44 protein-coding genes (1 of these 44 running past the window's edge) are annotated in these 57,671 nt (G+C 70.1%); 20 read left to right on the top strand and 24 right to left on the bottom strand.

Going from position 1 to position 57,671, the window contains the following annotated elements; genetic code table 11:
- From AQJ84_RS23165 to AQJ84_RS23145, 5 genes are all read right to left on the bottom strand, one after another.
- Positions 1-620: the 5' portion of an NAD(P)/FAD-dependent oxidoreductase gene (locus tag AQJ84_RS23165; RefSeq protein ID WP_030038132.1), read on the bottom strand. Its footprint begins 523 nt before the window's first position; 620 of the gene's 1,143 nt are visible here — the first part of the coding sequence; the start codon lies at positions 618-620; its stop codon lies beyond the left edge, outside the window.
- Positions 617-2,236, bottom strand: a complete 1,620-nt coding sequence (locus tag AQJ84_RS23160) for an FAD-dependent oxidoreductase (RefSeq protein ID WP_030038133.1) — start codon at positions 2,234-2,236, stop codon at positions 617-619. Before AQJ84_RS23160 ends, AQJ84_RS23165 begins: the two co-directional genes overlap by 4 nt.
- Before the next feature lie 80 nt (positions 2,237-2,316).
- The gene (purB, locus tag AQJ84_RS23155; protein ID WP_030038134.1) at positions 2,317-3,741 is read right to left on the bottom strand and encodes an adenylosuccinate lyase; all 1,425 of its coding nucleotides are present in this window, start codon (positions 3,739-3,741) and stop codon (positions 2,317-2,319) included.
- A 77-nt stretch (positions 3,742-3,818) separates the two neighbouring features.
- The gene (locus AQJ84_RS23150; RefSeq protein WP_030038135.1) at positions 3,819-4,832 is read right to left on the bottom strand and encodes a beta-ribofuranosylaminobenzene 5'-phosphate synthase family protein; all 1,014 of its coding nucleotides are present in this window, start codon (positions 4,830-4,832) and stop codon (positions 3,819-3,821) included.
- Complete coding sequence (locus AQJ84_RS23145) at positions 4,829-5,824, bottom strand: phosphoribosylaminoimidazolesuccinocarboxamide synthase (RefSeq protein WP_198536301.1); 996 nt, start codon at positions 5,822-5,824, stop codon at positions 4,829-4,831. The genes AQJ84_RS23150 and AQJ84_RS23145 overlap by 4 nt, the downstream gene beginning before the upstream one ends.
- A 127-nt stretch (positions 5,825-5,951) precedes the next feature.
- Between AQJ84_RS23145 and AQJ84_RS23140 the strand changes: the two genes are divergently transcribed.
- The 8 genes from AQJ84_RS23140 to AQJ84_RS23105 all read left to right on the top strand — a co-directional run bounded on the left by AQJ84_RS23140 (position 5,952) and on the right by AQJ84_RS23105 (position 13,845).
- A complete protein-coding gene (locus tag AQJ84_RS23140; protein ID WP_128092189.1) occupies positions 5,952-6,170 on the top strand; it encodes a hypothetical protein in 219 nt (72 codons plus the stop codon).
- A 400-nt stretch (positions 6,171-6,570) separates the two neighbouring features.
- A complete protein-coding gene (locus AQJ84_RS23135; protein WP_053190963.1) occupies positions 6,571-7,773 on the top strand; it encodes an MFS transporter in 1,203 nt (400 codons plus the stop codon).
- A 256-nt stretch (positions 7,774-8,029) separates the two neighbouring features.
- Positions 8,030-8,722, top strand: coding sequence for a phosphoribosylaminoimidazolesuccinocarboxamide synthase (locus AQJ84_RS23130; RefSeq protein WP_078631524.1), 693 nt, complete (start codon positions 8,030-8,032; stop codon positions 8,720-8,722).
- Positions 8,715-9,404: an SDR family oxidoreductase gene (locus tag AQJ84_RS23125; protein ID WP_030038140.1), complete on the top strand. Its 690-nt coding sequence runs from the start codon at positions 8,715-8,717 to the stop codon at positions 9,402-9,404. The genes AQJ84_RS23130 and AQJ84_RS23125 overlap by 8 nt, the downstream gene beginning before the upstream one ends.
- Positions 9,405-9,442: 38 nt before the next feature.
- Positions 9,443-9,841, top strand: a complete 399-nt coding sequence (locus AQJ84_RS23120; RefSeq protein ID WP_128092190.1) for a hypothetical protein — start codon at positions 9,443-9,445, stop codon at positions 9,839-9,841.
- The gene (locus AQJ84_RS23115; protein WP_051869548.1) at positions 9,838-11,031 is read left to right on the top strand and encodes an MFS transporter; all 1,194 of its coding nucleotides are present in this window, start codon (positions 9,838-9,840) and stop codon (positions 11,029-11,031) included. Before AQJ84_RS23120 ends, AQJ84_RS23115 begins: the two co-directional genes overlap by 4 nt.
- Before the next feature lie 23 nt (positions 11,032-11,054).
- Positions 11,055-11,891: an HAD family hydrolase gene (locus AQJ84_RS23110; protein ID WP_051869549.1), complete on the top strand. Its 837-nt coding sequence runs from the start codon at positions 11,055-11,057 to the stop codon at positions 11,889-11,891.
- A gap of 4 nt (positions 11,892-11,895) precedes the next feature.
- Positions 11,896-13,845: a prolyl oligopeptidase family serine peptidase gene (locus AQJ84_RS23105; protein ID WP_053190961.1), complete on the top strand. Its 1,950-nt coding sequence runs from the start codon at positions 11,896-11,898 to the stop codon at positions 13,843-13,845.
- A 192-nt stretch (positions 13,846-14,037) separates the two neighbouring features.
- Here the strand turns inward: AQJ84_RS23105 and AQJ84_RS45125 are convergent, their stop codons facing one another.
- Together AQJ84_RS45125 and AQJ84_RS41190 are read right to left on the bottom strand one after the other, a co-directional pair.
- Entirely contained in the window at positions 14,038-14,106 is a 69-nt protein-coding gene (locus tag AQJ84_RS45125; protein ID WP_078631544.1) for a GMP synthase (glutamine-hydrolyzing), read from the bottom strand.
- Between the two features lie 42 nt (positions 14,107-14,148).
- Positions 14,149-14,682 carry an NUDIX hydrolase gene (locus AQJ84_RS41190; RefSeq protein WP_157874943.1) on the bottom strand — a complete coding sequence of 178 codons (534 nt, stop codon included), beginning with the start codon at positions 14,680-14,682 and terminating at the stop codon, positions 14,149-14,151.
- A 123-nt stretch (positions 14,683-14,805) separates the two neighbouring features.
- Here AQJ84_RS41190 and AQJ84_RS23095 point away from each other — a divergent pair, with 123 nt between their 5' ends.
- Positions 14,806-15,357: a PfkB family carbohydrate kinase gene (locus AQJ84_RS23095; protein WP_030038146.1), complete on the top strand. Its 552-nt coding sequence runs from the start codon at positions 14,806-14,808 to the stop codon at positions 15,355-15,357.
- A gap of 231 nt (positions 15,358-15,588) precedes the next feature.
- Here AQJ84_RS23095 and AQJ84_RS23090 read toward each other — a convergent pair whose 3' ends face one another.
- The 6 genes from AQJ84_RS23090 to AQJ84_RS23065 form a co-directional block, all read right to left on the bottom strand.
- A complete protein-coding gene (locus AQJ84_RS23090) occupies positions 15,589-16,161 on the bottom strand; it encodes a MarR family winged helix-turn-helix transcriptional regulator (protein ID WP_030038147.1) in 573 nt (190 codons plus the stop codon).
- A gap of 110 nt (positions 16,162-16,271) precedes the next feature.
- Positions 16,272-17,213: a TIGR03619 family F420-dependent LLM class oxidoreductase gene (locus AQJ84_RS23085; RefSeq protein WP_037802089.1), complete on the bottom strand. Its 942-nt coding sequence runs from the start codon at positions 17,211-17,213 to the stop codon at positions 16,272-16,274.
- A 138-nt stretch (positions 17,214-17,351) separates the two neighbouring features.
- Positions 17,352-19,076: an amidohydrolase gene (locus AQJ84_RS23080; protein WP_374935249.1), complete on the bottom strand. Its 1,725-nt coding sequence runs from the start codon at positions 19,074-19,076 to the stop codon at positions 17,352-17,354.
- The gene (locus AQJ84_RS23075; protein WP_053190958.1) at positions 19,073-20,071 is read right to left on the bottom strand and encodes an ABC transporter permease; all 999 of its coding nucleotides are present in this window, start codon (positions 20,069-20,071) and stop codon (positions 19,073-19,075) included. Before AQJ84_RS23075 ends, AQJ84_RS23080 begins: the two co-directional genes overlap by 4 nt.
- The gene (locus tag AQJ84_RS23070) at positions 20,068-21,759 is read right to left on the bottom strand and encodes a sugar ABC transporter ATP-binding protein (RefSeq protein WP_079076142.1); all 1,692 of its coding nucleotides are present in this window, start codon (positions 21,757-21,759) and stop codon (positions 20,068-20,070) included. Before AQJ84_RS23070 ends, AQJ84_RS23075 begins: the two co-directional genes overlap by 4 nt.
- A gap of 8 nt (positions 21,760-21,767) precedes the next feature.
- Positions 21,768-22,802, bottom strand: coding sequence for a sugar ABC transporter substrate-binding protein (locus tag AQJ84_RS23065; protein ID WP_030043411.1), 1,035 nt, complete (start codon positions 22,800-22,802; stop codon positions 21,768-21,770).
- 237 nt (positions 22,803-23,039) lie between these two features.
- Here AQJ84_RS23065 and AQJ84_RS23060 point away from each other — a divergent pair, with 237 nt between their 5' ends.
- Positions 23,040-24,077, top strand: a complete 1,038-nt coding sequence (locus AQJ84_RS23060) for a helix-turn-helix transcriptional regulator (protein WP_053193036.1) — start codon at positions 23,040-23,042, stop codon at positions 24,075-24,077.
- 209 nt (positions 24,078-24,286) lie between these two features.
- Entirely contained in the window at positions 24,287-25,408 is a 1,122-nt protein-coding gene (locus AQJ84_RS23055) for a PP2C family protein-serine/threonine phosphatase (protein WP_030043414.1), read from the top strand.
- A 16-nt stretch (positions 25,409-25,424) separates the two neighbouring features.
- Here the strand turns inward: AQJ84_RS23055 and AQJ84_RS23050 are convergent, their stop codons facing one another.
- Positions 25,425-25,898, bottom strand: a complete 474-nt coding sequence (locus tag AQJ84_RS23050; protein WP_037803971.1) for a DUF6194 family protein — start codon at positions 25,896-25,898, stop codon at positions 25,425-25,427.
- A gap of 46 nt (positions 25,899-25,944) precedes the next feature.
- On the opposite strand from AQJ84_RS23050, the gene AQJ84_RS23045 reads away from it, so the two are divergent.
- Positions 25,945-26,730, top strand: coding sequence for a MerR family transcriptional regulator (locus AQJ84_RS23045; protein ID WP_053193038.1), 786 nt, complete (start codon positions 25,945-25,947; stop codon positions 26,728-26,730).
- 43 nt (positions 26,731-26,773) lie between these two features.
- On the opposite strand, the gene AQJ84_RS23040 is transcribed toward AQJ84_RS23045, so the two are convergent.
- The 3 genes from AQJ84_RS23040 to AQJ84_RS23030 form a co-directional block, all read right to left on the bottom strand.
- Positions 26,774-27,115 carry an HAD family hydrolase gene (locus AQJ84_RS23040; protein ID WP_374935441.1) on the bottom strand — a complete coding sequence of 114 codons (342 nt, stop codon included), beginning with the start codon at positions 27,113-27,115 and terminating at the stop codon, positions 26,774-26,776.
- 183 nt (positions 27,116-27,298) lie between these two features.
- Positions 27,299-28,786, bottom strand: a complete 1,488-nt coding sequence (locus tag AQJ84_RS23035) for a PucR family transcriptional regulator (RefSeq protein ID WP_030043417.1) — start codon at positions 28,784-28,786, stop codon at positions 27,299-27,301.
- A 226-nt stretch (positions 28,787-29,012) separates the two neighbouring features.
- A complete protein-coding gene (locus AQJ84_RS23030) occupies positions 29,013-30,269 on the bottom strand; it encodes a phospholipase D-like domain-containing protein (RefSeq protein ID WP_030043418.1) in 1,257 nt (418 codons plus the stop codon).
- A gap of 492 nt (positions 30,270-30,761) precedes the next feature.
- On the opposite strand from AQJ84_RS23030, the gene AQJ84_RS23025 reads away from it, so the two are divergent.
- Positions 30,762-37,139, top strand: coding sequence for an RHS repeat-associated core domain-containing protein (locus AQJ84_RS23025; RefSeq protein ID WP_128092344.1), 6,378 nt, complete (start codon positions 30,762-30,764; stop codon positions 37,137-37,139).
- A gap of 180 nt (positions 37,140-37,319) precedes the next feature.
- Here the strand turns inward: AQJ84_RS23025 and AQJ84_RS23020 are convergent, their stop codons facing one another.
- The 6 genes from AQJ84_RS23020 to AQJ84_RS22995 all read right to left on the bottom strand — a co-directional run bounded on the left by AQJ84_RS23020 (position 37,320) and on the right by AQJ84_RS22995 (position 45,372).
- Positions 37,320-38,180 (bottom strand): oxygenase MpaB family protein, encoded by an 861-nt coding sequence (locus tag AQJ84_RS23020; RefSeq protein WP_030043420.1) that lies wholly within the window; start codon positions 38,178-38,180, stop codon positions 37,320-37,322.
- Between the two features lie 200 nt (positions 38,181-38,380).
- A complete protein-coding gene (locus AQJ84_RS23015; RefSeq protein WP_051870162.1) occupies positions 38,381-39,652 on the bottom strand; it encodes an ROK family transcriptional regulator in 1,272 nt (423 codons plus the stop codon).
- Positions 39,653-39,661: 9 nt separating this feature from the next.
- Entirely contained in the window at positions 39,662-42,241 is a 2,580-nt protein-coding gene (locus AQJ84_RS23010; RefSeq protein WP_053193042.1) for a beta-galactosidase, read from the bottom strand.
- Entirely contained in the window at positions 42,238-43,173 is a 936-nt protein-coding gene (locus tag AQJ84_RS23005; protein ID WP_030043425.1) for a carbohydrate ABC transporter permease, read from the bottom strand. The genes AQJ84_RS23010 and AQJ84_RS23005 overlap by 4 nt, the downstream gene beginning before the upstream one ends.
- Complete coding sequence (locus tag AQJ84_RS23000) at positions 43,173-44,078, bottom strand: carbohydrate ABC transporter permease (protein WP_030043426.1); 906 nt, start codon at positions 44,076-44,078, stop codon at positions 43,173-43,175. The genes AQJ84_RS23005 and AQJ84_RS23000 overlap by 1 nt, the downstream gene beginning before the upstream one ends.
- A gap of 7 nt (positions 44,079-44,085) precedes the next feature.
- Entirely contained in the window at positions 44,086-45,372 is a 1,287-nt protein-coding gene (locus AQJ84_RS22995) for an ABC transporter substrate-binding protein (RefSeq protein ID WP_030043427.1), read from the bottom strand.
- 451 nt (positions 45,373-45,823) lie between these two features.
- Here AQJ84_RS22995 and AQJ84_RS22990 point away from each other — a divergent pair, with 451 nt between their 5' ends.
- The 7 genes from AQJ84_RS22990 (at position 45,824) to AQJ84_RS22960 (ending at position 55,981) form a co-directional block, all read left to right on the top strand.
- Positions 45,824-46,795, top strand: coding sequence for an aldo/keto reductase (locus tag AQJ84_RS22990; RefSeq protein WP_030043428.1), 972 nt, complete (start codon positions 45,824-45,826; stop codon positions 46,793-46,795).
- A gap of 430 nt (positions 46,796-47,225) precedes the next feature.
- Positions 47,226-48,368, top strand: coding sequence for a LacI family DNA-binding transcriptional regulator (locus AQJ84_RS22985; RefSeq protein ID WP_078632287.1), 1,143 nt, complete (start codon positions 47,226-47,228; stop codon positions 48,366-48,368).
- 356 nt (positions 48,369-48,724) lie between these two features.
- A complete protein-coding gene (locus AQJ84_RS22980) occupies positions 48,725-50,113 on the top strand; it encodes an ABC transporter substrate-binding protein (protein WP_030043431.1) in 1,389 nt (462 codons plus the stop codon).
- A gap of 1 nt (position 50,114) precedes the next feature.
- A complete protein-coding gene (locus AQJ84_RS22975; RefSeq protein ID WP_030043432.1) occupies positions 50,115-51,011 on the top strand; it encodes a carbohydrate ABC transporter permease in 897 nt (298 codons plus the stop codon).
- Positions 51,008-51,946, top strand: a complete 939-nt coding sequence (locus tag AQJ84_RS22970) for a carbohydrate ABC transporter permease (RefSeq protein WP_030043433.1) — start codon at positions 51,008-51,010, stop codon at positions 51,944-51,946. The genes AQJ84_RS22975 and AQJ84_RS22970 overlap by 4 nt, the downstream gene beginning before the upstream one ends.
- A 44-nt stretch (positions 51,947-51,990) precedes the next feature.
- A complete protein-coding gene (locus tag AQJ84_RS22965; protein WP_053193044.1) occupies positions 51,991-54,129 on the top strand; it encodes a beta-galactosidase in 2,139 nt (712 codons plus the stop codon).
- A 100-nt stretch (positions 54,130-54,229) separates the two neighbouring features.
- A complete protein-coding gene (locus AQJ84_RS22960) occupies positions 54,230-55,981 on the top strand; it encodes an RICIN domain-containing protein (protein WP_051870163.1) in 1,752 nt (583 codons plus the stop codon).
- A gap of 76 nt (positions 55,982-56,057) precedes the next feature.
- Here the strand turns inward: AQJ84_RS22960 and tal are convergent, their stop codons facing one another.
- Positions 56,058-57,617 (bottom strand): transaldolase, encoded by a 1,560-nt coding sequence (tal, locus tag AQJ84_RS22955; protein ID WP_310591798.1) that lies wholly within the window; start codon positions 57,615-57,617, stop codon positions 56,058-56,060.
- Positions 57,618-57,671 lie beyond the last annotated feature (54 nt).

The raw sequence follows: 57,671 nt of genomic DNA, 5'->3' as shown, positions 1-57,671 counted from the left end.
TCCGCCGTGCCCCGTCCCGCACAGGTGACGACGGCGTCGGCGGTCACCGTCCCGCCGGAGGCGAGCCTGACCCCGCGCACCGGGCCGACCCCGAGGAACCCGGTGACCGGATCCCCTGTGCGGATCTCCACGCCCGCCCGTCGGCCCTTGTCCTGCACGGCGGCCAGGAAGCGGTCGCTGATCACATGCGCGTCCGCCGGGTAGTGGAACAGCGGGCCGTGTACGCCGTCCAGGGCGAGCCCCGGTTGCAGGTCCCGCCGGGCGTACCCGGCGTCGACCTCCTCGACGGGGTAGTCGAGCGCGCGGTAGCCGTCCGCTACCGCGCGCAGCCGCAGGGCCTGGTCCGCCGTGTGCGCCCAGTGCAGGTTGCCGTGCCGGAACAGCCAGGGCGCGCCGTCGGTGCGGGCGGCGAGCCGGTCGTGCGCTCGCTGGCTCTCCAGGGTGAGCGCGTAGTAGGGCGCCGACCCGTTGTCCACCGCGTTCACCCAGCCGAACCCGTGCGCGGACAGGCCCGTGCCGAGGTCCTGCCCGTCGACCAGGACGACCCGCACCCCCTGTTCGGCCAGGTTGAGCGCCACGCAGCTGCCGATCGCGCCGGCGCCGACCACCACGGCTCTCATCGGCGCTCCCCACCACGCGCGGCGGCGGCTCCGCACAGATAGCCGCCCACGAGGGCTGGGCCGAGGGTGCCGCCCGAGCCGGGGTAGCCGGGGCCGAAGGGGCCGGAGGCCACGTTGCCGCAGGCGAACAGGCCCGGGATCGGGGCATCGTCGTGGTCCAGCACCCGCCCGTCGGCGTCGGTGAGCAGACCGCCCTTGGTGCCGATCATGCCGGGCTCGACACGGATGGCGTAGAAGGGCCGCTCGGTGAGCGGTCCGAGGCACGGGTTGGGTGTCCACCGGTGGTCGCCGTAGTAACGGTCGTGGCTGGTGGCGCCGCGACCGAACTCCGGGTCCTCGCCCTCGGCCGCGTACCGGTCGAAGGCGGCAAGGGTGGCGGTGAGGCCGTCCGCGTCTACGCCGATGCGATCCGCCAGTTCGGCCGGGGTGCCGCCCCGCTCGTACCAGTCGGGAACGGGGTCCGAGGGCTGTACGCCGGCGAGGGCGTAGCGGCTGCGGAACCCCTCGTCGAACACCAGCCAGGCGGGTGCGTTGGGGTACTCGTGCCGGGTGGGGTCGAAGGTCAAAAACGCCTTGGTGATGTCGTTGTAGTTGACGGCCTCGTTGACGAAGCGGCGGCCCTGCCGGTTGACCATGATGGACCCGGGCAGACAGCGCTCGGGGACCAGGTGCCGCGACAACGGCTCGCCGTCGTACGTCTCCCCCGGTACGCCGATCGCGGGCACCCACCAGGCCTGCCCCATGTTGTCCAGCGCCGCCCCGGCGCGCAGCGCCATCAGCAGGCCGTCGCCGTGGTTCCAGGGCGGGCTGATGGGCCGGGTGCCCGCCACGCCGAGGTGGGTGCGCTTGAGCCGCTCGTGCCACTCGTAGCCGCCACTGGCCAGTACGACCCCGTCACGCGCCCGGTACTCCACGGGCCCCTCGTCGGTCTCGGCGCGTACGCCGGCCACCCGGCCGTCCTCGACGAGCAGTTCCCGGCCCCGGACGCCGGTCACGAACGTCACGCCCCGGTCGTCGCAGCCCGCCACGAGGGCCGCCGCGAGCGCGGCGCCGACCGTGAGCACGCCCTCGGCCCGGCGGCGGGCGACGAGTTCGTGGTCGTACAGCTCCGGGTCGCGCCAGCGGTTGCGCTCGTCGTAGGTGATCGCGTCGAAGTGACTGCCCTTGCGCAGACGTTCGGTCAGTCCGGGGCGGTCCGCCGTCGGGAAGGGGACGTTGTCCAGGGTGCGGCCGACGTCCCGGGCGCCCGGCCAGTCGGAGTGGTAGTCGGGCCGGTCGATCGGGAAGAGCCGCACCGGGGTCTTGGCGTGCAGGTAGTCGACCATCTCCGGCGCGGTCTCGACGTACCGCTCAAGGCGCCACCGCTCGACCGCGCCCTCGGTGACCAGCTCCAGATAACGCAGGGCGTCCTCGGGCGAGTCGGGCAGGTCGTGCTCGCGCATCACGGAGCTGTTCGGTACCCAGATCATGCCCCCGGACACGGCGGTCGTGCCGCCGAGCACCGGTGTACGTTCGAGGACGACGACCCGCCGTCCGGCGTCGGCGGCCCGGCAGGCCGCGAGCAGCCCGGCTCCGCCGGAGCCGAGCACGATGGTGTCGGTTTCGCGATCTCGCACGGAAGCCCGTTCCTTCGAAGTGAATTCAGGGGACTCGAGATGAGAGGAGAGAGGGGAGGAGGCTCAAAGCCGGACAGGCTCTAGAGCAGCTGCCCCGGCATGTACCGCGCGGCCTCGGGGCGCCGCCCGGCGATCTCGTCGATGCGGGACGTCACGGTGGCGATCTGCTCGGCGGCGGAACCGGTGAACCCGACGCGGTCGGCGAGGAGTTCGTCCAGTTGGGCCCGGTCGAGCGGGAAGCGCTCGTCGGCCGCGAGCCGGTCGAGGAGCAGGTTGTCCGCACCTTCGGAGCGCATCGCCAGCGCGGCGCCGACCGCGTGCTCCTTGATGACCTCGTGCGCGGTCTCCCGGCCCACCCCGGCGCGCACGGCGGCCATCAGCATCTTCGTCGTGGCCAGGAACGGCAGATACCGCTCCAGTTCGGCGTCGATCACCGACGGGAACACCTCGAACTCGTCGAGGACGGTCAGCAGGGTCTCCAGCATCCCGTCGAAGGCGAAGAACGCGTCGGGCAGGGCGACCCGACGGACCACCGAGCAGGACACGTCGCCTTCGTTCCACTGATCGCCGGAGAGCTCGGCGGCCATGGACGCGAAGCCGCGCAGCACGATCATCAGGCCGTTGACGCGCTCGCAGGAGCGGGAGTTCATCTTGTGCGGCATCGCGGAGGAGCCGACCTGCCCCTCGGCGAAGCCCTCGGTGACGAGTTCGTCGCCGGCCATCAGCCTGATCGAGCGGGCCAGCGAGGACGGTCCGGCCGCCAACTGCACGAGCAGGGTGAGGACTTCGTAGTCGAGCGAGCGCGGGTATACCTGGCCGACACTGGTGAAGCGGTGCGTGAAGCCGAGGTGGGCGGCGATGCGATCCTCCAGCCCGGTCAGCCGTTCCCGGTCGCCGCCGAGCAGGTCGAGCATGTCCTGGGCGGTGCCGACGGGGCCTTTGATGCCCCGCATGGGATAGCGGCCGATGAGCTCCTCCAGGCGCGCGTAGGCGACCAGGACCTCCTCGGCGACCGTGGCGAAGCGCTTGCCCAGAGTCGTGGACTGGGCGGCGACATTGTGCGAGCGGGCCGCCATGACCTGGGCGGCGTGCTGCCGGGCCAGTCCGCCGAGCCGGACCAGGAGGGCGACACAGCGATCCCGTACGAGCAACAGGCTGTCGCGGATCTGGAGTTGCTCCACGTTCTCGGTCAGGTCGCGGGAGGTCATGCCCTTGTGGATGTGCTCATGGCCGGCGAGGGCGTTGAACTCCTCGATCCGGGCCTTCACATCGTGCCGGGTGACCCTCTCTCGCCGGGCGATGGACTCCAGGTCTATGACGTCGGCGACCTTCTCGTAGTCGGAGATCACCCGGTCCGGCACGTCGATGCCCAACTCGCTCTGGGCGGTCAGGACGGCCAGCCACAGCCTGCGCTCGAGCATGATCTTGTGCTCGTGCGACCAGAGGGTGGTGAGTTCCTTGGAGGCGTAGCGGGACGCCAGGACGTCGGGGATGTGCGCGTTCATCGCTTCGTGTTCCGATCCGTGTCGCTGCGGCTGCCTCGTGCGAGGCAGTGGTGCGCAGTCCGTCGTGTGCGCCGTCCTCACTGCGAGGCAGTGGTGCGCAGTCCGTCGTTGTTGGCCGTGGTGAACCAGAAGTCCCGGATCAGACCGCGGCGTTGCAGGTCCTTGGCCCAGCGTGCGGCCACCTCGGTGTCGTGCGGGAAGGCGAAGCAGGCGGGGCCCGTGACACTGAGCGCGATCGCGCCGATCGACGGCTCGGCGCGCCCCTCGTCGAGGACCTTTGTCACGGCCTCGCCCTGGAAGGCGATCTGGGCCTGCTTGAAGTGACCGGTGAAGGTGATCGCGTCGACGGCGGCGCAGAAGGCGTCGAAGTCCCGTTCCAGGACGGCCGGGGCGAGCCCCATGAAGACCAGGTGGGAGGTGCGCCACGACTCCTCGGGCGGAATCGGGGTGACCCGCTGGAACCAGGCGAGTTCCTCCTGGCCGCCCAGGTGCCGGCCGTGGGTGAGCATGACCAGGACGGGCCAGTCGGGGAAGTCGAGGCGGACCACGGGTCTGGGCGGGGGGACGTCCTGGGCGAAGCGGCTGGGCCTGAGGTAGGCGTGCGGATCCTTCGCGAACTCCGGCGGGTTGACGTGTCCGCCGTCAACGAGGAAGCCGCCGTACTCGGCAAGCCCGGTGCTGGCGCCGGAGGTCCGGCCGCGGCCCAGGATCCGGGCCAGTTCGCGCAGTTCGGGCCGACGGCCGCAGAGGTTTCCGTAGGCGCGGCCGATGGCCAGGAGGGTGTTGGTCTTGGAGCCGAAACCGCTGTGCTGGGGCAGCGGTTCGGTCACCGTGACCTCGGTGGGCGGGCCGTCCCACAGCCGCTGGAGAGTCGTGAGGGCGTTGGTCAGTTCGCGGGCCGTCTCTTCGGCGACTCCCCGGACCTGGGTGTCGCCGTCGGCGCGGGCGCGTACGTCGGCGGTGAGCCCAGGGCGGTCGACCGCCATGGCGGCGATGCCGTTGCGGCGCATCGAGGTGCCGTCGAGGCTGATGAGGGTGAAGCTGAGGCGGGCGGGCGCACAGACCCGTACGGCGGGTTCGTAACGGTTCACAGTCCGGTCCGCTCCTCGAGCCGGGCGCCGGTTGCGTCGGTGAACTCCCGCACCGCGGCCGTCAGACGTCGTCGGGCCGGGTCACCGGGTGTGGTCCATACGTCGGTGAGGGCGGCGTAGACCTCGGACACCGCGGCGATGGTGGTGCGGGCGAGGGGTTCGGGGCGCGGCCAGTTCGCGCGGGGCAGTCCGTCGCGGACGCAGGACTGGACGACCTCGCGCAGGCCGGGGTGGAGATGGCGCAGGAGTTCCTTGCAGACGGGTACGCCGTCGTAATAGAAGCGGTTCTCGTCGGGAGTGCCCGCGTGGTCGATGACGATGGGGGTGCCGGTCTCGTCGAAGCCGAACTCGGCTTTTCCGTCGACGAGTTGCATGCCGGTGCTGGCGCAGTGCGCGGTGAGGAGGGCGGCCAGTTGCTGCGCCCGCTTGACGATCGCGGCGATGTCCTCGTCCTCGATCCGGCCGACGGCCGCCGCCTCCGTGCGGGTCACGAAACGGTCGGTCTCCTCGAACTTGGTGGTGAACTCGACCATCGTCTCCGCGAGCCAGGGCGAGCCGGGCTCGCGCCGGTCCGGTACGAGGGCGGCGTCGAGGCGCCCGGCCGCGACGCGGCGGTGCACGGAGGACTCCCGGGGCAGGGCGTTGCGGTACACCACCTGCAGCGGGATCATGCCGCCCGGCCCGGTGCGCGCCCGGCGGCCCTCGAGGTCGATGTCGAGGAGCTTGACGCGGATGGCGTTGTCCGAGACCTGCTCGAGGAAGTGGGTCGGGATCCCTGCGTCGTGCAGCAGTCCGAAGGACTTCACCGCCATCGCGCAGGTGGCCCGTCCCTTGCCCGGTATCTCGTCGGGCATGACGCCGAAGTCGAAGACGGAGTAGCGGTCCGTGAACGTCAGGATGGCGTCACCGGGACGGCCGTCGGCGGGCGGTGTCAGTGTGTACAGATCCTTGGTGGACCAGCGTTTCATCGAGTTCCACTTCCGCTGAGACATCACGGGCACACTCCTGAAGACGATTGCGTCCCCACGGATGTGACAGTCACGGCCGATGGTTCGCACGGAGCGCGTCCGCTGGTAGCGCGCGGACCCCTCGAATGCCCCGGTCGGCGTGTCCACGGCCGTGAAGCAGGAGCTGCCCCGGTTCGGGGAGCAGACCTTCCGTGCCTGGTTCCGGACCCGCTCGCCGGCCGGTGACGGGCAACGGGGGCCGGTGCTGCTGTGGGTCGAGTCGTTCAACGATCATTTCACGCCTGATGTGTTGCGATCCGCGGTGACCGTGCCGGAGAACGCCGGTTCCTCGGTTTCCGGGTGTCGCGCGGGAACCAGTGCCGCGGGCTGACCTTGATTCCACCGCCCGGCTGGGGAGCGCCCAGGTCGCCCGGCGCACGGTGCGGGCCCTGGCGCCCGCGGTCCGCACGGGCGTGCCGGTCGTCGGCCACCCTGGTCCTTGCCGACGGCTTCAGTTGCCGCACCCGGATCGCGCAGCACACCGACCGGTCCGCCAGGCATCTGGCCCAGCGGATCGCCGGCGCCCTGAAAGCAGTGGCGATGCGTCCTGACGTACCGCCTCACGGCGGGCGCGGACCGGCCGGAACTGTTCCATCCGCCCCGGACCCGCTCTTGACAGGACTCTCAGCCAGGCAGAAACCTTACGAAATGATCTCCCCTGCCGGTGGTGCGCCACCGGCACAGTCAGGTCCGCGGCCGGAGACCGGCGCTCACCGACCCGAGGAAGACGCATGCCTTACCTGCACGTAATCCGACGTCCCTCGGTCTTCCGGCTCCTGACGGGCAGTTGGGTGGGACGGCTGCCGTCGGCGATGGCCGCGCTCGCCATCCCGCTGGCGCTGCGCGACAGTGGCGCCTCGTACGGCTTCGTGGGACTCGCGGCCGGTACGTTCGCCGTCTCGTCGGCGCTGGGTGCGCCGGTCGTGGGCCGCTGGGTGGACCGGCGCGGACAGACCGCGATCCTGGCCGCCACGGCACTGTTGGCCGCGGTCGGGTTCATCGCCATCGCCGCGACGCCCGACCGCGAGGCACTGGTGATCATCGGTGCCGCGCTCGCCGGTGCCGCGACTCCGCCGCTGGAACCCTGTCTGCGGGCACTGTGGCCGGACCTCGTGCCGCAGAAGGACTTGGAGTCCGCCTACGCGCTGGACTCCAGTGCCCAGGAACTGGTCTTCGTGGCGGGCCCGTTGGTGGTGGCGGGCACGCTGGCCGTGGCCACGCCCACCGCGGTGCTGTGGGCACAGGCGGTGCTGGGCCTGGTCGGCGTGCTGATCGTGGTCACGGCCGAACCCTCCCGGCGGTGGCGGCCCATGGCGAGGTCGGCCGACTGGCTGGGCCCGCTGCGCGAACGCGGCCTGGTCCTGCTGCTGGTGTGCCTGGCCGGCGTCGGCTTCGCCATCGGCACCCTCAACATCCTCGTCGTCCACTACGCGGAACACCGCGGCTTCCCCGGGGGTGCGCCGGCGCTCCTCGCCCTGCACGCGGGCGGCTCCCTCGTCGGCGTCCTGGTCTACGGCGCGCGCACCTGGGCGACTCCGCTGCCGCGTCGCGCGCTGGTGATCGCCCTGGGGCTGCTGTCGGGCTACGCGCTCCTGGTCCTGCTGCCCCCCGCACCGCTCATGGCTCCCCTGATTGTCCTCACCGGGCTGTTCCTCGCGCCGCTGCTCGCCACCACCTTCATGCTGGTCGGCGACCTAGCGCCGACCGGCACCACGACAGAGGCCTTCGCCTGGCTCATCACCCTGTTCGCGGCAGGCACGTCCGCGGGCTCCGCGGTCACCGGAGGCGTCCTGCAACGCGCCGACGAACACTGGGGCGCGGCCTGCGGGGCCCTTGGGGTCACGCTGACGGTGACGCTGCTGTTCCTGGGCCGTCGCCAATTGCACGCGAACAAGGACGTAAACGCGATTACGGCGCCGGCGGAATCCGTTTGAGGTTTATTTCTCGATATCCCACAAGCAGGTTGACGAGCAATCGACAGCGCGGCTAGGGTTCATGTTGAAATACGCTTGAGGGGCCTGATCGACCAGCGCCTCTCGCGTATCGCGAGACCTTCACCAAAAGTTACGCGCTTCTTCTGCGCGCCTTTCCCATGAGCCTTTCCCTTCGGCTTTCGAACCGGTGAGCCGTCGTTCCCCCTGCTCGCATGCACCACGTCTCAGAATGGATTCCGCCATGAATTCTGATGTGATGTCCCGCACACCCGACATTGAGGGACGCAGCAAGAAGGTATGGCTGCTCGACGACGACACCTGTCTGGTCGAGATGATTCCGTCCCTGCGGAGCTTCACCTACGACCGCGACGAATTGATCGACGGCACGGCCGAACTACGCCTCGATTTCTTCGAGTACGTCTCGGGCCGACTGGCCGCCGAGGGCGTGCACACCGTGTTCCGCGAGCGGACCGGCCCGCTGTCCTATCTCGCCGACTACCGGCCGGCCTCGCCCTTCGAGGTCATCGTCAAGAACCGCGCCACCGGATCCACCATCCGCAAGTACCCCGGCCTGTTCACCGAGGGGCAGCAACTCGAACGCCCCGTTGTCAAGTTCGACTACCGCACCGACCCCGAGGACCAGCCCATCGGCGAGGACTACCTCCGCCTGCTCGGCGTCGACGTCGACGTCCACCACGCGCTCGCCCAGCGCTGCAACGCGGTGCTCCGCAGTCTCCTGGCCCCCCTGGACCTGTGGGACTTCTGCCTGGTCATCGCACCGGACAAGGAGCGGGGCGCGGTCATCAACTCCGAGATATCTCCCGACTGCATGCGCCTGCGCACCACCGCCGGCGAGTGCTACGACAAGGACCTGTTCCGCCAGGGCGCCAGCGGTGCGGACATCATCAAGCGGTGGACCGAGCTCATGCGGATCATCACCCATGCGTAGGCGACAGGCCCTGGTGACGGGCGCGAACCGGGGCACGGGCCGCGGCATCCGCGACCGGCTCACCACGGACGGCTTCCAGGTGCACTGCCTGAACCGGCGCTCCTGCCCCGACCACACCGACCCCTTGACGGCCGACTTCGCCGACGGGCAGGCGGCATACGACGCGGCCCGCGCCGTCCTCGCCGACGTGCCCGGACTCGACCTCCTCGTCCTCAACGCCGTCACCCGCAGCCTCGGCACGCTCGGCGAACTGGCTCCCGCCGACTGGGACAGCGCCGTCGCGGTCAACCTCACCGCCAACGTACGCATCATCCAGGCGGCACTGCCCGCGCTGCGGGCCGCGGGCGGCCACATCGTCCTGATGGGCTCCCACGCCGGCGACCGGCCGTTCGAGGGCGGGGTGGCCTACTGCGCGACCAAGGCGGCGCTGCGCTCCATCGCCGAGGTGCTGCTGATGGAGGAACGCCCCCGGGGCGTGCGCACCACGCTGCTCAACCCCGGCGCCATCCGCAACTTCGACGACGACTTCGCGGAGACCAAGATGAGCGTCGAATCGGTCGCCTCAGTGGTGTCCTGGGTGGCCTCGACCCCTCCGGACACCGTGCTCGGCGAGGTCGAACTGCGCCCGGCCCGCCTGGGCACCCCACCCGCGACGGGTTTCGAACGCCTTCAGCACGTGTGACGCGGGGCGTGATCCCGCCACCTGATGGGAGCCTTGCCATGGCGCAGCACAGTTTCGTCACCCAATGGGACGCGGATTCAGGTGTTTTCCAGGCCGAGCAGCCCCAACCGGGTGGCAGGGAAGGCCGCTCAGCGACGTCGGTGCGAACCCGCGTCGAGTTCCGGGCCGAGGTCTCCGTGAGCATCGCCGAAGGCGACCAGGTCTGCGCCATCGACGTACGCGAGTTGCCCCAGCACGTCGCAGCGGCCATGCCGCAGGCCCGCGACGAGGAGACCGTGGGCCATGCCTGGCTGGACACCGGATGGCTGTGGATACCGCTCAGCCATCGCCCGCCCGACACCGAACTGACCGGTGTCGCGGACCTCGTACTGCACTTCGAGCAGGACGTGCTGGCCGGCCTCTCCCTGCGCTTCCTCGAAGGGGAACCCACACCGTGAGCTATCTAGGGCTGCTGCGCAGACCGTCCGTTCCGCGCGCCCTCGGCGGTTCGCTGATCGGACGACTGCCCACCGCGATGACGGCGCTCGCCATGACGCTCACCCTGCGCGCCCACGACGCGGACTTCCGGTTCGTGGGCATGGCCACCGCGGTGCTCGCCGTCGCGGGCGCCGTCGGCGGACCGGTGCTCGGCCGCCTGGTCGACCAGCGCGGCCAGACCAACGTACTGATCGTCGGCGCCCTGCTGTCGGTCTGCGGCACGCTCGTCGTCGCCCTGCTGCCCACCGAGCCGGTACCGGTGCTGCTGGGCGCCGCCCTGGCCGGGGCGGCGGCCCCGCCGCTCGAGCCGTGCCTGCGCACGCTCTGGCCTCATCTGGTCGGGCAGGACGACGTCCAGCGTGCCTACTCCGTGGATGCCGCGGCCCAGGAACTGGTCTTCATCGGCGGCCCGTTGCTGGTCGCGGCCACCGTGGCGCTCGGCAGGCCGGAGGCCGCGCTGATCCTGGCCGCCGTCCTGTGCCTGGCCGGTACGGCGATCATGGCGACCTCGCGCCCGTCCCGCGACTGGCGGGGCGAGCCCGGCAGGCGCGACTGGCTCGGTCCGCTGCGCAGCCGCCCGCTGGTCCTGCTCTTCCTCGGCCTCGCCGGGGCGGGCGCGGCCATCGGCGGCCTGAACATCGTGGCCGTCGCCTACGCCGAACGTCACCAAGTGCCTGGCGGCGCAGGCCTGTTGCTCGCCCTGTCGGCGTGTGGGGCTCTCATCGGCGCGTTGGTCTACGGCCGCCGCACCTGGTCGCTGGCCGCCACCGCCCAGGCGGTGCTCTTCGGCGTGGGCCTGACCGTGACCTACCTGCTCGTCGCCACCATGGCCACGGTCTGGCTCATGGCACTGATCTGCCTGTCCACCGGCCTGTTCCTGTCCCCGCTGCTGGTGGTGTCGTTCACGGTCGTGGACACGCTCGCGCCCGAGGGCACCGTGACCGAGGCGTTCGCATGGCTGATCACACTCCTCACCACGGGCTCCGCGCTGGGTTCGGCACTCGCCGGAGTGGTCCTGGAGACCTCGGGACCATCCCCGGCCGCCGCCTCCACCGCCTGCTGCGCCCTGATCGGCGTCGCCTTCCTGCTGCTGTGCCACCTACGGCCGGAGAACCGCCGCCGGGCTGCGATCCCGACCACGGCCGGATGAGGGCGGCCGGAATCATGGAAGCAATGGCGCCCCGCCTGCTCGCCAGCGACCTCGACGGAACCCTGCTGGACTCGCTCGGCAGGCTCACCGATCCCGTGGCCGCCGCACTCCACCAGGCCCATGACGCGGGGCTGGCCCTCGCCGTACTCACCGCCCGCCCTCGCCGTGACGTGCCCGCGGCGGTGTACGACCGGATGCCCGCCGCCACGTACTGGGCCTACAGCAACGGAGCGGTGATCCACGACCCCGCGTCCGGCGCACCGCACGTCACGGGCTTCGCCCCGGAACAAGCCCTGCGGCTCGTGGCCGCACTCCGCTCCGCCCACCCGACCTGGTCTTGCGCCCTGGACCTGGTCGACCGCACCCTCCTCATCGACCCCTTCCCACTCCCGGCCGCGGCCCGCTGGAGCCACGTCGTACGCCTGCGCACGACCGCCGAGGCGCGACTGCCCGACGTCGTACCGAAGATCCTCGTGCACACGGCGACGGCCTGCGACGCGGCCGTAGTGGCCGAGGCCCAACGAGTGACCGGCCAGGAGGCGCTGGCCACCGCCTCGGGACCACACTTCGTCGAACTCATGCCACCGGGCGTCGGCAAACCCCAGGCCCTCACCCACATCTGCGTCCGTCTCGGCATCTCCCTCGACGCGGCCGTGGCGGTCGGCGACGGCCTCAACGACCTGGCCATGCTGCGCTTGGCGGGCCTCGGCGCCACCCCGGCCAACGCCCCCCCGGAGGTGCGCCGCGCCGCAGACCTGGTCCTGCCGTCGAACGACCAGGACGCGGTGGCCGTCCTGATCGGCCGACTGCTCGCCCGTCACCCCACGCCGCCGCCCTCCCCCGCACGCCCGACGAGGTGAAACCGTGTCACAGTCCAAAGAACCGATTCCCTACGGCAGTTGGCCCTCCAGCCTCAGTGCCGCCGACGTCGCCGAGGGAATGCCGTCGCCGGAATGGCTCGGCTTCGTCGGCGACGAGGTCTGGTGGACCGAGTCCCTCGCCCACGACGGCGGCCGCAGCGCTCTGATGCGCCGCGCCCCGGACGGCGTCGGCGCGCAGGTCCTGCCACCCGGCTGGGACGTGCGCACCCGCCTCCACGAGTACGGCGCACGCCCCTGGCGCGCCCTGTCCGCCCACCCTGCCGACGGCATCGTCTTCACCCACTGGACCGACCAGCGTGTCTACCGGTGGCGGCCGAACACCGACCCCGAGCCGCTGACGCCGCCCGCGACCGTCCAAGCCACCTGTCGCTACGGCGACTTCGCCGTCCGCGGCGACGAGGCCTGGTGCGTGCGCGAGACCATCCGCACGGAAGGCGACACCCCCGCGCAGGTGCATCGCGACCTCGTGGCGCTGCCGCTCGACGGACGCGCCGCCGGGGACCGGAGCGCCGTACGCGTCCTGGCGTCCACCCACGACTTCATGACCGGCCCGCGGATCGAACCCGGCGGCCGGCGCGTCGCCTGGATCGGGTGGAACCACCCGGCAATGCCCTGGGACAGCACTGACCTCATGGTCGCCGAGATCTCCCCCGACGGCACACTGCACAACCTCACCCGCGCACTCGACGGCGGGCGACAGCAGTCCGTCACCCAGGCGGAATGGGCCGCCGACGGTTCGGGCCGGCTGTACGCCGTGACCGATCCCGAGGGCTGGTGGAACCTGTACGAGGTCACCCCCGGCGGGCCCGCCCGCAATCTGTGTCCGTTGGCCGAGGAGTTCGGCGAGGCGCTCTGGCGAATGGGGACCAGCTGGTTCCAGCCCTTGTCCGACGGCGGGATCGCGGTCGTGCACGGCACCAGCGAACGCAGACTCGGCATCCTCGCCCCGGACGGCGATCTCACCGACCTCGGCCCCGGCGGCCAGTACACACAATGGAGCACCCCGGCCACCGACGGGCACCGCATCGCAGCGGTCGCCGCAGGCCCCGACCACAGGCCCACGGTCGTCCTGGTCGAACCGCACCAAAGGGAACCGGAGCCGCTGCGCACCGATCGCCGGACGCTCGCCGCCACCCCCTACCTGCGCACCTATCACGGTCCGGACGGCGAGCCGGTACACGCCCACGTCCACCCGCCGCACCACCCGCGCGCGACCAACCCCGACGGCGAACTGCCGCCCTTCGTGGTCTTCGCGCACGGCGGCCCCACCAACCGCAGCCCGCTGGTTCCACTCGACCACATCACGTACTTCACCAGCCGCGGGATCGGCGTCCTGGACGTCCAGTACGGCGGTTCGACCGGTTTCGGCCGGGCCTACCGGGACCGGCTGCGCGGCGCCTGGGGCGTGGTCGACGTACAGGACTGCGCTGCGGCGGCACGCGGCATCGTCGCCGACGGACTCGCAGACCCGGACCGCATCGCCATTCGCGGGGCCAGCGCGGGCGGCTGGACGGCGGCGGCCTCCCTGATCGCCGAACCGGACCTCTACCGCGCCGCCGCGATCTACTTCCCGGTCCTCGACGCCGACACCTGGCGGCGCACCACCCACGACTTCGAATCGCGCTACGCCGAGACCCTGATCGGACCCTGGCCCAAAAGCCGGGAGCTGTACGAGCAGCGTTCACCCGTGCACCGCGCGGACCGCATCCGCGCCCCTTTCGTGCTGTTCCAGGGAACCGAGGACGCGATTTGCCCACCCGGCCAGGCCGAACAGTTCCTGAAGCAGCTGGAGGGCTCGGACACCCCCTACACCCACCGCCTCTTCGAGGGCGAGGGCCACGGCTTCCGCGGCGCGGCGACCGTCATCCACACCCTGCAGGCAGAACTCGCCTTGTATTCCCGGGTCTTCGGCTTCCACCTCGCCCCCGAGTGACCGGCAGCCCGCGCCCGGAGTCCGTCGCCGCCCAGGCTCCCCTGACGACGTCCCGTCCCGGCGAGCCCGAAGGATCTCCCACAGCCGTGGAACCCCGCGCCCACCCGACGCGACAGCGGGCCCTCACCCTGCCCGTCACCGCCCCCACAAGCCGAAACCGCCGACCAGGGGTGAGGATCGCGGCGGAGACTGTCATTCCCAGCCAATCGTCCCCGGCGGTTTCGACGTCACGTCCAGGACGACCCGCTTGATTTCGGGCACTTCCGAGCAATGGTCACCTCGCCACCCAGTTGGCGGCGCTTCTCAGGCGAAGTTCTGAGGAGTCTCCTCGATCTTGAGACTGCCGTCGGCCTCGTAGCTGTAGCGGATGAAGCGAACGGCCCCACGGGGAGTCTCATTGACGACCGTCGGGATCAGCCACGGCAGATCCTCGACGAGCGGCAACTCCCCCAACCGGTCGATGCGGTGCCAATCGGGCACGCCCTCCTCGGACGAGCCCGTCTCCTGTTCGACTGTCTCCGCGACGAACGTGAACAGCATGATCCCGGGGTCGCCCGGACCCATGTCGATGTTGATGAGCGCGGCCAGCCGGAAGGCGTCCGGCTTGAGGATGATCCCGCTCTCCTCCTGCAACTCCCGCTGCGCAGCCGTCAGCGGATCCTCGCCCCGTTCGATATGGCCGCCGATTCCGTTGTAGAGACCCGGCCAGATCTTTTTGTCCGGGGCCCCACGAAGCAGGAGGACACTGTCCTCGCTGCGTGCGAAAACGAGAACACGGGGGACAATCTGATGCCGAGGACCTTTGCCGAGACCTTGGTTCTCCGGTCCACTTGCCACTGACTGCCTCCCGCTCGAACGTGAAACCGACTCAGTCGGCGGTCGCCCGTCCTGTGGATAGATCCAGCGACGCGACCGACTGTTAGCCTGATCATTTTCCAGGGTAGGTGGGTTCGCTTGGAAATGCTCCTGATCGGCCATCCGGTGCTGGATCAAACGGACTTAGCCACTCCGCCCGCCATCGGACACATGGGACTCACGCTGGGCGAAACGGTTCGGCGCCCCCACGCCGACTTGGCCGCGCATTTTCCCGGGCGACGGCTTACGCCGGGAGAGGTCCGTCTACATCAGAGCGCACTGCGGAAAATTGTCCCCCGCTGCCAACTCGTCCTCGGTACGGAGGAAGAGTTCGCGGAACTGGCGGAGGCCGGCCCCCTCGTCCTGCTGACCGACATGTCGGCTGCGGGTCCGAAAGTCGTGATGACCCGCGGGAGCCTGGGCGCCGTGGTCGCGGAGAACGGCCGCCTGCGTTCGTACACAGCGGTCATACCGCCGTCGGTTGTCGACACCACAGGCGCAGGAGACGCGTTCGCCGCCGGTTTCCTCCTGTCCACGACGGCGGGAGGAGACACGGATGACGCGATGACTTCGGCCGCCACGCTGGCCGCTCACATGGTGGGCCACCTGGGCGGCTGGGCATGCGACTGCCGAGAGCCAGGCGGTGTCCCGCGCTAGCCTCGTGCTTTCGCGAGACGGCTTGTCCCGGGGGTTGACGAAAGAGGGCCCCTTCGGTGGTCCCCCCAGGCCGGGGCCATGTTGCTGGTGGAGACGCGAGACCCGTCTGGCTGCGGCGATATCGGCGGCGCCGGCACCGGGGCGCAAGGCAGGGCGGGCGGCTCGGATCACCTCGCCGGCGGCCGGACCGGTTCTTCAGACCGCCGGGGTCGAGGCGGGCCCTGCCGGGCTTCAGGCCTTCGCGCGGCGTCCGCTGCGGCGGGGTGCGGGCTCGGCGCCGTCGAGCAGAGTGACGCGGCGCTCCTCACCCTCTTCCTCGACCTGACGCACGACCCTGCGCAGCCCCTCCGCGACGCTCCGGCACTCCTCGTCGCTGAGCCGGCCCGCGACGAAGGCCTCCTCCTCGTTGAAGGCCGGGAACAGCCGCCGCATCAGCTCCTCGCCCTCCTCGGTCAGGCTGAGCAGCACCAGCCTGCCGTCGGACGGGTGGCCGGCCCGCCGCAGCAGCCCCCGCCCCTCCAGCGTCCGGGCGACGCCGGTGAGCGTGCCCTTGGAGATCCCGGCCTCCTCCGCGACGTGCCGGGTCTCCGACTCGCCCCACACCCAGACCACCCAGAGCACGACGAACGCCGTCCAGGTCAGGTCCGCCCCGCGCAGCACGGAGTTCTCCAGATGCTGCCGGACGGCCGAGGCGGCGCGGTAGATGTTGGCGACGACGGCCATCTGCTCCCGGCGCAGCGGGATGCCGCCGAGCTTGGCCTCGGCCAGTTTCTCGGCTTCGGCGATGGATCGCTGGCCCGGCATGGGCACACTCCTTCGGCCACAGGGTGCGTGGGTCGCGGATGTTGTTCGGACTCAAATTGTACGAAAGGACGTACCGACCGAGAGTCCGCTCCCCGCGAGGCCCGACCGCTTCACGCAGTGAGCGCCTCCACGCGGCGCATCACGTCACGGCAGAACGCGCCGATCGCTTCCGGGTCGTCGATGAACTGGTTCGGCTTGACGCAGAACGTCGTGAAGCCCTGTTCCAGCTGCTGCGGGATCACCGCGAGCGCCGCGCCGAGGTCCGCCGTGGAGTGGTCGTCGGGGAACGTGGCCTGGGTACCGCCGATCATCTCCAGCTCGGCGATGTCCCGGCCGGCCGCGGCCATGGCGTCCTTGAGCACCTGCATGTCCTGCGGTGTCGGCCGGCCCAGCGGGTGGAATCCGTGGCCGAAGCGCACGAGTCTGCGCAACACGGGGCCGTGCAGGCGCTGACCGCCGAACCACAGCCTCGGCCCCTCGGGACGGAAGGCCTTGGGCTCGAAGTAGACGTCGCGGAACGGGTAGTGCTCGCTGTCGTGCGAGATCGGGGACGGCCCCCAGGCCTTCGCCCAGACCTCCAGGTGCTCGTCGAGCAGTCGACCCCGCTTCCCGAAGGGCACTCCCAGGGCGTCGTACTCGTCCTTGCTCCAGCTGACCGTGGGCTGCACCAGCAGCCGCCCCTCGCTGATCAGATCCAGGGTGCCCAGCTCGCGTGCCATCAGCAGCGGATGACGCAGAGGTGCCAGCACCGCGGCGGCGGCCAGACGCAGGCGCTCGGTGACGGAGGCGATGGCGGCGAGCAGCAGCAGCGAGTTGGGCCAGGGGGTGTACGGGTCCTGGTTGCCCGGCAGGGCGTAGTCGCGGGGGTTGCCCATGATGCCGTCGGCGGCGGCGTCCGGGCCGAGCACGATGTGTTCGCTGACCATGACGGAGTCGAATCCGGCGTCCTCGGCCTCGCGGGCCCACCGCACGGCGGCGGACAGGTCCGCCCGGCCGCCGGTGAGGGTCCAGTTCTCGCTGAGGACGAGCAGCATGCGGGGCGTGTCGGTCATCGTGGGCATCCTTCGCTTGCGGCGACCGTGAGGGCGCCGACAGGTCATGTGCCCCCTACTCGGGGGGGGGGTGATCGAGCGGTGGGGCCGGTGCGGCCGACGGCGGACAGGCGACGGCCACGGACGCACCGGCCGCCCTCAGCGCTCGTGGACGACGCGCCCGTCGAACACCGTGAGATCGACCTCGGCGTCCGTGATCGCGTGCGGGTCCAGGTCCAGCAGCGGGCGGTCCAGCACGCACAGGTCCGCGACCTTGCCGACCTCGACGGTCCCCTTCCAGTCCTCGGCGAAGTCCTGTCGGGCGGGATGGACCGTGTAGGCGCGCAGTGCCTCGGCGAGCGGCACGCACTGCTCGGGCCCGCTCGGCCGGCCACTGGCCTTCGACTCGCGCAGCATCATCGCGGCCACGCCCTGCCGCCAGTCGGGCTCGGTGATCGGCGCGTCGGAGCTGGCGCAGACCGTGACCCCGGCGTCGAGGGCGGACCGTACGGGCCACTGGTAGGCGGAGCGCTCGGCGCCGACCACCTCGTCCATCAGGTCGGAGATGGTCCACTTGATGGCCGGGTTCATGTTGACCCCGTAGCCGCGTGAGGCCAGCTTGGCGAGGCTGTCCGCGCCGACGAAGTCGCCGTGGATGACGTAGTGCCGGGCATCGGGGCGCGGCACGGCAGCGTCCGCCGCGAGGAAGGCGTCGACCACCGTGTCGATGGCCAGGTCCCCGGTGACGTGCACGCCGAGCTGGAAGCCCGCCTCGTGGGCGACACGGATCATCTCGAACAGTTCGTCGACCTGCAGCGCGGGGCTCTCGCCGTGCACGCACAGCGCGCCGTGGCCTCCGTCGGCGTACGGTTCACGCATCCACGCCGTCCGGTTGGGCGGCACCCCGTCGGCGAAGATCTTGACGCCGATGGCGTTGAGGAGGCGCGGGTCGGCGGAGGCCGGGCGGCGCAGCTCGGCCAGGCCCTTGCGCACGTCGTCGGCCGAGCCGCCCATCGGCGCGGGCAGGAGAAGGACGCTGACCCGGGCCTGGAGGTCGCCGCTCGCGGCGAGGTCGGCGTAGGCGGTCCAGTTGTCGGTGCTCAGCCCGCCGAAGAAGGACGTGGCGCCGCCCGGGCCGAGACCGGGCTCGGTGTAGCTGGTGATCCCGCGGGAGTGCAGTTCGCGTACCACGCCCTGGATGGCCTGACGCCGTTGGGCGACGGTCGGCGAGGGAAGTTCGGCCTGGACGAGCTCCTGCGCCGCCTCCCGCAGGATGCCGGTGGGCTCCCCGTCGGGGTCCGTGTCGATGACGCCCCCGGGCGGTGGCGCGCTGGCGGGGCCGATGCCGCACCGGCGCAGCGCGGCGCTGTTGACCCACACCAGGTGTGAGGAGAAGTGGGTCAGACAGACCGGGTTCTCCGGCGCCACCGCGTCCAGGTCGAGACGGTGCGGGAACCGCCGGGCGTCGGCCAGGCACTCCGCCAGATAGCCGGCGTCCCAGCCCAGCCCCACGATCCACTCGCCCGGCCGGGCCTCGCTGACCGCCCGCTCCACGGCGGTGGCGATGTCGGTGATCGAACCGACCGCCGGATGGCCGACGTCCAGGGCGAAGGGTGGCTTCGTCATGCCGTAAGCCGCCCCGTGCAGATGGGAGTCGTTGATGCCCGGCAGGACGGTCCGGCCGGCGAGTTCGACGACCCGGGTGCCCGGGCCGGCCAGGGCGCGCATCTCGGCGTCGCCGCCGACCGCGACGATGTCCCTGCCGTGCACGGCCACGCCTTCGGCCACGGTGAAGTCACCGTCCATGGTCAGGACCTGACCGCCGGTCAGGATGAGGGAGGGGGCGCTGTCGTTCACGTGGGTCCTCTCGGGGTGGGGGGTCATCGCGTCAGCCGCGGACCGAAGTAGGCGAGTGCCGCGCCCGCCACCAGGGCGGTGCCCTGGGCCATCTGCTGCCAGAACGTCGGCACGCTCAGCAGTGTCAGCCCGTTCTGCAGACAGCCGAGGAAGAGCACGCCGAGCAGCACCCCGAGGATGGAACCGGAGCCGCCGGTGAGTGCGACCCCGCCCAGGAGCACCGCGGTGAGCACGGTCAGTTCGAATCCGGCCCCCGAGGTCCCGGCGACCACGCTGTCCAGCACCGACGCCTTGATCGCCCCGGCCAGCGCCGCCGCTACGCCCGTGACGACGAACAGCGCGTACGGCGTCCGGCGGATGTTGATGCCGGAGAGGTAGGCGGCCTCCCGGTTGACGCCGATGGCGAAGACGTGCCGCCCGGACGGGGCGAGCGCCAGGAACAGCGCGCCCGCCACGAGAACGAGTGCGGCGATGAAGACCGGCGCGTCGATCCCGGCGATCCGCGATCCGCCGAGCCAGGCGAACCCGGATCCGAAGCTGCTCAGCGGCAGGGGGAAGAGCTGCTGTGCCAGTCCGCGCACCGCCGTCAGCATGCCCAGGGTCACGATGAAGGCGGACAGCCCGAAGTAGCAGCACAGGATGCCGTTCACGGCGCCCACCGCGGCACCCACGGCCAGCGCGCCGAGGACGGCGACGGCCGGCGACTGGTGCTGCTGCCCGGCGAGCCAGCCGGCCACCAGCCCGCCCAGCGCGAGGGTGGAGCCGACCGAGAGGTCAAGGTAGCCACTGATGACGAGCAGGGCCAGCGGTACGGCCACGATGGCGAGGGTGGCCGCGTCCGTGGCGATCCCGCGCAGGTTGCCGGGGTCGAGGAAACTGCCGGTGGTCAGCTGGAAGACCAGCACCATGAGGGCGAGGACGAGGAGCAGCGGGTGTCGCCGCAGGGCGTTCAGTCCGCCTCCCGCCAGGGCGCGGGGGCTCGGTGTCAGGCGGCCGGCGGGGGCGGTGGTCGCGGTGGTCATGCCGCTCCTTCCGAGGTCATGGGGGCGGAGGTCGTGGGGGCGGAGGTGGCGGGGGCGGAGGTGGCGGGGGCCGAGGTGGCGGGGGCCGAGGTGGCGGGGCCTGTGTCGTCGGCCTCGTGGACGGCCGACAGGAGGGCGGCTTCGGTGAGTTCGGCGCCGCGGAGTTCGCCGGTGATGCGGCCCCGGGAGACGATCAGGCAGCGCTGGGCGAGCGCGACGACCTCCTCCGGGTCACTGGAGGCGAACAGCACGGCCGTTCCCCGCTGGGAGGCGAGTGAGGAGACGACCTGGTAGATCTCCTGCCGGGCGCCCACGTCGACACCCTGGGTGGGCTCGTCGAGGAGCAGGACCTCGACACGGCGAGCCTGGTTGATCCACCGGCCCAGGACGAGTTTCTGCTGGTTGCCGCCGGAGAAGGCGGCCGCCGACAGCCGCGGCCGGGCGGGCCGCAGCCCGACCGCCTGGGACAGCGCGTCGAAGACCCGCCGCTCGGCGGCCAGCGCACGCACCCCGCGCCGGGCGAGCGGACGGATGCTCGGCAGCAGTGCGTTGTCCTGGGCGCTCAGGACCGGGAAAAGTCCTTGTCTGCGCCGGTCCGCCGGGACGAGGGCGATCCCCGCGGCCAGGGCGTCGGAGGGCTTGGCCGCCGTGACGGCCCGCTCCCCCACCCGCACCGATCCGCCCGAGGCACGGCGGCTGCCGAAGAGGGTCTCCAGGATGCGCGTACGACCTGAGCCGATCAGCCCGTACAGTCCGACGATCTCGCCCTCGGCGACGCTGATCTCCACGGGACCGAACCCGGGACCTCGGAACCCGTGCACCGTGAGACGGGGGGCGCGCGTGATGCCCTCCACCACGTCGTCGGCCGCCCCGTGCTCGTCGGTCCTACCGAGCTCGTCGGCCCCACCGGGCTCTTCGGCCCCGCCAGTTGTCCTGCCCGCTGCCGTGCCGTGCGCCACGGGTTCCGGTCGGCCGACGATGGCGTCGACCAACTCCCGCCGCGTGTGGCCCGCCACCGTCGAGTGGTGGGCGACCCGGCCGTCGCGCAGCACCGTCACCGCGTCCGCCAGCCGCTCCACCTCGGCCAGCAGGTGGGTGACGTACACGATGGCCAGCCCCTGGGTGCGCAGGTCTTCGACGCGTTCGGCCAGGGCGGCGCTCTCGGCGCCGGACAGAGCGGCAGTGGGTTCGTCCAGGACCAGCACCGAGGCGCTGCGGCTGAGAGCCTTGGCGATCTCCACCAACTGCCGCTGCCCCATGGGGAGATCGCCCACCCTGTCACGTGGCGAGCAGGTCGCCGCGACCCGCTCCAGCAGGCCGGCCGCCACCTCCTCCTGGGCACGGCGGTGCACGGTGCCGTACCGGGTCCACTCCTGCCCGAGGAAGATGTTCTCGGCCACGGTGAGGGAGTCGACGACGCTGAGTGTCTGGAAGATGATCGCCACGCCCGCGGCGATCGACTCGCGCGGACTCAGCCGGGTGTGGGAGCTCCCGCCCACCTCGATCGTGCCCGCGTCCGGCGGGAAGGCGCCGCCGAGGCACTTGATCAGGGTGGACTTGCCGGCACCGTTGTGGCCGAGGAGAGCGTGCACCTGACCGGCCGGGACGGTGAGATCCACGCCGTCGAGGGCTTTGACACCGCCGAAGGACTTGCTCAGCCCGCGTATCCGCAGATTCGGATCCGTCATGGCGGGCCCTAGGCGTTCTGCGCGAGCAGGTCGTCGATGCTCGCGGTGTCGCCACGCCCGACGAGCGTGATCGGTACCTGGGCGCTGGGGTTCGACTTCCCCGCGGCGACCGCGAGGGGCACGTCGACGACGGCGTTCGCGATGTCCTGCGGGGCCAGGGCGGCCGAGGCGCGGTAGAAGGTGCCCTGCTTGATGGCGAGGAGGGACGGGGCCGCTCCGTCCTGCCCACCGACGAAGGTCTTCGCGTCGGTCGCCTTCCGGCCCGTCTGCTGCAGCGCCTTGAACCCGCCGTACGCGGCGGCGTCCGTGACCCCGAGGATGAGGTTGAGGTCGGGGTGCTTGGCGAGGACGGCACGGGACTTCGACAGTCCGGTGTCGGGGTCGATGGCCTGCTCCTGGGCGACCACGTCGACGCCGGGCGCGAGCTTCGTGAAAGCGTCGATCATGCCCTTGGTGCGTTCCCGGCCGAGCTGGATCGTGCTGTCGGTGAGGAAGGCGACCTTGCCCTTTCCGCCGAGCTCCTCGTTGGCCCACTTCGCGGCGGCCTCCCCGAGCAGCGTGCCGCCCTTGAGGAAGCTGAACTGGATGTCCGCGCTCTGGTGCTCCAGCGAGCCGCCGTACGTCACCCAGATCAGCCCCGCGTCCAACGCCCTCTTGGCGATCGCCTCCGTGGCCTCGAAGACCATCGGGAACGACACGATGGCCGGGACCTTCTGCGTGACCCACGTGGTGAGGTTGGTGGCCTGGGTGTCGGCGCTGCTCGCGTCACTCGTGGTCAGCAGCGAGACGTCGCGCTTCTTCGCGGCGGCCGTGGACAGCTTCACGAGCGTCGCGTAGAGCGGGAGCTGGGTGAAGGGATAGTCCAGACCGATCTTCGTGAGGGTCCTGCGCCCTTCCGACGCGCCGGCGGCCTCAGCCGCGCTCGCGCCGTCGCCCGGTGCGGAGCAACCCGCGGCGGCCAGCGCGGTGGTGGCGGCGACGCCCGCGGAGAGAGCCAGGAACTGCCGGCGTGAGGCCGAGGAAGCGTACGGGGATCTGGTCATGGCGGGCTCTCCGTGGGGATGCGGCCCGATACGGCTGTGTCGGGCATCCGGCTGTGCCGAACAGGAAAGACCCGGGCGTCCCGCCCCGCCATCCGTAGAAATACCGACTCCCGCGGGGCCCGGCGGCGGCCGGCGGAAAGCCGGTCACGAAACGGTGAACGCCTTGTCCGGTCCACCCGGAACCCATATCGTTAGGAGTCAAACGACATCCGTGGTCGTGGGTTCCCGGAGGCCCGCATGGTCAGCCACCATCAGCTCGCGGCAGCGACCCGCATCGGCATGCTCACCCGCGAACGCGACACCGCTTCCGCCTGCGCGCAGGCTCTGCACGAACTCGGCCGCGCACTGCCCCTCGACGCGGCCACCCTGCTCACCATCGATCCGATCACCGGTACGCACCTGCAGGTCGCCGGCATCGGCTACGCCGCCCTGACGTCCGAGGCGCTGGCCGCCGAGTTCGTCTCGACCCCCTGGTACGCCAACGTCGTACGGCAGACGCTTCCGCCCTCCATCACCGAGGACGCCGAGGACGCGGCGTCCGTCGGGCAGCGCTTCCGCAACGGCTGGTTCTACGCCGAGCGGGTCCGGCCGGCCGGGTTCCGCGACGCGCTCACCGGTGCCCTGCGCCACCACGGCCGTCTGGTCGGTCTGGTCAACCTGTCCATCGAGGGATCGGGCACGTACGACACGGAGGCGCGCTGCCTGCTCGCCTCGGTCCTGCCGGCACTGGGCGCCCTGGCCGACCCGACGGCCCACACCGGCGACCTGCACGACCTTCCGGTGGACGCGGGAGCGAACCTCGTCACGGCCGAGGGCGTCATCGACCTCCCGGGCCGAAACCCCGCCGAAGTCCTCGGCGACGAGGCGTTCCGGCCTCTGGTGGAGGCGTTCGCCGGCTCGGGCGGCCTGCGCTTGCGGGTCCTGTGGCCGGTCGGCCAGGGCTGGCACCGTGTGGTGCTGCGCCGGTGCACGGCAGGCTCGCCCCTCGCGCGCAGGGCGGTACTGGTGTCCGCGGCGCCCACCCAACTGCCGTACGGCCTGAGCCCCCGCGAGCTGGAAGTACTCACCCGGGCCGCCAGGGGCCAGACCAACCAGGCCATCGCCCAGGCGCTCTTCCTGTCCCCACGGACGGTGCACAGCCATATCGAGCACCTCCTCCGCAAGACCGGCTGCGCCTCGCGCGCCGAGGCCACGGCCCTGGCCGTACGCGACGGCGTGCTGAGGCCCAGCCCTGAAGATCTGGAGCACTTCGTCGAGGGGCTGCCCGTCAGCTGAGAAGACAGGACAGGCAGGTGTGTCGGCGCGTCGGCGTGTCGGCCGGGTCCGTTCCGGTCCCCTTCCGACTGCGCCCAGGAGCCGAGTCATCTCGGCATGGCGCCCGCCTCCGCCGTCCCGCCGGGCCGACCGGGCTCGGCGGGGCGTCTGCCCCGAGCGGCGCTGCCTGCATAACGTGGGCAGAGGTCACCACCTGCCCGGGAGTCCCCATGATCGGTACCCGCCGAAAGAGGCCCACCGACGCCCTCGACGCGATCGAGCCTCCGAACAACACCGAGCTGGCCACCGGTGTGGTGTCGGTGACGGCCGTGGTGGAGATTCTCGGCGTCCTGTCCGAATCCGAAGTATGGCTACTCGGCCTCCTGATCTTCCTGCCGGGAACGGCGTCAGCGCTGTGCACCGTCCAGCAGACAAGGTTCGTCGCCGCCTGGACCACTGTGTTCGTCACCCTCACCGTCCTGCTGCGAGGCGGTGACGTGGACCGGTGGCTCGACCGTGCCCTGCTCGTGCTGCTCACCCTCACCCTGGCCGTGACCTCCGTCTACGCCTGCCACCGGCGCGTCAAGCGTGAGGGCGAGATGCTCCGCCTGCGTTCCACTGCCGCCGCCATGCAGCGGCACATCCTGCACCCCTTGCCCCTGCTCACGGACGACGTCCTGGTCAACGGCGTCTACGAACCCGTGCAGGAGGACAGGCTCGTCGGCGGCGACATCTACGAGGTCGTCGCCTCGCCCTGGGGGACGCGGGTGCTCATCGGTGACGTACAGGGCAAGGGACTGGCCGCCGTGGGCGCCGCGTTCGCCGTCATCGGTGCCTTCCGTGAGGCGGCCCACCGCGAGCCCACGCTCACCGCGCTCGTCGACGTCCTGGACGACTCGGTCGTCCGGCACAACACCTACGCCGAACAGAGCGGAGACGACGAGCGTTTCGTCACGGCGCTGGTCATCTCCGTCGACCCCGGCGCCGAGGCACAGGTCGTCAACTGCGGGCACATCCCGCCGCGGTTGCTGCACGACGGCATCGTCACCACGCTCTCGCTGGACTCCGGCGTCCCGCTCGGTCTCGCCGAACTGGCTTCGGAGCCGACCACCGTGGGCTGGTTCACGTTCCCGGCGGACTCGACGCTGCTGCTGACCACCGACGGCCTCACCGAGACCCGGGCCGCCGATGGCACGTTCTACCCGGTCGACGATCGGCTTGCGAAGTACCTCAACCTGTCCCCCACCGAACTGCCACCCGCACTGTACGAGGACTCCCGCGTCTTCGTGGGCGACCGCGGCCAACACGACGACGTGGCCATCCTGACCGTCCGCCGTTCACCCAGCCGCTGAGCACGCCCCCGCAGCCCTACCCCGTCGGCCTTCCCGGTTCGTGTCGACGGTCGAACCGGGCACGAGAGGCATCGTGGGCGTCACGCAGCAGCCGCACGACCACGTCGGTGGCGTTCTCACCGGGATTGACGACACAGACCCAGCCGAGCTCGCCGTAGACCGGGTGCGGCAGGACGGTGTCGGCGGCCGCGTGGTCGCGGCGGCGGCTGAGAAGGCGCGGTTCCTCCCCGGTGAGCTCCCGGAAGGTCGCACGGTCGACATGGATGTTCACCCGCCAGCGGCCGGGAGGATCGAGGTCGGAAGCGGTGTCGTCGGGATAGTTCCTGGTGACGATCGTCCCGTAGGGCTGGACGTTCAGCGGCATTCGGCCGTCAGGGGCGTAATAGAAGAACGCATCTCCCCATGCCAGTTCGGGGGCGTCGCTTCCCGGCCCCGGGACGACCACGAGCGCGCCGTCGAAGCCCCGTACGGTCGCGATGATCTGTTCCATACTCATGGTTCAAGCATGACCTTCAAGTGCTTATGTGGGGTTGGCGATGGACGGCACGGAGAGCGGCTCACCGCGGGCAGGGCTCCGCACAGTCGATGTCGCCAGGGAGTCGGGGTACTCGCTGCAACAGGTTCGCGACCTGGAGCGGCTCGGAGTCATTCCTCCAGCCGCTCGATCCGACAACGGATACCGCTCCTATGCGCCGATTCACGTGCAGGCCCTTCGCGCCTACCGAGGTCTCGCGGCTGCCGTCGGTCCCGTCGCGGCCAGACAGATGCTCGCGGAGCTGCGGTCCGCGACGATCGTGGAGGCGGCTTCGGCGGTGAACGCGGTCCACGTTCGGCTCGCGCGGGAACGTGAAGAGGCTCTGCGCGCCCAGCAAGCGCTGCGTGCGATTCAGTCCGAGGCGACACCCGAGAGCGAGCCCGAGCCCGAGTACGAGCCCGAGCGCGAGCCCGAGAGCGAGTGCGACGCGATGACGATCACGGAGCTCTCCCGAGCGCTTGACGTACGTCCCTCGACACTGCGGTTCTGGGAGCAGGAAGGACTCGTCCTCCCCGAGCGGGTGACCTCACTACGCGCCCGTCGCTACGGCCTCGCGGCCATCAGAGCGGCCCGAATCGTCGCGGCCCTTCGCAGCAGCGGCCACGGCATCCCGGCGGTCCGCGAGATCATGGACTCCCTGGACCGGTTCGACGGTCCGGGCGAGATCCAGCGCGTCCTGCGGCAGCGTCTTGAACAGATCGCCGCACGGAGTGTGGCTCTGCTCCAAGCGGGCGCAGACCTGGCGGCCGTGGTCGTGTCCGCCCGGGAACCACCGTCCGGCGGCTAGGTATTTCACCCCTCGACGAGGTCCGGTTGGTCGGCCAGGTCGGTCAGGTCGTCGGCGTGCAGGTCGAACCTGTCCGAGGGGGCGGGCGGGTCGCCGACCGGGCCAGCGCCGCTACGGCGTCCGGGTCGTCGACTCCGGCGGCGTCGGCGACGAGCCGGGCGGCCTCCAGGTCGAGGGCGTCGCTGGTGACGTAGGGACGTACGCCGTCGGCGATACGACGTTGCTCGCGGTCGATGTGCTGCTGCCGCAGCGCCGACAGCCGCTCGATCCCGGAGTCGCCGAGCGCAGGGTCGACTTCACGGATGCCGGCGCGGATACCGGCGGGTTCGTCGACGAGTGTGCCGAGCACGTCGAACACGACGGCGTCGATCGCCGGCTCTGGCATGAGCGAAACCTCCTGGACGATGCGTGGGGGCAGGGGGGTGGCTGTGGGCCGAACAAGGCGAGAGCGTTCCGGAATTCCCGAACCGCATCGGCCTGTGCCGTCGGAGAGGCCTTCATGTGTCCGGCTTCCAGCTGACGAACCGGCTTGTGATTGTCAGGCGGAGCCGCGAAGCCGGGCCCGCCGTCAGCCGACGAGCAGACCCGCGGCCACGTCCGAGGATGCCGAGTCGCTGAGCTCCGCCACCGCCAGCGCGTGGACCACGTCATGGATGCCCGTGCCCGTGGTCAGCAGGTCCCGCTTCAACAGACGTTCCGCGGTGCGCAGTCGTGCGCGCACCGTGTTACGGCTCAGACCGAGGCGGACGGACGTCCGCTGCGCGTCCGTGTTGGCGTCGATCCAGGCCGCCACGGTGGCGTACACCTCGCGGTACCGGGCCTCGCGGAGGGGAAGCAGAAAGATGTCCGCCCAGGATACGGCCGCATCGCTGCGCAGGAGCTCGTCCAGACTCGGTGGCACCTGCGCGACCGCGACGGCCGGGTCCGGTTCGAGGCCCGTGAGCGAAAGGGCGAGGTCGAGCGCGGCGCGCGTGCGAATGTCCCCGAGGTTGACTCGGAGCGCGGCCTCGGCCTTGCGGCAGTGCGCGGCGACGGTGGTGCGGCTGATGCTGAGCAAGCGGGCCGTGGCCGTGCGGGGGAAGGCGACGACCAGCCGCGAGACGTCCACAGTGGGCTTCGGCAGACCGCTGAGCGGCCCGGTGAGCGCGCGTGCCCAGGCCAGGCCGGCGCCTCGAGGCAGCACCTCGACCAGCGAGGACTGTCGCTGGTGGACGGCCACACGGTCCGGGGAGTTACGGGCGACAGCCAGAGCGTGCACAGCCTCCCCGTAGGCGGAACGCGTCTCGGCGAGAGGATGGGGGCGGCTGATACCGAGGGCGTATCCGGGAGTCTCGCGCACGAGCCGGCGTAGCATTTCGCCCTGTGGTGAGCGCCCGCCCGGCTCGGCGGACTCGGGGGCCAGGCAGATGAGTTGCTCGTCGAAGGCCGGGCACTGGACCATCAGCCCTCGCCCGTGGAAGCCCGAGGAGTCCAGCGACCTGACCAACCGGTCACGGTCGGCCGGGGGACAGTGCAGCAGGTGGATCCGAACCCGCTCGGCGTCCAGCAACGGCGGAACGTTACCGGTCGTCATCCTTCGCGCGAGGGTGACCTCGCCCGTCATCAGGGCGGTGAACACGGCGAAGAGCAACTGGAGAGCCTTGTCCTCGTACGCGTGCTTGCTGCTGTCGGCGGTCACCGCCCGCCCCATCAGTTCGAGGAGCCCGCCGGTCTGCGACGCCAGGGCCGCGGACTCCTTCGGCAGCGAGGTTGCGCTCAGCGTCACCAGGACCCTGCGGGGTTCATGCGGACCGAAGCCCTCCAGCCGGACCTCACGACCGTCCAAGTAGGCCGTGGAAGCCGCGAAGCGCGCTCCGGCCACCTTCGACAGAGGCTCCGCCAGCGCCGTCAGTACATGGACGGGAAACCCGGCGGTCGCCACGGCGGCGCCCGGTCCTCTCACCCACGCGATGTCAGCCCCTATCCGCGAGCCGAGCCAGGCCAGCACCTCGTCCGGGCACGCCTGACGCCGCACCGCCCGCAGAAGTTCCTCAAGGTCCTCCCGTCCCCCTACCATCCGCACAGCCCGTCCTCACCCCTCCGGCCCGCCCACCCCTTGCTCGCCCGAACTTTACGACACCTTTACAAGACGTATGGGTGCGGGATACCGGCTGCGCGGATTCAGGGTGCGCGAAGGGGTGGTCGGAGGGCTTGCGCTCCCCGGCACGGAATCGGCTTTGCTCGGGCGCCTCGGCGGCCTGCCCGCACCATGGCGAGGCAGACCGCCATCTCGGCACCGCCCGTCACACGCCCTTGCAGGCCGGCGTGTCGTCGGCGGTGCCCGGGACCGCCGCGGCCGTCACCGCGGTGAAGTTGGCGACGTACCGGTCGTGGACGGTGGTGCTGTCGATCTTCAGCAGCGCCTCGTCGTTCTCCCGCAGGGCCGGGCCCGAGTAGTTGTGACTCCCCGTCCACACCAGCTTGTTGACCGCACCGGCGTACTTGCCGTCGATCAGCAGGTACTTCGAGTGCACCGTGGAGTTCGTGGTCGTGGAGTCGCCGTCCTCGTCGTGGTTGTAGCAGCGGACGGCGGGCCCTCCGGCCGTGTGCAGGGTGTCCCAGGTTCCGGGGCTGCCGGTGCCCTCGGCGCTGGACGACTCCGCGTAGACGATCTCGACGTCACAGCCGGCCTTCTTCAAGGCAACGAGCTTCTCGGCGACGCCCTTCCGCGTGATCTTCAGCACCGCTACCCGGACCTTGCTGCGCAGGGTCGTGGATCCCTCGGTCCAGGTGCAGGTCACGTCGTCGAGGATGTTCCAGATGGTGTCGGAGCTGTTCCCCGTGCCCGGTACGTAGGGATAGAAGTACACCTTGTACGGGGAGAACGTGGCCGTCGTGTACGCCCACGAGTCCCAGTCCTGGGACGCGAGCTTGCCGAAGTAGGACCGGTAGGCGGTGTAGATGCCGGTGTTCTGCAGGAGCACGGCGTCGTTGGGCATACGGCTGTACTGGGAGGGCGTCAGGTTCGACGAGGTCTGGACGACCAGGTTCGACGCACCGTCGACCTGGGAGAACAGGAAGAACTTGTTGTGGTTGATGGACGCGCCGTTGGCGGGGTCGCCCAGGCAGGCCCGTCCCTGCGGGCACAGACCGACGAATGAGCTCTGCGCACGGTCGGTGCCCAGGGCGTCCCGCAGGATCCCGTAGGACGGGTTCGACGGGTTGCTGCTGACACTGGTGGAGTCCAGCAGCACCCGCACATTGACCCCGCGCTCGGTGTGCGCTGTGGCGAGGGCACGGGCCGTCGTCTCGTCCCACATGTGGTAGAGCGCGACGGTTATCTCGGAGCCCGTCGCGGCCGAGTTGATGAGGCTCTGGAGCTGGAGACGTATCGCCTGCTGCTCCTGGGTGGTGCCGGCCGGGTCGTTGAAGACGGTGCTGATCTCGGGCAGCGCGGCGGCCGCCTCGGGCGCATTCACCGTCTGCAGGCCCGTCGCCAACAACAGGGCGCTGAGGACGGTGGCGGACTTGCGTGATCTGAAGCGTGACGCGACGAGCATGGCTTCCCCTCCCCGCCAGAAGTCGGTGCGCGGGCGGCCGTTGACCGGTACCGCCCGCGCGTCCTGGAGTTCTGGCGTTTCACTGATCTCTGACGTAACCGCTGGATCTTGTCAGACGCGAATCCTGAAAAGCAGGGGTGAGAAGGGGGATCGAGGTCCACCGGCTCCGCCGACGCCGGAGGACTCGCGTGAACTGTGCCGTTTGACCCACCTCTGCACCCGCGGAACTGGTCATCGTGCACAGTCCACCGCTGAATCTGGTCACCGTGCACCGTGGCCGGACGATAGGCCTCCCCTTAGCGTGCGCATGACGGGCAGGCAGTTCAGTGCCCTGTTCCGGTCGTTGCGGCCGCCTCCGGACAGGTTTCCCCGTCTGTCGGCGTCGCGCAGTCGTTCCTCATCTCCGGGTTGGCGCACGGCACGGCCGCCCGGGGACGACGACCGGTGAATGGTGGTGCCGGGTATATGTCGTTGATGTGAGATAGGAACCTCGTGAGACGTTTTCGTTCGCGAACTCTCGCCGCGCTGGTCAGCAAGGGACTGCTGGCCGGATTGCTCTCGGTGGTGGTGTTCGCGCCCAGTGCGGCCGTAGCGCTGCCGGACGGCAGGAAACCGAGCGTGCCGTCAGGCGCACTGGACTCCCCCGTGCCACAGCCGGCGGAACCCACCATGACCGAGGCGCCGAAGGTGACTTGGCCCAAGGCGGGTCGGAAGACCATCGACCTCGGCGAGGCGCCGGCCGCGCGGCGTGCCGCGCGGCCGGTCGCCGGCGAGGTGTCCGCCGTGTCGGTCCGCGAGACCCGCGCCGGGAACCGGTCGGCGGGCGGGGCGCCCGGCAAGGTGGACGTCGAAGTCCTCGGCCGGAAGAAGGCCGAGGCGGCCGGCGGCATCGGCCTGGCACTGAGGGTGGCCCGAAAGGACGGAGGGGAAACCTCCGGCAAGGTCGACGTCTCCATCGACTACTCCGGCTTCGCCCACGCCTACGGTGGTGACTTCGCGGGCCGGCTGCGCCTGTTGAAGCTGCCCGCCTGCGCCGCCACCACGCCGGAGCTGGAGCGCTGCCGTGACGGCAAGTACGTCGCAGCGGTCAACGACACCCAAGCCAGGACGCTGACCGCGACCGTGGTGGCGGCCCCCCAGGTGGAGCAGATCTCCGGGATGGCGGCCCTGTCCGAGCCCGCGGTCTACGCGGTCACGTCCGGCTCCTCGTCCGACGACGGCGACTACCGGGCCAGCTCACTGTCACCCACCGGCAAGTGGGACGTGTCGCTCGGCTCGGGCGCGTTCACGTACTCGGTGCCGGTCGAGGTGCCGGAGCCGCCGATGGGCGAGGCTCCCTCGCTGTCGCTGAACTACAACTCGCAGTCGATCGACGGTCGTACCTCCGCGTCGAACAACCAGGCTTCGTGGACCGGCATGGGCTGGGACCTGAACGCGGGCGGTTTCATCGAGCGGCAGTACAAGAACTGCACCCTGGACGGCCACCCGGCCTTCGGTGACCTGTGCTGGGACTCGCCCAACTCCTCCGCCGAGCCCTCGGGTGCCGTCTACGTCATCAATCTGGACGGGCTCTCCTCGGAGCTGGTGCAGGACAAGACCGGCGACGGCTCCTACCACGTCAAGGACGACCCGGGCTGGCGCGTGCAGCGGCTCACCCACGACGCCGACGACTGGTCCAAGGACTACTGGGTCGTCTCCCATCAGAACGGCACCCGTTACTACTTCGGCTGGGGCACTTCCCAGCGCACCGGCGCCGCGACCAACTCGACCCTGCGCGTGCCCGTGATCGGGGACGACACGGGTGAGCCCTGTCACGGGCAGTACCCCGAGCCGTGCCAGCAGACCTGGCGGTGGGGCCTGGACCGTGTGGTGACGGCCAACGAGATGGAGAACGCCTACTTCTACGAGAAGGACAAGAACCACTACCGTTCGGTCGCCGCGGCCGACAAGGCCCGTTCCTACGACAGCGCCGGCTACCTGAAGCGGATCGAGTACGGCTGGTCCTCGCAGATCGCGGGGGCGCAACTGCCGGCGAAGGTGGAGTTCGAGACTCTCAACCGGTGTGTGGAGCGGATGGAGGAGAAGGACCCGCTCGACAACACCACCCCCGACTGTCCGACCATCGACGCCAAGCCGGCGTCGTACCCGGACGTGCCGGTGGATTTGATCTGCGACGGGCCCGAGGACGGCGAGTCCTGCGTGGGCAAGACGTACTACCCGACCTTCTTCCAGCGGAAGCTGCTGTGGGACATCAAGACCTATGTGCGCGACAACGACGCCGCGGACTGGGACCTGGTCACGCAGTACCAGATGAAGTACGCGCTGGTGAACCCGTCGGGCACGGTAGGCGGGCAGTTGTGGCTGGACTACGTCCAGCGCCGCGGCTACTCGGGCACCGACGTCACGCTCCCCACACTCAACTTCAACGGGGAGTGGCAGGACAACAAGGTCGGCGACGGCGAGCTGCACTTCCGTCGTATCAACAAGGTGTTCACCGACACCGGTTCGACGATCACCGCGACCTACGGGCACGCCACGGACAACGACGGCGCTGTCTCCCGCCAGTGCGACGAGAACAACCTGCCCTCTCAGTCGGACAACGCCTTCGAGTGCTTCTGGCAGAAGTGGACACCGGAGGGCACCGAGACGGAGAAGACAGGCTGGTTCAAGAAGTTCGTCGTCACCAAGGTCGTCGTCGACCCCGGGGACCTCACCGATGGCAACCCGTCGATGACCACGACCTACCAGTACGACGGCGCGCCCGGCTGGCGCTTCACCGCCGACCCGCTGGTCAAGGACGAGGACGAGAGCTGGTCCGAATGGCGCGGCTACGGCCGGGTCCTGGTCACCACCGGCGCCGGCGCCAACAAGCACTCCACCTACCACTGGCTCTATCGCGGACTCGACGGCGACCGCACCTCCAAGACCGACGCCTCGCAGACCCGTTCGGTGAACATCACCGATTCGGAGGACGTGAAGTGGAAGGACTCCGCCTGGCTCGCCGGGAAGACCCTGGAGACCTCCGCCCGCGACCACGAGGGCAAGTCGCAGCAGCGGCAGTGGCACAAGTACTGGGTACACACCACCGCCCAGTACACCGGCCTGCCCGACGCGCGATTCGTCCGTGAGTCTGAGGTGCGCATCCTGGAGAAGGTCCACACCTCGACCGACTCCGACACCGCCACCTGGCGCGAGCAGGTGACCCAGTACGAGTACGAGGACACCGAATCCGCCAGCAGCACCTTCGGTCTGCCGCTGCGCACCGACGAGTGGGGTCAGACCGGGGTCTCCGACAACCACTGCACCGAGTACGGCCGCGCGTACAACACCAGCACCCTCGACGCGACCGGCACGCAGCGCTGGATGGTCTTCCCGGACGACGAGCGGCACTACACCGTCTCCTGCACCACCCAGGCGGAGGACCAGGCAAGCGGCCAGGACACCCTGCACCAGGACCGGCGCAAGGTGACCTTCTACGACGGCGCGGGCTCCTTCTCCGAGAACGACACCAAGCTCAGCGACGGCAACGCGACCCAGATCCGCACCTACACCGACGCCACCACCTACCGCGGCACGCGGGCCGAGTACGACGGGGCCGGACGTACCGTCAAGGCGTGGGACGGCAAGAACAACCTGACGACGACCACCTACACCCCGGCCACCTCGTGGCCGCTCGACGGCGTGGCGACGACCACCCCCGACCCGGACGGGACGGGCGGCGCCGACCCCACGACCACGACGGAGTACATATCCCGGCACTTCGGCCAGCCGTGGAAGGTCGTCGACGTCAACGGCCGCACCAGCCGCGTCGTGTACGACGCCGTCGGCCGCATCTCACAGGTCTTCAAGCCGACCGAGGCGGCCAACTACCCTGACGGCAACCCGTCGATGCGGTTCGCCTACAACATCCCGACGGCGGCCTCCGCGACCGGGGTACCGGATGTGGCGACCGGCGCGGCGACGAGGGCGACCTCCGAAACCCTCCAGTCCGGCTCGTCGTACATCAAGTCGGTCGGCTACTACGACGGGCTGGGCCGGGCCCGCGAGACACAGACGCCGGCCCCGTCGGGGACCGGCCGACTGGTCACCGTCACCCGCTACGACTCGTCCGGGAACGTCGCGGGCACGTCCTCGGCGTTCCACAACTCCGGCGCCGTCGAATCCGGCCTGGTGAACCCGGCCCTCGCCGACATCCCGTCCTACACCGACGTGGTGGCCGACTGGGCCGGGCGCACGACCCTGTCGCAGGTCCAGGTGAAGGGGGTGCCCCAGGAGGCCGGGAAGAACGTCACCCGCTACCTGGGTGCCGACCTGGTGACCGAGTTCCCGCCGGTGGGCGGCTCCTCCGACACCTACACCGATGTCTACGGGCAGAAGGCACGCCTGGTGGAGCACATCGGTGCCGAATCACTGACGACTCGCTACGAGTACACCCGCAGCGGTCAGCTCAAGTACATCCACGACTCGCGGGAGAACACCACCCACTACACCTACAACTGGGCCGGTGAGCGCGTCGGCGCGGCCGACCCGGACGCGGGCGGCTCCACGGCCGCGTACGACGACAACGGCAACCTGAGCGTCACGACGGACGGGGAAGGAAGGGTCCTCACCCGGGAGTACGACACGCTCAACCGGCTGAAGAGGACGCTCGAGGGGAGCACGGTGGTCGAGGCCCTGGGCTACGACTCCGCCACGGGAGGCAAGGGCCTCCTCGCCTCCTCCACCACCTACTCGGCCGGCAAGGCGTACGTCTCCAAGGTCAACTCCTATGACGCGAGGGGAAGGATCACCTCCAAGTCGGTGACCGTGCCGGACGACGGATCCGGACTGAACGGCACCTACACCTTCGGCTACGGCTACGACGCCGCCGACCACCTGACCTCCGTCTCGCACCCGGCCGTCGGCGGACTCCCCGCCGAGACAGTCACCACGGGCTACACCGGGCAGGGCCGCATCACGTCGCTCACCAGCGGCCTCGGCACCTACCTGGCGGGGACCGCTTACGACGACCACGGCCGGGTCACCTCCCGATCACTGGGGACGGCCGGCAGTGGCACCTCCGTGACCCGGGCGTACGCGTACGACGACGCCAACGGCAGCGGCTGGCTCAGGAACATCACCACGAGCACCCTGACGGCGGGCGCCACCGCGAAGGTGCAGGACGACACCCTCAGCCGCGACAATTCCGGACAGGTCACGGCCGCACGGGAGAACGTCGCCGGTCAGCAGGAGTGCTTCCGCTACGACGACCTCAACCGTCTGACGGACGCCTGGACCACCGGGTCGACCACCTGCGCCGCCACCCCGGCTTCGGACTTCACGGGTCCGGATCCCTATCAGGTGAAGCACGCCTACGACCGGCTGGGCAACCTCCAGTCCGTCACCGAGACCACCGGCTCCGGGAGCTCCACGAAGGACTACACCTACCCCGGCTACAGCGCGGACGAGCAGACGTACACCCCGGACCAGCCCCGGCCGCACGCCGTCGGCAAGGCCGGCGACGACAGCTTCTCCTACAACGACGCCGGTCAGATGACGAGCCGGACCGTCGACGGCGTCTCCTCCGTCCTGGAGTGGAACGGCCAGAACAGGATCAGCAGGATCACCCAGGACAAGGAGACCGGCGACGAGGTCTCGACGTACGTCTACGACGCCGACGGCAATGTCCTGCTGCGGACCACGCCGACGGAGAACGTGCTCTATCTCGACGGGCACGAGCTGCACCGGGCACAGGGTGGGACGCCGAAGGCGACCCGGCTGTACACGGCGGACGGTACCTCGGTCGCCATGCGCGTCGCGGACGGTTCGGCGAACGGGACCCTGACCTGGCTGCTGGGCGACACCCAGGCCTCCACCAGCCTGCTGATCACCATGGCCGGGGTGGTCACCCGCCGCCGCTACAAGCCCTTCGGCGAGGACCGAAGTGACAGCAGCGTCCTGCCGTCCAGTACGGACCGGGGCTTCCTCGGCAAGCCCGAGGACGAGGGCACCGGGCTGTCGCTCCTGGGCGCCCGGATGTACGACGCGTCACTGGGCCGGTTCCTCAGCTCCGACGAGATGGCGGACCCGTACAACCCGCAGGGTCTGAGCGCGTACACCTACTCGCTCAACAACCCGGTGAACTACACGGACGCGACGGGTCTCTCCTCGAAGGCCTCCGACGCCGTCAAGCGGGCCGCCCGTGCCATTGCCAACAGAGCCAAGAAGGCCGCGGTGCGCGTTTCCGCGTACCGCAGGTACGTGGCCGCGCGCGACCGCGCGAGCGCGATCAGCAGCAGGGTGCCCATCAACGTGGGGCCCTACGAGATCGTCGCCATTTTCGCCACCGGAGGCCCCCCGAAGCTGCGGATCAGCAGCGACAGCGCCCTCGTCGAGGACCTGCGCTACGAGGACCACTTCAGGAAGTTCCGCCGGATCATCGAGAAGCTGGTCAGGGACAAGGGCATGGGCGCGGCCGGTGTGTCCGGCCACTACCACAAGAAACACTCCAAGCGCACTGACATCGAGAAGGCGTGGGAGGGCCTCACCGACCTGACGGGATACCTGACCGCGGGCATCTACGGAGGTCGGCCGTCCAGCTTTGCCCTCGGCTCCTACAGCCTCGACTACAAGGTGCTGGGACTGAGCTGCTACAGGACCACGTCGGAATGGGACAACGGCGGCACGAAGGCCTCGGTCGAGGTGACCGTGACCAACCCGATGACGATCGAGTCGGCGACCCGGTCCCTGTCCGACGCCGGTTACGAGAAGGGTGAGAGCAACTCCGTGATGAAGGGCTTGTCGGACGCCGTGAAGAAGGTCTTCCCCGACGGACAGCAGCCCATCGACATCGTGATGACGTGGACGGAGGAGGTGTACGTACGTGACTGACATCGCCGCCGTCACGGCACGCTCGTCCTGGACCGACCGGTAGCCGGGAAGAGCCGCACATGAAGCGGTGACGTGGCGGCACACGCCAGCCGAAACCGAACGCGCGGGCCGACGCACTCCGTCGGCCCGCGCGTTCTCGTTTTCCCGCCGGTCGGCGGAAGCCGGGCCGCATCCCCGCCCTCACGTAGGGCGTGACCGGCCCGGTGGGGTCATGGCCCAGCGGATGGTCCGGGTCAGCGCCCATCCCGTGGGACGTACGGCGAGGTCCTCGACGACCGGCACCCGGGGCAGCCACAGCATGCCGCGGGCCCAGGGCGGGAGCAGTGCGACGGCGTTCGCCGCCAGCCCGCCGTAGAAGGGGCGGAGCGCGAGGGGCAGGGGAGGCTGGAACAGCAGGAAACGGGCGGTGGACCGGGCCTCGGACGTGGCCCTGAGCTCGTGCCGGTAGGCGGCCAGGCGCTCGGACAGCTCGCGGCGGTCGCGCGGCGGGTCGCTCACCCCCAGCGCCTCGGCGACGCGCGCGGTGTCGGCGACATAGGCGTCGTAGGCGGCCGCGTCCAGCGGGCGGGCTCCGTAGCGTTCGTGGGCGCGCAGGAAGCTTTCCGCCTCGGCGACGTGCACCCAGCCGAGCAGGTGCGGATCGGCCGCGTGGTACGGCACGCCCTCGTCCGTGGTCCCCCGGATCCTCTCGTGGATGCCGCGGACGTGGTCGACCGCCCGCTGGGCGTCCTCGGCAGTGCCGTAGGTCGTCACGGCCAGGAAGGTGCTGGTGCGCTGGAGCCGGCCCCACGGGTCGCCGCGGAAACCGGAGTGCCCGGCCACCGCTGCCATCGCGAGCGGGTGCAGGGACTGCAGCAGCAGGGCGCTGAGGCCGCCGATGAACATCGAGGCGTCGCCGTGGACGGTGCGGATCGGGCGGTCGGGTCCGAACCAGCGCGGGCCGGGGGTGTCGTGGATGCGGGCCCGCGTCTCCGGCCCGTCGGGGCCCGCGACGCGGCGGAACAGGGCCTGGCCCAGCTGTTCACGGACTGTCGTCAGCACGGTCGGCCTCCCCTCTGCTGCTACCCAGTGTCCGCGATGTCCGCCCGAAACCGGGCACGCCTCCCAAAGCGTGCGTTCGTGGTCGCCGCGGCCGAGGTCATGGTGTTCACCCTGCTGCTCACCGTCCTCGGCTTCGCGTGGGTGAAGATCATGAAGAGCACCTCCGCACGCCGGTCAGCCGTGCGATGTCCCTACCCGCCTTACACGCCCTGCCCGCGCCTCGACTGGTCGATGCCGTGCTCCGGATCCGGGCGTGGCCGGGTGCCGGCCGGGCTGGCCAGGCCCAGCCGGGTGAGGAAGTCCTGCAGGGTGAAGGCCGCCATGCCCAGGGAGACGGCGTTGCCCGGTACCTGGGACGGACCGACGATGAGGCCTGCCAGTGAGCCCGGCATGACGTGGTGGACGAGTTCGTCTTGCACGGCGGGCACGAGCCATTCGGCCAGGGCGTCGGAGGTCCAGCCGGTCAGGGTGATGTGGGGGAGGTTGAGCAGGTTGACCAGGTCACCGAGTGCCGCGGCGAGGTAGCGGGCGGTGCGGTGGGCGAGTTCTGTCGGCGCGGGGTCTCCCGTCGCGAGGGCGTCGGCGACCGCTTCGACGAAGTCGCGCTGTCGCCTCTGGCGCAGCGCTGGGTGTTCCGGGTCGATCTCGGCGAGTGTCGTCCGCAGACCGGGGGCGCCGAGATACGCCTCGACGCAGCCGCGCCTACCGCAGCGGCACTGTCTGCCGTCGAACCGGAGGAGCGTGTGGCCCCATTCGCCGGCGTTGTTGGTGGTGCCGCGGACGAGTGCGCCGTCGATGGCGATGCCCGCGCCGACGCCGGTGCCGAGGTTCACGACGGCCATGCTGTCCTCGGTACGCCCGGCACCGAACCACATCTCCGACAGGACGACCGCCTTGAGCGGGTTGTCGACGTACACGGGGATCGAGAGGCTCTCCTCCAGCAGTTTCTCGACGTGGACGTCGTGCCAGTCCCAGTTGGGGGCGAAGACCGACACGCCGGCTTCGGGATGGACGTGACCCGGCATGCTGACACCGACGCCGATGACGTGCTCGCGTTCGGTCGCACCGTCCTGGACGGCCGACTCGATCGCGCGGACGATCCCGTCGACGACGTAGTCCGGGTCGTTCTCGTGCTCGTCGAGTGCCACCTCTCCGTGGCCGAGCCCTTCGAGCGCCAGGTCGTACACCGTGGCGTCGACGTAGGTCTCGGCGACGTCGACGCCGACGATGCGACCCCGGTCGGGGTTGATGGTGAGCCGCTCCTGCGGCCGCCCACCGGTGTTGCGCTCCACGGCGGCGACATGGAGCACGGCTCCGGACAGGAACTCGGTGACCAGTGTCGCCACCGTCGCCGGACTGAGGCCGGTGTGCCGCGCGAGTTCCTGACGGGTGGACGGCCCGCGCTCGAACAAGGCGTGCAGAACCTCGAAACGGTTCTCGCTGCGAAGATCCCGGGCCGTGCGCCGCGCCACCTTGCTCCCTCAGCCGTCAGGAGACTCCAGCCACAGTGTTCGGAGCTCCGCGTTGCCAGGCCCGGCGGCGCCCTTCACCAACAAGGTCAATCCGGACCATCCCGACGGGATCCATATTATGTTCGAATCTCCGCCAGAGAAGGCAGGTCGGTCACCGACCCAGACGCGTCCCACGCACTCTCCCTGCGCCCACCCGGTCACACGGATCTGTGAGCCTTCCATCCGCACCAGGTAGCCGTCGTCGGACGGCGGCACGTCGACGTCGAGCCACGCCTCCTCTCCCGGGTCCAGGGCCAGCGGCAGCTCGACGCCCTGCGCGGGGCCTCCCTCCGCCGCGAACCCGGTCAGCAGGTCGTCGTCCTGCACGGCGCACGACCAGTCCGTCACCGGTTCCAGACGCAGCAGCTCGGCCCGCAGGCCGCCGCCACTGGGGTGGTGCGGCAGCGTGATCGCGACCTGGTGGGCTCCCGCCGGCAACAGCACCCAGGGGTCCTCGGTGTGGACGGTGCGCGCCTCACCGCTGTCCACACTCACGCGCAGCGGCTCGACCACCCCCGACAGGTGCAGCGCCGACGCAGTGGACGAACGGATCTCGCGGGTGTAGGTGACGGGGAGGCCGACGCGGGTGCTGCTCCAGCCGCCGAGTGCACGGGTGGGAGCGGGCAGGCCCGCCCACTGGCCACGCACCGACCACAGGGCCGACACGTCTTCCGCCTCCCGGACCTTCCACAGCGTGCCGAGTCCGCGCAGTGCTCCGAGGTGGAGCGCCGGCAGGCGTGAGTCGTCGAAGTTGGCGTGGCCCCAGATCTCCACGACGGCCTCGACGGCGGCGGCACCGGTCGCTTCCCGGACGTCGATCCGCTGCACCGCGCCGAAGCCGGCGATCGTCGGACGGACCCGGCCGGCGACCGACAGGTCGACGATGTCGGCGGCGCCGACGAGCAGCAGTTCGTCGACGCCCGTCAGATCCGCCGTGGTGCGGTAGGTGCCGCGCCCCCGGTAGACGCCGAGCGACTCCAGGGTCGGCGGCAGCTCGTGGGTACCTGCCGGTCGCTCCGGGGCGGTGGCCGGTCGCCGCCGTACGGTGCGCACGGCGGTGGGCGGCGGCGTGTCCCGGCGGGGTGGCGCCTCGGTGAGGTGCACCGTGCCGTCGCGGTCCGTGGCCCGCAGGCGGGCGGCGTCCGGCGGAGCCAGCGCGACGAGCGTCGCTCCCCCGGCGGCCGCCGTCGTGGGGGAACCGGGCTTCGGGGCGGGGATCTCGACCCGGGTGCCGTCCACGACGACGGTGACCGGCACGTCGGAGGAGAACGTCAGCACGCCCTCCGCGGCCGCGACCAGGTCCGCGGACGCCAGGGTGAGGGTGGCGTCGACACCGTACGGCCGCAGGGGTACGTCCACGAGCATCAGCGGGCACGAGTCCGCGGCGACGGCGACCGCGACACCGTTCACGACCGCCGTGCCCGGTGCCGTGCCCAGGTGCGGTACGCCGACGAGTTGGCCGCCGCCGTCGAGGTCGAGGGCCGAGGGTGACGAGCTGGTCGGGAAGTCGGCGGTCACCGGCACGCCGGGGACCGTCGAGGTGGCGAGTGCCAGCCTCGGTCCCAGGGTGTCGATCACGCGGGCGAACACCTGAGCCTCGGTGAACTCGGGGCGTTCGGCGCCGGTGGACGAGACGTAGCCGCCGAAGTCGTAGCCGTGGCTCATGAAGTTGCCGGGCTCGCCCCAGTTGCCGGTGGAGGGTGTGAACCCGAAGTTCCAGCCGGAGGACTGCAGATAGGGCGCGATCATCGAGGCGCCGCTCGCCAGGAGCCTGCGGAGCGTCCGGTGGCGCCGGTTGGTCTCGGTGATCAGCAGCGGCAGGTCGCGCTCCGCCAGCAGCTGCGCGTAGCGCCGCACCTCGGGCTCGATGTCCGGGGAGTCGTCGTCCGGGTAGAAGTTGCAGGCCGGTACGACGCCTTGGACGTCGCCGGTCGCTCCCTCGATGTCACCCTGTCCGGCGCAGGCGATCAGCGGCACGGTGATGCCGTGGCGCAGTGCCTGGTCGCGCAGGGCGGTCAGATAGCCCGTGCGGTCCTCGCAGTCGAAGAAGTCCAGCTCGTTCTCCAACTGCACCATGATGACGGGACCGCCCGCCGGGTACTGACGGCGTGCCAGCAGTGGCAGCACCTGGTCGAACCACGCGGTGACCTGTTCGAGGAAGCGCGGTTCGTGCTGCCGTACCCGCACCTGCGGGTCGAGACCCAGCCAGGCCGGCAGCGCGCCGCCGTCCCACTCGGAGCAGATGTACGGGCCCGGCCGGGCGATGACGTACAGCCCTGTCTCCCGCGCGAGGTCCAGGAAGGCGGCGACGTCCCGCCTGTGCTCGAAGGACCAGATGCCGGGTGCCGTCTCGTGGAAGTTCCACGGCAGGTAGACGTCCACGCAGGTGTAGCCCGAGGCGCGTACCTGTTCCAGCCGGGCGCGCCACTGCTCCCGCGGCAGACGGAAGTAGAACAGCGACGCGCACAGCACGACGCGTGGACTGCCCTCGGCCCGGATGCCCCGGGCGTCGAGCTCGATGCCGCTGTCGAGGACTGTCGGACGACTCACTTGACCCCCGCGCTTCCGCCGCTGATGTCCATTTCGTACAGGTACCGCTGGCCTAGGTAGTAGACGGCGATCATCGGCAGGGTGAGCAGGATCGAGCCGACCATCACCAGGTTCCACGGTGGCGGCTGGCCCGCCACCGCTGTGGTGGTGATGTACTGCACGCCCAGCGCCAGCGGCATCTGGGACTCGTCGTTGAGGTAGATCAACGGCCCCATGAAGTCACCCCAGGAGTACGTCAGGGTGAAGATGCCGATCGCGATCAGCACCGGCCACAGCATGGGGAGCATGATGCGCCGGTAGATGCCGAAGAACCCGAGCCCGTCCACCATGGCGGCCTCGTCCAGCTGGTTCGGCAGCCGGGACACGAACTGGCGTACCAGGAAGACGTTGAAGGCGTTCGAGAAGAAGTTCGGCACGATCAGCGGCAGATAGGTGTTCACCCAGCCCAGGTCCTTGAACAGGATGAACTGCGGAATCATGGTGATCTGCGTCGGGATCATCATCGTCGCGATGACGACGAGGAACATCGCGTTCTTCCCGGGGGCCCGCAGCCGCGCGAACGCGTAGCCGACCAGACCGCTGGACACCATCTGGCCGATCACCGAACCGACCGAGATGATCAGCGAGTTGATCAGGAACCGCCCCATCGGCAGGTCGGTGCCGAAGACCTTGGTGAAGTTCCGCCACTCGAACTCGTGCGGGAGGATCGTGAACGTGTTGGTGGTCACCGTGTGGTCGCTCGCCAGCGCGATCGACACGGCGAACACCAGCGGCGTCGAGAGGATCGCCGACACCACGATCAGGGTGGCGTAGGTGAAAGGAGTCGCCCGGAACACCCTCAGGACCCGGGGCGGGCCGCTGTCGTGGCTCTCGCCCTCCTGGCGTTTGCCGCCCTCGTGCTGCGGCTCAGCGGTGGATACCACGGTCGCCATCACTTCACCTCGGTCTCGTAGAACACCCAGCGGCGGGTGGTGCGGAAGGCCAGCAGGGTGAACACCAGGATCACGGCGAACAGCAGCCACGAGATCGCCGACGCGTAGCCCATGTGGTAGTAGGAGAACGCCTGGTCGAACAGGTACGGCACCGTGGTCTGGCTCGCGTTGTAGGTGCCGGGCTGGGACGCCTTCGGGGTGAGGATGTACACCTGGGAGAAGACCTGGAACGCCGCGATCAGCCCCATCACCAGGTTGAAGAAGATGACCGGGGTCAGCTGGGGGACCGTGATGCTCCAGAACTGCCGCACCGGGCCGGCGCCGTCGATCTCGGCCGCCTCGTACAGCTCCCGCGGGATGCCCTTCATGGCCGCGAGGAGCAGGACGGTCGCGCTGCCGGCGCTCCACACCGACAGCAGGATCAGCGCGTACTTCACCCAGCTCGGGTCGAGCAGCCACTGCGGCCCGGAGATGCCGGCCCACCCGAGCGCGTCGTTGAGCGGACCCGACGGGGCGAGTACCACCCGGAAGGCCATCGACGCGGCGACCAGGGGCACCAGCGTGGGCAGGTAGATCAGGGTGCGGAACAGCTTGCGGGCGCGGACCTGCTTGTTGAGCAGGTTCGCCAGCCACAGTCCGACCAGCAGTCCGAGCGGGACGGAGATCGCCGCGTAGTGGAGGGTGTTCCCGAGGGCCTTCCAGAACACGGGGTCCTCGGTCAGCAGCTTGACGTAGTTGTCCAGGCCGACCCACTTGGGCGGGGTGAAGGAGTCCCAGTCCGTCATCGAGAGGTAGATCGACGAGATCATCGGTCCGAGCAGGAACGCGAGGAACCCGATCACCCACGGCGAGACGAAGAGGTAGAACCAGAGCGCCTCACGGCGCCGTTGCTTCGACATGGCCATGGGGCGGTCATCCAGCGGACTTGATGATGGACTCGAGGTTCTTCTGCAACGCGGTGAGCGCGGTCTTGGCGCTCCTCTCCTTGCCGAGCCAGAAGTCGGCCGTCGCGGTGTCGATCGCCGCGAGCATCTCGTTCCACTCGGGGATGAAGGGCGCCTTGAAGAGGAACTCGCTGGACTCGGCGAACACGCCCATGTTCACGGGGGTCTTCATCCACGCCGGCTTGAGGAACGCGTCGCTCTGCTGCACCTCGAGGTTGGCCGGCACGTCCTGACCGGTGGCGATGATCTGCTGCTGGGCCTCGGGCGAGGTGAGGAAGTCGATCGCCTTGAACGCGTTCTTCGGGTTCTTCGCCGTACGGGAGATGGCGAGGCCGCTGCCGAAGGAGGCCACGGCCTGCTTCTCGCCGCGCCACATCGGCGCGATGTCCCACTCGAACTTGGTGTCCGTGAGACCGGCGATGGCCCAGAAGCCGGTGGCGTTGACCGCGACCGTGCCGTTGGCGAAGGCCTGGTCGCCGCCGACGTCGGTACCCATGTCGGCGTACTGCGCCTTCGTCGGCACCACACCGTGCTTGAAGACCAGGTCACCCGCCCACTGCAGCGCCTCGACGACCTCGTCGCTGTCCGCCGTCGGCCTGCCGTCGGCGTCGATGATGGCGCCGCCGTTCTGGTACGCGAAGCTCCACCACTGGGGCCACCAGCCCGCGCCACCGTAGCCCCACGTCTTGCCCTTGGCCGTCAGCTCCTTGAAGGCGTCCAGGGCGTCGTCCCAGGTCCACTCGGCCGTCGGCGCCTTGATGCCCTTCGAGTCGAACAGGGTCTTGTTGTAGTAGACGATCATCGCGCCGGAGCGGTCCGGTATCGCGTAGACCTTGTCCTCGTACGAGTAGAGCGACCCGATCGGCCCGAACCGCTTCGACAGGTCCAGTCCCGCGCCCTTGGCGAGGTCGTCGAGGGGCATCAGCTGGTTCTTGCTCGAGTAGACGTTGACGTTCTCCGCGACCTGCATGATGTCCGGGCCCTTGCCGCCCGCGATCATCGTCTGCACCTTCTGCGGGTACGAGTCCGACGGGATGAGCTGGAGCTTGACCTTCAGGTCGGGGTACTTCTTCACCAGCAGGTCGATGCGCTTCTGGTACGTCGCCCGGTCGGTCTCCCCGCCCCACACCGTCATCACGAGGGGGTCGTCGTCCGAACCCGCGCCGGACCCGCATGCGGTGAGCGTGATGACGCCCGCCGCGACTCCCAGACCAAGAAAACCGCGACGAGAAAACTGCGCTCTGTCAAGCGTCATGGCACTGCCCTTCCCTGAAGTGTGCACACGCCGTGGAGGTCACCCGACGATCGGCTCGGGCTTCGAATGGCCGTTAAACTAACCCTCGTTTTAAGACACCGACAACCCCCTGTTTCGCACACGTTTCAACAGGCACTCCCGCCACGCGACGGCACGGAAGCGGACATCTTCTATGTCATCCCAGGTGGGGTGGATGCCACGTGAAGCCAAGTGTCGACAACTGGAGACCGGAATTCCGACGCCCCACACCGCGCGGCGGCTGGGTGCGCGCGGCCGGCTCGTGACAACGCACGATGTGCCGCGCGGGCTCCTGCTCGAAAGTTTCGGTACCGGTGTGACGTGGTGGTCCGCAAGCCAACGTCGGTAGCGTCAGGCGGGCGGGTCGTCGTGCCGGAAGGCGCAGGTGAGGCGACCTGGCCATGGGTCGTCGCCAAGGGAGTCCGAACAGCACATGCGTTATCGCGAACTCGGCCGTACAGGGCTGACCGTGTCCGAGATCGGCTACGGGGCCTGGGGGCTCGGCCAGGGCGCCTGGGTCGGCGCCGACGACGACTCCGGGGTGCGCGCGCTGCACCGTGCCGTCGACCTGGGCGTCACCTTCGTCGACACCGCCAGGGCGTACGACCGCAGTGAGCGCGTCGTAGGCCGCGCGCTGAGGGAACTGCCGGGCGGCGGTGACGGCGTGCACGTGGCGACGAAGGTCGGACCGAAAATTCCCGTCTCCCTCGCGCCCAGCGGGCTCGACCCCATGGAGGCGTTCCCCGGCTCGCACCTGCGCGAGAGCCTGGAGACCAGCCTCCGCGAGCTCGGCCGCGACCACGTCGACCTGCTCCAGCTGCACACCTGGGAGGACGAGTGGACCGGGCGCGGTGACTGGCTGGAGACGGTGGACGCCCTCAAACGGGAGGGGAAGATCAGGTTCTTCGGAATCTCCGTCAAGGACCACCAGCCCGAGAACGTGCTCACCGTGCTGCGCACCGGAGTTCTGGACGCGGTCCAGGTCATCTACAACATCTTCGAGCAGGCGCCGTCCGACGCCTTGCTGCCCGCCTGCGAGGAGCACGGCGTAGGGGTGATCGGGCGGGTCGCGCTCGACGAGGGGGCCCTGACGGGCTCGATCCGCGCGGGTGTCACCTTCCCCGAGGGAGACTGGCGCCGCTGGTACTTCAGGGACGATCGGCCCGCCCGGGTCGAGGAGCGCGTGGACGCCCTCGCCGCCGATCTGGGTATCGGCGTCGACGAGCTCGCGTCCACCGCGCTGCGGTTCTCCCTCGCCGGTCGGGCGGTGTCCACGGTCATCGTCGGGATGAGGTCACTGGCGAACGTGGAACGCAACGCGGCGGTCACCGACGCACCGGCGCTGACCGCTGACGAACTCTCGCTGCTGGCCAAGCACCGCTGGCAGAAGAACTTCTACAGCTGATCCGCCGGGCTCGGGCTACGTTCGTCTCCGCCGGGACCGCCAACGGGGTGGGCTCGGCGTCGGTGGGCGCGGGCCTCGGACCGCCGGTCGCAGGCCTCGGGCCATGGGTCGCGGGCCTCGGACCGCCGGTCGCAGGCCTCGGACCGCCGGTCGCAGGCCTCGGGCCATGGGTCGCGGGCCTCGGGCCGCGTGGGCCGTGGGCCGCGCGGGCCGCCGATCGGACGCGTCCTCGTCCAGCTTGCTCACCACTCGTTCGGTGATCTCGGCCCACTCGCACTGCCGGCCGCCCGGGAGGTGCGCGCCTCGCCGCATGCACGGATCTGTTCCGAACTCTTGACGGCCACCCTATGACTGCGTAGACATGACTGCGTAGTCAGCCACGGGGAGTCTGACATCATCGGGCTCTACCGTGCGGCGATCCGGAGGCACCATGACACGAGAGACAGGGCGGGGCCGGAGTGCGGCCACGCCGCGCAGCGTGGACGTGGCCCGCCTGGCCGGGGTTTCGCAGAAGACGGTGTCCAGGGTGTTCAACGACGAGCCGTACGTCTCCGCCGACGTACGCCGACGTGTCCTCGACGCCGCCGAACAGCTCGGATACCGGCGCAACAACGCCGCCCGGGCGCTGGCTTCCGGGCGGACCCGCTCGATCGGCGTCGTGTCGCTCGGCACGGCTCTGTACGGCCCCGCCTCCCTGCTCATAGGGGTGGAACGGGTGGTCCGGGACACGGGCTACGCGCTACGCGTGGTCAACACGATGGAGGGCGATCCGGCGGGCGTCGCCGGCGCCGTGGACTCGCTCCTCGATCAGGGCGTGGACGGCATCGTCATCTCCGAACCCATCGACGAGGCGGATGCCGACGGACAGGCATCCCTCCGCGCCGACGTGCCGGTTCTCGTCCTCGGCGCACCCTCGCCGGTCACCGCACCCACCGTGCTGACCGCTGGGGACGGTGCCGACCTGATGGCCCGCACGGCCACCCAACACCTGCTGGACCTGGGTCATGTGACGGTTCATCACCTGGCGGGTCCGCACCGGTGGTACGCCGCCCGGGACCGTCTGGACGGGTGGCGCACGACGCTGACCGCCCAGGGGCGGGACACACCTCCGGTCGTCGAGGGCGACTGGTCGGCCGCGTCCGGATACCGCGCGGGGCGCGAACTGGCCGAGGACGGTGACGTCACCGCTGTCTTCGCCGCCAACGACGACATGGCGATCGGCCTGATCCGTGCGCTGGCGGAGGCAGGACGGCGCGTGCCGGAGGACGTGAGCGTCGTCGGCTTCGACGACATCCCGGTCGCCGCCTATGTGACGCCTCCGCTGACCACGGTGCGGCAGCCGTTCGACGCCGTGGCGCAGGAGGGGCTCAAGCGTCTGGTGCACACCATCGAGAATCCCGACGCGGACCCCCTGCCCCCGAGCGACCCACCGGTCGACCTCATCGTCCGCAGCTCCACCGCGCCCCCGCCGTGCCGGACGCCCCCGGCACGCGGGCGTCGCACCGCCTCCCGTTCCGACGGGGGCACGCACCGTCCGTCCTCGCCGAACGGAGGCCAGTCCACCCAGGGTTGAACAGCACTTGTCGGTCCGGGCAGCAGGAACACGGCGGCTGCGTGACCCGGAACGAGCCGCCGTACCGGTCACGTCCACGCTCTCCCGTACGCCCCCGTCAGTAGGGGCGGCGAAGCGACACCCATGAACACGCGACACCCTTGAACGCGGCGGGCCGTGATCCACGTCCCTGGCTCTGATCCACGTGCCGGGCCCTGATCCACGTCCCCACGCTCGTGCCCGCACCACCTTCACCGGATGGTCCGACCACGTCGGCTACAAGCCTCGGTCGTCACCCCCGCGCCTTCCCACCATGCCTCCGCACGCCCTCGCCAGGCGTGTCTTCCCCTTCCCTTCGCCACCGGCGGGAGTCCACCATGCGCACTTCCACGTCCCTGCCCGTCCCCTCCCCCATGAGCCGTCGACTGTTCCTCACCGCGACCGGCGCCCTGTCACTGGGAGCCGCCCTCACCGCGTGCGGCGGCGACTCCGGCGTTTCCTCCGCAGCCACCAAGCCGGTCAGCCAGGCCGACATCGACAAGGCGATGAAGACGCCCACCGAGCTGACGTTCTGGACCTGGGTCCCGAACATCGCCAAGGAGGTCGCGCTCTTCGAGAAGAGGTACCCGGCCGTCAAGGTCAAGATCGTCAACGCCGGCCAGGGCACGCCGCAGTACACCAAGTTGCGCACCGCGCTCAAGGCCGGCAGCGGCGCCCCCGACATGGTGCAGATCGAGTACCAGGCCATCCCGACCTTCACGATCACCAACAGCCTGCTGGACCTGCGGCCCTACGGTGCCTCCGCGCTCAAGGACCAGTTCGTCGACTGGACCTGGGGTCAGGTCAGCGGCGGCGACGGCGAGGTCTGGGCGATCCCCCAGGACACCGGCCCGATGGGCATGCTGTACCGGAAGGACATCTTCGACAAGCACGGGATCGAAGTGCCAGGAACCTGGGACGAGTTCGCCGAGGCCGCCCGCAAGCTCCACAGGGCCGACCCCGACGTCTATCTGACCAACCTCGCGGCCAACCAGCCCGCCGCCTGGCACGGCCTGCAGTGGCAGGCGGGCGCCAAGCCCTATGTGACCTCAGGCAAGAGCGACATCACCATCAGCGTCGACGACGCCGTCTCCAGGAAGCTCGGCGAGTACTGGGGCGGACTCGCGAAGGAGGGGGTCATCGGGGTCGAGCCGGACTTCACCGACGCCTGGTACACCGCCCTCAACAAGGGCAAGTACGCCACCTGGATCACCGCCGCCTGGGGCCCGGTCTTCCTCTCCGGCTCCGCCAAGGCCACCGCGGGCAAATGGCGGGCGGCCCCCCTGCCGCAGTGGGACGCGGCCAAGCCGAGCTCGGGCAACTGGGGCGGCTCGACCACCGCGGTCATCCGCTCGACCAAGAACCCCATCGCGGCAGCCGAGTTCGCGAAGTTCCTCAACACCGACCCGGCCAGCGCGAAGATGTTCGCCACCGAGCAGTTCTTCTTCCCGGCGACCAAGTCCCTGCTCACGGACCCCGAGTTCGTCGGACAGACACCGTCGTTCTACGGCGGCCAGAAGGTCAACCAACTGTTCGCCGACATCGGCACCACGGTCAACTCCTCCTTCCAGTGGCCGCCGTTCCTCGACCAGGCGGCGACCGACTGGACCGAGACGGTCGGCAAGTCCCTCGCCGACAGGACCGACACCGTCCGCGCGCTCGGCACCTGGCAGTCGCGGCTGACCACGTACGCCGAGGGCCAGGGCTTCACCGTCAAGGGGAGCTGAGATGGCTGCCACCACCGCGACCTTGGCCAAGGGGAGACGCCGTGCGGCAGGGCCGCTGTTCGTCGCACCGTTCATGGTGCTGTTCCTCCTGCTCTTCCTCACGCCGCTCGGCTACGCCGCCTACCTCAGCCTGTTCCAGGAACGCCTCGTCGGCGGCACGGCGTTCGTCGGACTGGACAACTACGTCAAGGCCGTCCAGGACCCCCTGCTCATCCAAGGCGTCGGACGCGTCGCGCTGTTCTTCGTGATCCAGGTCCCGGTGATGCTCCTGCTGGCGCTGGTGTTCGCGCTCGCGCTCGACAGCGGTCTGCTGCGGCTCGCCCGGGTGATCCGGCTGGGCATCTTCGTGCCGTACGCCGTGCCGAGTGTGGTCGCCGCGCTCATGTGGGGCTATCTGTACGGTCCGGACTTCGGCCCCTTCGCCCAGCTGAGCCGGGCGCTGGACCTGCCGGTGCCCGGCTTCCTCAGCGAGGGCTGGATGCTCGCCAGTCTGGCGAACATCGTGACCTGGGAGTTCGTCGGCTACAACATGATCATTCTGTACGCCGCCCTGCGCACCATCCCCCAGGAGCTGTACGAGGCGGCCTCGATGGACGGGGCCGGCGCCTGGCGGACCGCGTGGTCGGTGAAACTCCCGGCGCTCAAACCCGCGTTGATGCTCACCCTGCTGTTCTCCGTCATCGGCAGCTTCCAGCTGTTCAACGAACCCAACCTGCTGATGAAGGTCGCCCCGGACGTCATCAGCAGCTCGTACACCGCCAACCTCTACGCCTATTCCCTCGCCTTCACCGGCCAGCAGGTCAACTACGCGGCCACGGTGTCCTTCCTCCTCGGCCTCGTCATCGTGATCGCCTCCTACGCCATCCTGCTCACCGCGAACCGCAGGAGGACCCCGTGACGACCACCGCCCCTCCCCCGGCGGCCACGAGCACCTCGCCGAAGGAGCGCAGGCCCGCGACCCTCCGCCGGCGCACGCCGTCCTCCCGGCGCCGCAGCACCCCGCTGACCATCGCCATGCTGGCCGCCCTCGCCTACTTCCTCCTCCCCCTGTTCTGGCTGCTGATCGCCTCGACCAAGAGCACCCAGGACCTGTTCAACAGCTTCGGCCTGTGGTTCTCGCACGCCCCGCAGCTGCTGACGAACGTCAAGGAGACGTTCGCCCAGGACGACGGGGTCTTCGTGCACTGGCTGCTCAACACGGTGATGTACGCCGTCGTGAGCGCCATCGGTGCGGCCCTGCTCGCGGCCGCGGCCGGGTACGGCTTCGCCAAGTTCCGCTTCCGCGGCGACCGGGCCGCCTTCAACCTCGTCCTCGGCGCCGTCATGGTCCCGACCACCGCCCTGGCGATCCCGACCTACCTGCTCTTCGCCGAGGCGGGCCTCGTCAACACCCCCTGGGCGATCATCCTGCCCTCCCTGGTCAACCCGTTCGGTCTCTACCTCATGCGCGTCTACGCGCAGGACGCCGTCCCCGACAGCATCCTGGAGGCGGCCCGCATCGACGGCGCCGGAGAAGCCCGGATCTTCTTCACGATCGCCCTGCGACTGCTGGCGCCGGGCCTGGTGACCGTCCTGCTGTTCACCCTCGTGGCGACCTGGAACAACTACTTCCTGCCGCTGATCATGCTCAACGACCCGGAGCTGTACCCGATCACGGTCGGGCTCTCCTCCTGGGCCGCGCAGGCCCAGAACGGCGGGGCCGGGACCAGCAGCGACATGCTCGCGCTCGTCGTGACCGGTTCCCTGATCTCGATCCTGCCCCTCGTCGCCGCCTTCCTCCTGCTCCAGCGGTACTGGCAGAGCGGCCTGGCCGCAGGCGGCGTCAAGCAGTAGGGCACACAGCCCTCTTCACTCCCCCTTCTCCGGAGGTTCCTTTCATGGCGGCTCTGCCTGCCCGCGTCCTCTTCGGCGCCGCGTACTACCACGAGTACACGCCCACCTACGACCCGGATCCACAGCCCGACGAACGGCTGAAGACCGACCTCGACCTGATGGCCGAAGCGAACTTCACCGTGATCCGGGTCGGCGAGTCGGTCTGGTCGACCTGGGAGCCTGAGAACGGGAAGTTCGACCTCGACTGGCTGCAGCCGGTCCTCGACGGCGCCCACGAACGCGGCATCTCCGTCGTCCTCGGGACACCGACGTACGCGGTGCCGCCGTGGCTGGCCCGCCAGTACCCGGAGATCACGGGCGAGCGGCGGAGCGGTGAACGCATCGGCTGGGGCGCCCGCCAGGAAGTCGACTTCACCCACCCCGCGTTCCGGTTCCACGCCGAACGGATCATCCGCAAGATCGTCGCCCGGTACGCCGACCACCCCTCGGTCATCGGATTCCAGGTCGATAACGAGCCCGGCAACGAACTCCTCCACAACCACGGCGTGTTCCAGCGTTTCGTCGACCACCTGCGCGCCAGGTACGGCGACGTCGAGACCCTCAACCGCGAGTGGGGGCTGGTCTACTGGTCTCACCGCCTGTCGACCTGGGCCGACCTGTGGACGCCGGACGGCAACGTCCAGCCCCAGTACGACGTCGCCTGGAGGGAGTTCCAGGCCCGTCAGGTCACCGAGTTCATCGCCTGGCAGGCCGACATCGTCCGCGAGTACGCCGGCCCGGAGCAGTTCGTCACCACCTGCATCTCCTACACCCGCCCCGCGGTCGAGGACGACGAACTGACCGACGGTCTCGACATCGCCTCCGGCAATCCTTACTACGACATGCAGGACGGCCTCCTGCTCCCCGACCCCACACCTGACGACCACGAGCAGAAATGGAAGACCACCGGCGTCTGGTCCCTCTACCAGACCGCCGACTGGATGTTCTCCTCCCGCCAGCAACCCTTCCTCGTCACGGAGACCAACGCCGGTTCCATCGGCGAACCGTGGCACAACCGTCCCGCCTACGACGGCCAGTGGCGGCAGGCCGCCTGGGCGCTCGTGGCACGTGGCGCCCGCATGATCGAGTACTGGCACTGGCACACGCTGCACTTCGGCGCGGAGACCTACTGGGGCGGCGTCCTGCCGCACACCGGTCGGCCGGGCCGCACGTACGCCGAACTCGCCCGGCTGGGCGCCGAGTTCGAAGCGGCCGGCCCGCTCGTCGCCGGGCTCGAACCGGACGCCGACATCACGATGGTGTACTCGACGCCGAGCAAGTGGCTCATGCAGAAGTACCCGCCGCTCGCGACCCCTGACGGTGAGCCCGACCCCACCGCCTACCACCGCCTCTTCGACCCCTTCTACCGTGGCGCCTTCGACGCCGGACGCCAGGTACGCATCGTCCACGCCCGCCAGTTGCACGATCCGCGCGGGGAGAGGGAGGGCCTGTCGGCGGAGGAGGCCGTCCGCCGCCACCCCGTCCTCGTCGTCCCGGCGCTGTACATGGCCGCCGACTCCATGCTCGACTGGCTCGCGGCCTACGCGGAGGCGGGCGGGCACCTGGTGCTCGGCCCGCGCACCGGTTACGCCGACCACGAGGCCAGGGCCCGGCACGAAGCGGCGCCCGGACGTCTCACCGAGGCCGCGGGCGTCGCGTACGACGAGTTCAGCAACCTCGTACGGGAAGTCCCCGTGCGGTCCGCGCCGGGCGGCCCGCTCGACCTGCCCGAGGGTGCGACGGCGACCCGCTGGGTGGACGGCCTCACCGTAACCGACGCCGACGTACTCGCCGGCTACGACCACCCGCACTTCGGCCGCTGGCCCGCCGTCACCACCCGCCGCCACGGCGCGGGCCGCGTCACCTGTGTCGGCACCGTCCCCGGCCGCGACCTCGCCCGGGCGCTGGCCGCCTGGATGGCACCGGCCGCCCGCGGCGCCTGGCAGGACCTCCCGACGTCCGTCACCGCGACCTCGGGCACCTCCCCCGACGGACGCCGCGTCCACATCGTCCACAACTGGAGCTGGGAACCGGCGCGCGTACCCGCGCCGGTGGACCTCTCCGACGCCCTGAACGGCATGTCCTACCCCGCGGGCACGGCGCTGGAGCTCGGCGCCTGGGACGTCCGCGTGTTCGTGTCCTGATCCATCCCCGGTGAGCATCACCGGGGTCCATCCCCGAGGAGGGGCTGTGCACAGAAGAAGGCTGGGACAGACGCTGGGAACCTTCGCCGCGGCATCCGCGATGCTGGCGATCCCGATGACCAGCGCCCAGGCGTACAACCCGACGGGCGGGATCCTCTACCAGCTCGGCAGCGAACCGTGTCTGAAAGGGCGGGGCAACTGCGCGGTCTACCCGAAGTCGGCGCAGCTGCCGAGCGGGCGTCTGGTCGCGTCGTTCGAGAGGTCCACGGTCGTGTCCGCGACGGGCAGCGCCGACAGACAGACGCTCCCCGTCCACAAGAGTGACGACCTCGGAACGACGTGGCAGTCGCTGTCCGAGGTCAAGGCTCCGGCGTACCTGTCCACCGACCCCAAGTACGCCAAGTACACGAGCAACTGGACGAACCCGTACCTCTACACACTGCCGCAGGACGTCGGGAACCTGAAGCAGGGGACGCTGCTCCTGGCGAGTGTCGTGTCGGGCGACGACTACTACTACAAGGAGCACAAGGCAGCCGACCCGAACTGGACGCCGTCCAACGACGGCGACCGCAAGGACCTGGCGATCGCGCTGTACTCCAGTACCGACGAAGGCGCGACGTGGAAGGTCCTCAACGTCGTCGCGACGGGCGGCTGGCAGGGCGGCAGCGCCGGGGCGACCGGTCAGAACATCGCCAACGCGAACACCGGCAGGCAGGTGGATCCCCTGTGGGAGCCGTACCTGATGGTCTACAAGGGCAAGCTCGTCTGTTACTACTCCGACGAGAACGACTACACCGGCTTCGATCCGGCGACCGGTGTCCCGACACCGGATCCCGCGAACGGCACCGCCAAGGACTCGCTCGGCCAGATCCTCGTCCACAAGACCTGGGACGGTCGCAGCGCGGCGTGGAGCGCTCCCGTCGTCGACCTCGCGGGTTTGAACCAGGACATGGGCGGCGGCAAGACGGAGATCGGCGGCGGGCGGCCGGGGATGACGAACGTCGTCCGGACGACGGACGGCAAGTGGCTTCTCACCTACGAGTACTGGGGCGGCGGAGCCAACACCAGATACCGGATCGCCGACAGCCCGTTGGAGTTCTACCGAGGCTCCCCCACCGGCGAGTCCGTCACCTCGCTGCCGGTCGCCGCGGGCTCCCGCACGCTCGCGACCGGCGGCAGTCCGGTGATCATCAGGCTGCCCGGCGGGGGCCTCGTCTACAACGCCGCCGGCAGCGGCAACGTCTGGGTCAACGAGAGCGGACGCGGCGACGGTGTCTGGAAGGAGTACCAGACGACCTCGTCGGCCGGCTACAGCCGCAACCTGCAGTACGTGGAAGGCACCGGCCGCATCGCGATCCTCAACAACCAGGGCACCTCGACGCTCAGGTTCGCCGAGGTGGACCTCGGCCACTCGGACGGCCCCTACCACCAGTTGGTCAACCGGAAGACCGACCAGGTCATCGGCACCGGGAACAAGACCAACGACGCGAACATCGGCAACGGAGACGTTCCCGACGTCCGCCTGGAGGAGCCCGGTTCGGCGGCGAACCCGGACACCCAGTACTGGCATGTGGTGACCGCGCCGCAGGGCGGTGTGACGCTGCTGAACAAGTCGGGTGGCCGCGCGGCGGCCATCTGGACCGGCAACGCGACGGCCGGCCAGCGCATCGGCCAGTGGGTCGACGACAGTTCCACCGGCAGCTGGAACCTCGTCAGGACCGACGACGGGTTCTACAGACTGCAGGCGGTCAAGAACACCGGCCTGTACCTGACCGGTGCCTCGGACGGGGCGCCGCTGACCCTGCAGAACGCGGCCACGGACGGCTCGCAGGACTGGGAGCTCGTCCGGTAGGCCCTGGCTGTGCGGAGGGACCGGCCGCCGCGCTCGTCGCCGACGGCCCCACCGGGGCGGGGCCGTCGGCGGCCGGTCACGCCCGCCTGCGGTCGTCGCGCGGCCGGGCCCCCCGCACGGCACTCAGCAGGGTGTCCCAGGACTCCTGGAACCTGCGGATGCCCTCCGTTTCGAGGGCGTTCACGACAACGGCGTACGGGATGCCCAGTTCCGCGACGGCGTCGAGATCGGCGCGGGACTGCTCGTAGGTGCCGGCGATGGTGTTGCCCGTGATCTCACCGTGGTCGGCGACGGCTTCCAGCGTCGCCTCGGGCATGGTGTTGACAGTGCCCGGTGCGACCAGCCCGGTGACGTACATCGTGTCCTGGTACGCCTTGTTCTTCACTCCGGTGGAAGCCCACAGGGGACGCTGCCTGTTGGCGCCGGCGTTCTCCAGTGCCGACCAGCGGCCGGCGGCGACGAACTCCTCGTACGCCTGATAGGCGAGGCGGGCGTTGGCGAGGGCGGCCTTGCCGCGCAGGGCCTTGGCCTCGGGCGTGCCGAGCGCGTCGAGCCGCTTGTCGATCTCGGCGTCGAGACGGGAGACGAAGAAGGAGGCCACCGAGTGGATCCCGGACAGGTCCAGGCCGTTGGCCCGCGCTCTTTCGAGACCCGTCAGGTATGCGTCCATGACCTCGCGGTATCGCGTCAGCGAGAAGATCAGCGTGACGTTGACGCTGATGCCCAGTCCGACGACCTCGGTGATGGCCTCGATGCCCGCCCGGGTGGCCGGGATCTTGATCAGCACGTTGGGGCGGTCGATCAACCAGGCGAGGTGCCTGGCCTCGGCGACCGTCGCTTCCGTACCGTGCGCGAACCTGGGGTCGACCTCGATGGAGACCCACCCGTCCCGGCCGCCGGTGACGTCGAACGTCGGCCGCAGGATGTCGGCGGCGTCGCGTACGTCCGCCGCGGTGATCATGCGGACCGCCTCGGCGACCGTCACCCCGCGCAGGGCCATCTCGTGCAGTTGGTCGGCATAGTCGCCACCGTCACCGATCGCCTGCTGGAAGATCGTCGGGTTGGTGGTGACGCCCACGACGCGCTGCCGTGCCACGAGTTCGGCGAGGTTGCCGGACGTGATCCGCCGTCGGGACAGGTCATCCAGCCAGATCGCGACGCCCTGCTCGGAGAGACGCCCGAGCCTGTCGTCCGGCTCGGGAGACACGTCCTGTCCGGCGGTGAGGCAGTCCCGGGCGGCGGCGGCCACGTTCTCGGCGGTGAAGCCGAACTCGCGGAAGAGCACCTTGCCGTCGGCCGAAGCACCGAAGTGCTCCAGGGAGACGATGCGACCGGCGTCACCCACGTACTTGTGCCAGGTGAGACCGATACCGGCCTCGACCGCGACGCGCGCCTTGACCGCCGGCGGCAGGACACTGTCCCGGTAGTCCCGGTCCTGCTCCTCGAACCACTCCACGGACGGCATGGAGACGACCCGGGTCCGGACGCCCTCGGCCTGGAGCTGCGCCCGGGCCGCCACTGCCGGCTCGATCTCCGAACCGGTGGCGATCAGCAGCACCTGCGGCTCGCCGCCCTCGGCCTCGAACAGGACGTAACCGCCCTTGGCCGCGTCGGGGTTGGGGGCGTAGGTCGGCACGCCCTGGCGGGTCAGTGCCAGGCCGTGCGGAGCGGGGTTCGTGGCGTGTCGCCT

The organism is Streptomyces resistomycificus (assembly GCF_001514265.1).
GTDB lineage: Bacteria > Actinomycetota > Actinomycetes > Streptomycetales > Streptomycetaceae > Streptomyces > Streptomyces resistomycificus.
This window is presented reverse-complemented; position numbering and strand designations above follow the sequence as displayed.

What these genes read in the sequence shown, in the direction of transcription:
- purB (WP_030038134.1), bottom strand. Translation starts at nt 3,741, where the DNA reads ATGAACGCGCACATCCCCGACGTCCTGGCGTCCCGCTACGCCTCCAAG.
- AQJ84_RS23145 (WP_198536301.1), bottom strand. Translation starts at nt 5,824, where the DNA reads ATGTCTCAGCGGAAGTGGAACTCGATGAAACGCTGGTCCACCAAGGAT.
- AQJ84_RS23135 (WP_053190963.1), top strand. Translation starts at nt 6,571, where the DNA reads ATGCCTTACCTGCACGTAATCCGACGTCCCTCGGTCTTCCGGCTCCTG.
- AQJ84_RS23130 (WP_078631524.1), top strand. Translation starts at nt 8,030, where the DNA reads ATGTCCCGCACACCCGACATTGAGGGACGCAGCAAGAAGGTATGGCTG.
- AQJ84_RS23125 (WP_030038140.1), top strand. Translation starts at nt 8,715, where the DNA reads ATGCGTAGGCGACAGGCCCTGGTGACGGGCGCGAACCGGGGCACGGGC.
- AQJ84_RS23120 (WP_128092190.1), top strand. Translation starts at nt 9,443, where the DNA reads ATGGCGCAGCACAGTTTCGTCACCCAATGGGACGCGGATTCAGGTGTT.
- AQJ84_RS23110 (WP_051869549.1), top strand. Translation starts at nt 11,055, where the DNA reads ATGGCGCCCCGCCTGCTCGCCAGCGACCTCGACGGAACCCTGCTGGAC.
- AQJ84_RS23095 (WP_030038146.1), top strand. Translation starts at nt 14,806, where the DNA reads ATGCTCCTGATCGGCCATCCGGTGCTGGATCAAACGGACTTAGCCACT.
- AQJ84_RS23090 (WP_030038147.1), bottom strand. Translation starts at nt 16,161, where the DNA reads ATGCCGGGCCAGCGATCCATCGCCGAAGCCGAGAAACTGGCCGAGGCC.
- AQJ84_RS23085 (WP_037802089.1), bottom strand. Translation starts at nt 17,213, where the DNA reads ATGACCGACACGCCCCGCATGCTGCTCGTCCTCAGCGAGAACTGGACC.
- AQJ84_RS23080 (WP_374935249.1), bottom strand. Translation starts at nt 19,076, where the DNA reads ATGACCCCCCACCCCGAGAGGACCCACGTGAACGACAGCGCCCCCTCC.
- AQJ84_RS23075 (WP_053190958.1), bottom strand. Translation starts at nt 20,071, where the DNA reads ATGACCACCGCGACCACCGCCCCCGCCGGCCGCCTGACACCGAGCCCC.
- AQJ84_RS23070 (WP_079076142.1), bottom strand. Translation starts at nt 21,759, where the DNA reads ATGACGGATCCGAATCTGCGGATACGCGGGCTGAGCAAGTCCTTCGGC.
- AQJ84_RS23065 (WP_030043411.1), bottom strand. Translation starts at nt 22,802, where the DNA reads ATGACCAGATCCCCGTACGCTTCCTCGGCCTCACGCCGGCAGTTCCTG.
- AQJ84_RS23060 (WP_053193036.1), top strand. Translation starts at nt 23,040, where the DNA reads ATGGTCAGCCACCATCAGCTCGCGGCAGCGACCCGCATCGGCATGCTC.
- AQJ84_RS23055 (WP_030043414.1), top strand. Translation starts at nt 24,287, where the DNA reads ATGATCGGTACCCGCCGAAAGAGGCCCACCGACGCCCTCGACGCGATC.
- AQJ84_RS23050 (WP_037803971.1), bottom strand. Translation starts at nt 25,898, where the DNA reads ATGGAACAGATCATCGCGACCGTACGGGGCTTCGACGGCGCGCTCGTG.
- AQJ84_RS23045 (WP_053193038.1), top strand. Translation starts at nt 25,945, where the DNA reads ATGGACGGCACGGAGAGCGGCTCACCGCGGGCAGGGCTCCGCACAGTC.
- AQJ84_RS23040 (WP_374935441.1), bottom strand. Translation starts at nt 27,115, where the DNA reads ATGCCAGAGCCGGCGATCGACGCCGTCGTGTTCGACGTGCTCGGCACA.
- AQJ84_RS23035 (WP_030043417.1), bottom strand. Translation starts at nt 28,786, where the DNA reads ATGGTAGGGGGACGGGAGGACCTTGAGGAACTTCTGCGGGCGGTGCGG.
- AQJ84_RS23030 (WP_030043418.1), bottom strand. Translation starts at nt 30,269, where the DNA reads ATGCTCGTCGCGTCACGCTTCAGATCACGCAAGTCCGCCACCGTCCTC.
- AQJ84_RS23005 (WP_030043425.1), bottom strand. Translation starts at nt 43,173, where the DNA reads ATGGCGACCGTGGTATCCACCGCTGAGCCGCAGCACGAGGGCGGCAAA.
- AQJ84_RS23000 (WP_030043426.1), bottom strand. Translation starts at nt 44,078, where the DNA reads ATGGCCATGTCGAAGCAACGGCGCCGTGAGGCGCTCTGGTTCTACCTC.
- AQJ84_RS22995 (WP_030043427.1), bottom strand. Translation starts at nt 45,372, where the DNA reads ATGACGCTTGACAGAGCGCAGTTTTCTCGTCGCGGTTTTCTTGGTCTG.
- AQJ84_RS22990 (WP_030043428.1), top strand. Translation starts at nt 45,824, where the DNA reads ATGCGTTATCGCGAACTCGGCCGTACAGGGCTGACCGTGTCCGAGATC.
- AQJ84_RS22985 (WP_078632287.1), top strand. Translation starts at nt 47,226, where the DNA reads ATGACACGAGAGACAGGGCGGGGCCGGAGTGCGGCCACGCCGCGCAGC.
- AQJ84_RS22980 (WP_030043431.1), top strand. Translation starts at nt 48,725, where the DNA reads ATGCGCACTTCCACGTCCCTGCCCGTCCCCTCCCCCATGAGCCGTCGA.
- AQJ84_RS22975 (WP_030043432.1), top strand. Translation starts at nt 50,115, where the DNA reads ATGGCTGCCACCACCGCGACCTTGGCCAAGGGGAGACGCCGTGCGGCA.
- AQJ84_RS22965 (WP_053193044.1), top strand. Translation starts at nt 51,991, where the DNA reads ATGGCGGCTCTGCCTGCCCGCGTCCTCTTCGGCGCCGCGTACTACCAC.
- AQJ84_RS22960 (WP_051870163.1), top strand. Translation starts at nt 54,230, where the DNA reads ATGCTGGCGATCCCGATGACCAGCGCCCAGGCGTACAACCCGACGGGC.